Source organism: Thermithiobacillus tepidarius DSM 3134 (assembly GCF_000423825.1).
Taxonomy (GTDB): Bacteria; Pseudomonadota; Gammaproteobacteria; order Acidithiobacillales; family Thermithiobacillaceae; genus Thermithiobacillus; species Thermithiobacillus tepidarius.
In genome coordinates this window covers 1-43,060 of sequence record NZ_AUIS01000024.1, presented here as the reverse complement: position 1 = coordinate 43,060, position 43,060 = coordinate 1, and the positions used below count along the sequence as shown (strand labels likewise).

Here is a 43,060-nt window from a genome sequence, read left to right as displayed (position 1 = left end):
TGGCGGACGCTGCCATCGGGCAGCTTTACCCGGGGGACACGCACTTCCAGGAAGCACTCGTGCTGGAAGAAGTTCAGGTGCCGGTAACGCTTGGCGACGGTGTCGTGAACCGGATGCTGGCCCTCCACGCCAGCCAGCGCGAAGCGGCTGCCGGCGATGAAGTCCACCCGGATGGTGAGCGTCTTGGCCGCCAAATCGAAGTCCGCGCCCGTCACCTGCCACGGCGGAGAGACCCCCAAGGCAGCCTCAAACAGCTTGTCAGTCATACCCGATCCCGTACCTGCTCAGGTCCAGCTTACCCACTCGAAATTGAAAAGAGGCAAAATGGGGGGCATTGCGCCCCCCGCGGCTGGCTGAGCAGCCTGTGACCGCCGGCTTAGACGGGATTGCCGCTGCCGTCGTACCTGAGCAGGAAGACCCCGTCGCCCACGGCGGTGCTGCCGGCCAGGTTCTGCGGCTCGCTGCTGTAGCCGGTGATGACGGTGTTGCCGTTGCCGTCCACCGCCACGGCGTTGGTCAGATCGCTGCCGGCCGTGCCTTTCTGCTGCACCCACTGGCGAGCGCCGCTGAGATCGTACTTGACCAGGAATGCATCATAAGGATTGCTCTGCATGGCGGCGCCGGGATCAGCCAGGTTGCCGTTGGTATAGCCGGTCACGTAGACGCCGCTGGCGTCCACGGCGACGCCGGTGGCGAACTCGCTGCCCTTCGAGCCGAACTCCTGTTTCCACTGCATGAGCCCATCGCCGATGCGGAAACTGACGGCGAAGAGATCATAGGTAATGCCTACATCGCCCGCGGCGTTGGTGCCGGCCAGGTTGCAGTTGGTGTGGCCGGTCACGTAGACTTTGCCGCTGAACACCGCGATGCCGCTGAGGATGTCGTCCTCCGGCGTGCCCATCTGCTGGGTCCAGGTCTGATTGCCGCTGGCGTCGAACTTGGCCACGAAGAAGTCGGTGGCGCCCATGTAGGTGGTGGCAGCGGGTACGCCAGGCATGATGCCGCCGGTGGTGCCGCCCACATAGATGCCGGTACCGTCCGCCGTCACGCTGGTGGCCTTGTCGTTCGCGGCGGTGCCCAACTGCCGGGTCCAGATGAGCGCGCCATTGCTCGCATCAAAGCGGGCGAGCAGGGCATCGCGCTGACCAGCGCTGATGGCGCCGGCCAGCGTGCCGCTGGTATGGCCGGCTACGTAGACACCGCCGTTGCCGTCCACCGCCACGCCAGTGGCGGCGTCATCCTCGGTGGTGCCGAGCTGCTGGGCCCAGAGCCGGTTGCCGCCGGCGTCGAACTTGATTATGAAGAGATCGCTCTTGCCGACATTGGCACCGATGTTGTCGCCCAGCTTGCCCTGGGTGGCGCCGGCCACGTAGACGCCGCCGCTGGCATCCACGGTCACGCCGGCGGCCGACTCGTCGGCGCTGGTGCCGATCAGGCGCCGCCAGGCCACGTTGCCGCTGCCGTCATACTTGATCAGGAAGATGTCCCGGGCACCTTGGTTGACCAACGTGCTGACGCCCAGGTTGCCGTTGGTGTCGCCGACCACGTAGATGCTGCCGTCGGCGGCGCGGGCGACGGCATTGCCGGCGGCGGCCGGCGTGCTGAAGGTCCAGTTGTAGTTGGACGCCAGTGCGTTGCCCGCTGCGTCCTTGACGCCGGTGGTGATGGTGACCGTGTAGGTGGTGCCGGCAGCGGCCAGGGGGCTGCTGGGCGTGAAAGTGGCGGTTCGGCCCACATAGGTGACTTGGCCAGCCACCGGCGCACCGTTGGCGCTCACCAGGAAGGTGGTCCCGTCGATGCCGGTTACCGGCTCGCTGAAGGTGACGGTAATGGCGCCGTTGACGGCCACGCCGACGGCGTTGTTCGCGGGCGTGGTGGAGACGACGAAGGGTGCCGTGGTGTCCGGCGCCACGCCGGACGTCGGGCTGGCGCTGTCGCCGCTCCCGCCGCCGCCACAGCCTGCCAGACCCAAAGCCAAAACGAACGGAAGCGCCCGAAGGGCGTGCGAGCCGCGCTCCATACATCCTCCCTATCTGTGCTGTTGTAATGACCGCGACTCAAGGATAGGAAAAAGTTCCGATTTGCTGCATAGCACTTAAGCGGGAAGACTTAAGTCGCAACGGCCGGCGGGGCAGGCAGGGCGGCTACCGCCCGGGTGATGGCGCGGTTTTCGTTGACGGCGATGCGGTGCACGTCCACCGGGCCGGTGGCGAGCCGCGCCTCATTGGCGGCGTTGGCCGCCGGGTCGAGGCGCACGCCAAGGAAGTCCAGCGGCGCGCAGATGGCGGCGCGCACGGCGGGCGCGTTTTCGCCGATGCCGCCGGAGAAGACGAGCTGATCCAGGCCGCCCAGGGCGGCGGCGTAGGCGCCGATGGCCTTGCGCACCCGGTAGCAGAAGAGCTCCACGGCAAAGCGCGCCGCCGGCGTGTCGGCGGCCAGCAGGTGGGCCATGTCGCGGTCGCCGGCCAGGCCAAGCAGGCCGCTGGCCTCGTTGAGGCCGCGATCGAGTTCCGCGGGGCTGACGCCGCGCTCGCGCAGCAGGTACAGGAGCGCGCCGGGGTCGACGTCGCCGGAGCGGGTGGCCATCACCAGCCCCTCCAGGGGCGTCATGCCCATGCTGGTGTCCACGCTCGCGCCGTCGCGCACCGCCGTCACCGAGGCGCCGCTGCCCAGGTGGCAGATGACCAGCCGTGACGCCCGAGCCGCGCCCAGCTGGTGTAGCACGTCCTCGCAGGCGATGCCGTGGAAGCCGTAGCGGCGCACGCCCCAGTCGCGCCACGTTTGGGGCAGGGCGTACTCGCGCGCGACCGGCGGCAGGGTGGCGTGGAACTCGGTATCGAAGACGGCGGCCTGGGGAATGGCGGGCCAGGCCTGCCGGCTGGCGTCGATGAGCTGCAGGTTGAGGGGCTGGTGCAGGGGGCTCAAGGGCACGAGGCGGCGCAGTTCGGCGCAGACGCGGTCGTCCAGCCAGGTGGACCGCACGTAGTCGGGGCCGCCGTGCACCACCCGGTGGCCCACGCGCTGGAAGGCAGGCTGCCCGCCCAGCTCGCGCAGCAGCGCCTGAAAGGCGTCGGCATGGCTGGACAGCATTTGCACCTGCCGGCGGGCGGGCGCGCTGCCGCTTTGGCTGACGATGGCGCCGTGGGCGCTGCCGATGCGCTGGGCGTGCCAGCGCAGCAGCGCCTGCGCCGAGGACGAGTCCCAGAGCTCCGCTTTCAGGGAGGAGGAGCCGGCGTTGATCACCAGGATGTGCATCGGCGGGTCTCGCGCAAGGCCGGTCGGGGCGGTGTCATCCATTTAAGCCCGCGGGCGGCGGGGAGGCAAGCGCAGGCTTAAAACCTTGGTCTGATTTCCGCGGCCTGCCACAGTCTTTATCTTTGCTCAATTCCCGCCAGCACCGCCGGGTCCGCTTTTCAGGCTTTCCTGCTCCAGCGAGGAGAGAAACGCATGAAAGATCTCGGTTTCCCCAGTCCTTCCGCTTCCCGTTGCGCGTCATCCTCCGGCCATCGTTTCTTCCTGCGGAGGCGCCCGTGTTCTACGCGTCCCTGACCGTCATCCTGCTGGTGCTGGGGCTCGGCCTGCTCGGCTTCGCCCTGCTGGCCTGGGCCTTCAAGGCGGGGCAGTTCGACGAGATGGATGCCCAGGCCATGCTGCCCTTCGACAGTGCCGACCTGCGCTACGAGCGCCCGTGGGAGAACGCCGCGCAGCGGGCCGAGCGCGCCGCCGCCTACGGCGAGCTGATTCCGCCGAAAAAGGGCGAATGGGGAGAAGCGCGATGAGCGACAGCGCAGCGGCCCGGCTCAGCAAGGAAGACCAGCAGATCCGGGAGAACGTCGAGGAAGTGGCCCGCTACGACGCCTCCGGGCGCCGGCCGGTGCTGCTCAGCTTCTACATCGGCCTCGCCTGGCTGCTGGTGGGCACCTTCTTCGGCGACGTGGCCAGCTTCAAGTTCAACTTCCCCGACTGGTGGTCGCACTGGGACTGGCTGACCTTCGGGCGCGTGCGTCCGGCCCACCTGAACGCCATGATCTATGGCTGGGCCTCCACCAGCATGTTCGGGGTGTCCCTGTGGATGATGCCGCGCCTGCTGCGTACGCCGCTGCGCTGGGCCAATCTCGCCAGTGCCGGCATCCTGGTGTGGACCGTGGGCGTAGTCGTGGGCGTCGTGCTGATGCTGGCCGGCGTGACCGATGGTCTCGAGTGGCTGGAGATGGACCGCTACCTCGCCGATCCGTTGCTGGTGCTCGGCGCCGGACTGGTGGGCGCGAGCATCTGGCGCACGCTGATGGACCGCCAGGTGAAGCATCTCTACGTATCGGTCTGGTACGTGGCCGCCTCTTATCTGTGGTTTCCCGTCATCTTCACCGTGGGCAACCTGCCCTTCTACCGCGGCGTGGAGTCGGCGGCGGTGAACTGGTTCTATGCCCACAACGCCCTCGGGCTGTGGCTGACCACCGTCAACCTGGGGGTGATCTATTACCTGATTCCCAAGATCGTGGGGCGGCCCATCTATTCCTACTGGCTGTCGCTGGTGGGCTTCTGGGCGCTGGCTTTCTTCTATGCCCTGAACGGCATGCACCATCTGGTCGGCGGGCCCTTGCCGCAGTGGATGATCACCACTTCCATCACCGCCAGCATCATGATGTTCATCCCGGTGCTGGCGGTGGGCGTGAACCAGCACATGACGGTGGTGGGGCGCTTCGGCGCCATGCGCTACTCGCCCACGCTCACCTTCATCGTGCTGGCCGCCATGTCCTACACGGCGGTGTCGCTGCAGGGCATCATGACGGCGCTGGTGGAGGTCAACCGCGTCAGCCACTTCACCCAGTGGACCATCGCCCATTCGCACGTGGGTGTCTACATGTTCGTCACCTTCGCCCTCTTCGGCGCGCTCTACTATATCCTGCCGCGCCTCATCGGCCGCGAATGGCCCAGCGCCCAGCTCATCCGCCTGCACTTCTGGCTGGTGGCGGTGGGCATGGTGGTCTACGTGGTCGGTCTGAGCATCGGCGGGGTGATCCAGGGCCTGGACATGCTCGATCCGGCCAAGTCCTTCCAGACTTCCGTGGAGGCGACCATTCCCTGGCTGTGGGTGCGCAGCGCGTCGGCGGTGGTGCTGACGCTGGGGCACCTGGTGTTTTTGTATCACACCTATCTGATGGTGATGCGGCGCGGTCCCGAGCTGGAGGCGCCGCCCTTCTACGCCGTCAAGCCCATCCTCATCGACGAGCCGGCGCCCGCCGCGCTGCGTGAAGGCGGACGGCCGTGAGTCGGGTGCTCATGCTGCTGATCGGCGCCTTGGCCGCGGTGACCTTCGCGGCGGTGGTGCTGGTGGCCGTCCCCAAGGCGCTGCTGGCCGAGGTCAAGCCGCCGCCGCAGCTCAAGCCCTACACGGCGGAGCAGGCACGCGGGCGCGCCGTTTACATGGCCAACGGCTGCATCTACTGCCATACGCAGCAGATCCGTGACCCGGCCATCACCACCGACGCCCAGCGCGGCTGGGGGCGGCCCTCGGTGCCGGCGGATTACTACTATGACCAGCCGCATCTGCTCGGCACCATGCGCACCGGGCCGGATCTCTTCAACGTCGGCGCGCGCCTGCCCGACCCGCAGTGGCAATTGCTGCACCTGTACCAGCCGCGCGCCTTGGTGCCCTGGTCCATCATGCCGGCCTTCCCCTTCCTCTTCGAGCTGAAGGCCCAGGCGGCGCCCGGAGATACGGTGGTCAAGGTGCCGGCGCCCTACGCGCCGCCCGGCCAAGTGGTGGTCGCCAAGCCCGAGGCCCTGGCCCTGGTAGCCTACCTGCTATCGCTGAACCACACCTATCCGTCGCCGGAATCGGCCCGACCCGAGGGCACCAGCCCGCCCAAGGGCCAGGTGGCCCAGGGAGGGTCCTGAATGGATCGGCAGAGCGCCGGCGGGCATGACCCGCGCCAGCACGAGAAGAGCACGCTGCGCATCCACGGCGCCCTGTTGCGCGAGGCGGAGGAACCCAATGAAGCCGCGCACACCGGTCCCTGGTGGCTGTGGGCGGCGGTGGTGCTCACCGTCTTCGTCGGCGGCTTTTACCTGGGCAAGCACGTGGGGCCCTTCGGCACCGCCCCCTACACCGGCTATCTGCCCGTGGGCGTCGGGCCGGGCCAGACGGCGCCCGCGGCGAAGACCGTTTCGGGCGCGGCGGTCTTCACGTCCCATTGCGCCACCTGCCACCAGGCCAACGGCATGGGCGTGCCCGGCACCTTTCCGCCGCTGGCGGGTTCCGACATCGTGCAGGGCGATCCGGAGACCGTGGTGCGCATCATCCTGGACGGCCTGCAGGGGCCAGTCACGGTCAAGGGCGGCAGCTACAACGGCCACATGCCGGCCTGGAAGAACCAGTTGAGCGACGCAGAGATCGCCGCCGTCGCCACCCACATCCGCAGCATGGGCGGCAACCGGGCCGGGCCCGTCGACCCGCAGCTGGTGGCGAAGATCCGCCAGGCCGACAGCGCCCGCACCCAGCCCTGGACCATGCCGGAGCTGCAAGCCCAGCGGAGCGGCGCATGAGCCCGAGCAGATCGGCACCCAGGCATACCTTCACCGTGTCGGCCTTCTTCGAAACGGAAGCCGCCGTGACCCGGGCGGTCACGCAGTTGGTGAACCAGGGCATTCCGCGCGACCTCATCGACGTGGCCCTGGCCGCGCGCGCCCGCGAGCGCTTCTTCGACGGCCAGGGGCAACCGTACCGGGACAGCATCTTTTCCTTCGCCGGCCGCGGCGCGCTGGCCGGCCTGGTGCTCGCCGCCGCCTTCACCATCGGCCTGACCCTCATGCCCGGCTTCGAATCCCCCGGCCTGCTGGCCTACGTCCAGTTGCTCGGGCCCAACATCGGCGTCATGATGGGCGGCGCCTTGGGTGGCCTCTATGGCCTGCTCAGGCGCTCGCACCCCAAGCCGGAGCATTACCGGGCCCTGGAGCGCGACATCCCGCTGCTGCTCGTCCATCTGCGTCCGCCGCCCGAGGCGGAGCGCATAGCCGCGCAACTGCATCAGTGGGGTGGAATCGAGCCGCGGATGACGCCGGATACGATGGCGGCGGTGGGAGCTGAGTGAGCAGGGCGGCGGCCAGCAGCAGGAGCGCGGCGAAGAAGATCTCGGCGCTGAGGCGGTCATCGAAGGTCCGCCACTGCGCGGCCGCCGGCTCATGGACGGCGCGCAGCCAGCGGCGCAGGCCGTAGGCGCTCAGCAGCACGCCGAGCAGCGCCAGCAGCTTGCCGGCCAGCACCCAGCCGTAGGCACTGTGGGCGAGAGCATCCAGGCCCACCTCCTGCAGCGCCAAGCGCCCGATCCCGCTGCCGACCGCCACCAGCATGGCGGGCGCGGCGAAGCGCGAGAAGGCGCGCAGGGCCGGCGGCAGCACCCGCTCGCCGGTGCCGAAGCGCCCCAGCACCAGGACCATGAAGCCGCCCAGCCAGGCCGTGACCGCCGTCAAATGCAGCAGGTCCACGGCAAAGAGCGTCGATCCCGCGCCCCATTCCCCGGCATGGCCCATCAGGGCCAGCGCGCCCAGGGCGCCGAGCCCCAAGAGCCAGGTTCCCCACGCCTGCGCGCGCGGCCAAGCCCGGCTCAGCCGCCCGTAGCCGGTCAGCAGCAGCAAGGCGCCCACATAGGCCAGCCAGGCATGCCCGTAGGCGGTGTCGCGCAGGACGGTGGCGTAGTCGCCCGGGCCGATCCGGGTTTCCGCCAGCTCCAGCAGCCCCGAATCGTCGGGCACGAAGGCGGTGAAGGCCATGAGCGTGGTGGCGTGCAGCGCCAGCGCCGCGCCGCCGCAGGCCGCCGCCAGGCCGCCGAGCCGCAGGGCGCGCGCGTGGGCGGCGACGGCGCCGGTCAGCAGCCGCCAAGTGGCCGGCCCGGTCATGGCGGCCGTGCCGGCGTAGGCCAGCGCCCGGGCCAGCATGCCGTCCAGCAGGTGCGGGTCGGCCATGCTCAGCGCACGGTGAAGGGGATGCGCCCCTCCTGGCGGTGGCCGTCCAGGGAGACCACGCTCCAGCGCAGCACATAGCGGCCGGGCTTCAGCTCGGGCAACGGCCCGCTCACCGCCACCGGATGACGGACGGCGGGCTGGTCCGCCGCCAGCGGCCACTGCCGGCTATCCTGCCCGGCAATGAGAAGATAGCGGCTGAAGGCCCCTTCGATGGGCTGGGCAAAGTACAGGGCGAAGCGCCGGGGCGGCGCGGCCAGGGCCGCCTGCGCGGCCGGCTCGGAGCGCACCAGGTGGGTGTGGGCCAGGGCCGGCGGCGCCAGCCCCGGGTTCAGCAGCAGTCCGACACCCAGCACAGTCCAGAGACGCGATGCCATGGCGAGCCCCCTCTTGGCGGATTTGCCTTACTATAGCACCTCTCCTGCCGGGCAGGAGGGCCGCAAGGCCGAGTGCCTGAACCTGGCCCGGGCCCGGCAATCCAATGGGTATCCGCGTGCGTAAAGGAGACCCCATGGCAGCCCGCGTGCGTGCTCCCGATTTCGGCCCCGAACTGCCCTGGCCGAACTTCAGCCGGCCGCTGAGCCTGCGCGGCAAGGTGGCCTGCATGCACGTGGTTCCCGACCTGCACAGGCCGGAGGCCAAGTACGGCGACCGGCAGGCCGTCCCCGCCGAACCGGGCGTCGCCGCCTGGCAGGAACTCGTGCTGGTCGCCGACCCCAACCACGGCCGGCTGCTGCGCTTCGACCGGCACAGCGGCACCGTCAGCGAATTCACGCTGCGCTGAAGCACGATGGCCGATACAGGAGCAGGGATGGACGACAAGACGCCAGCATCCGCCCAATCGGAGCTCGCCGACGTGGTCGAGCGCAACATCAGCACGCTCCTCGCTCGCCGCCGGGCGGAGGAACGGCGCAAGGGCATGCAGGAGCGCATCGCCGACGCCATCACCCGCTTCACCGGCAGCATGCGCTTCGTCTATATTCACCTCGTCGTCTACGGCTTGTGGATTGCCATCAATCTGGGCTGGCTGCCCTTCATCCCGAAGTTCGACGCCTCCTTCGTCAAGCTGGCCATGGTCGCCTCGGTGGAGGCAATCTTCCTGTCCACCTTCGTGCTGATCAGCCAGAACCGCATGGCCGCCCTGGCCGACAAGCGCGCCGACCTCGACCTGCAGATCAGCCTGCTGGCCGAACATGAAATCACCCGGCTGATCCAGCTCGTCACCGCCATGGCCGAACGCATGGGCGTGGAGGAATCGAAAAACCCGGAGCTGGACGAGCTGGCCCAGGACGTGGCGCCGGAAGCGGTGCTGGACAAGATGGACGAGACGCGGCAGCGCTTCGAGAGTGCGGAATGGTCAAAAGGAAAGCGCCGGAGGCGGGAGGAGAGCTCGCAGGACTAACGATCATAATCCGCCTGTGCATGGCTCGCGAGTCGCCGTTGAATTTCTCTGGGTATGGGTGGTGTGAAGCGGCGCGGTAAGCTATACCGCCTTTTGGTTGTTCGTCAAGGCATAAGAACCCGGTCGCTTTGGCGGCCGGGTTCCATGAGAGGGTCGGTAAGCAACTGGGTTAAAATAGATTCATATCCTTCTTGTACACTGCCGAGTGAGGCCCTGCAGGGAGCCCGCGGTGTGGTCTGGCAACAGCAAGGGCGTTGGCTTGCTGGGCAAGAGGAATGTAATTGGGGGCAGCCTTCGTTATTGCAGCAGATACTGCAGCGGCGATGAGATCACCCAAAGGATTGCCAGTTGAGTTGTTCTGTGGCTGGTAAACCATCGTTTCGGACGAGTGCCATATCTCTTCTCCAGTCTTGGCACTCTTGAGACTGTAATTGAACTTCACCGTAACCGTGGTGGAGAGAAGAACGTATTTGGCGTCCCATCTATCGATAGTGATGTACAGGACGGAATCTGCGCCGAATAGTTCAGCCACCCGTTTCGGATCTGCTTCATGCACCAAGTCGGCGTCCGAGAGACCATCGTCTTCTAGCAGGTGTTTGGTCAAGTTGACCGGGAAAACATAGTAGCCGCGCTCAGCCACGGGGCGAGTGATAGTCGAGAGGAAGTAATCCGGAGCATTGATATCGACGCTTCGGTTTACAACGGGAACGACAAGAATGGACCTGGGATCGGCTTGGCGGAACTGGGTGTAGTCATTGGAAGGCGGGGTAGTCGCACATCCAGTGGTGAGGAGCACGAGCCCAAAGGCAATAATAAGTTTGGCGCTTGTAGTCATCGTGAAGCCACCCCGGCTTGTTTGTCCTCGGCTTTGGTAAGAGTGCTGCTTGAGGCGGTTTGTGCGTTTTTGATCATCTTGTCCATCAGTATGCTGGACTCCGGCCATGCTGCCTTTTCCTTTTCAAAATACGCTACCGCTTCAGCCTTCTTTCCGGAGGTGTAAAGCAGATAGCCGTACTCGGCGTAAATGCCTGGGGGTACATTCCCCTTCTGCTCTCCAGATTCGATCGCTTGCGCTAGCTTCTCGGCAAGATCTTCTGAACTCGCAGGATTTTTATAATATTGATAAAGCCCTTTCTCATAACCGCCCCAGGAGTACTTTTGCGGGTTGGTCGCGCACCCGGTCATGGCTAAGAGCAGGCCGATGGCTACGGGGATTTGCTTTGCTTTCATTGGTTATCGTTTACCCCTGTCATGGTGAAGGTTTTTAATTCTCCGGTCCCGAGGAAAGCTTTTTCTGATAGCAGCACTTTGTTGTGGTTTACTATTTCCACTTTGTGGATCCCCGGTTCTATGAGGAGTACTTTGGATTTGCCATCGAAATGAGCCACCCTTCCCATGGAGAGGCCGTCAATGTACAAGACAGCATCCTCGGGAGCACCTTGTACAGCAATGCTTGCCCGATTGTCGGTGGTCTTGACTTCGCTCGTAGGGTAAGCGCAACCACCGAGCAGTACGATAGTCAGGGTAAACAGGGCGAGGTTCCTCATGACTTACCCTTCTTTTCGGACACGAAAAGCTCGTTGAGCGGATAGTTTGTGAGTGTGCCTGCCACGAGTTCGCAGATGGCTCCTTCGTTCGTTTCCGATTCGCCGAACAGGCTGACGACCCGGATGCTGCCTACTTCCGTAGCAGGCAAGGTGATCTCGAACCCGGATTGCTTACTCTTTACCTTCTTGCCTTCCTGCATGATGGCCAGCGTATCGCCAACCTTCAGTCCTTGGTGTTGACCGCCGCTGATGAACACCTGATTCCCGTTAATCTGCAGAATGTCGGTCCGCCATGGCCGTTCTTCCATCTTGGTGATCAATCCGGTCAAAACGTCCGAAATGGCTGCCGCAATCGCCCGGTCGTTGAGCGTGGCGTCGTAATCTGCGCGGCTACCGAAGCCGGCCACTTCTCCCGATTCGGTGCTGGCTTCTCCGGAACCGGTGGTAGAGAAGAAGACGTGGCCGGTTTTGACATCGACCAGCCTGACTTCAACCTTTGCTTTGGCTGTCTGTCTCTTGGTGGAACTTAGGAAGCCGGCTTTGCCAGTGGTGGATCTTCCAAACTCAGTTACCGACCCCACGATCAGGGTGTCCACACCGATCAGATCCGCCTTGCTCGAGACCGCTTGTTCCCGCTTGATCTTTTCGATGTCTGGGCGCTCGAAAACCAGGAAGTTGCCTGACGCAACCAGTCGGTTAGCAAGCATATCCGATGCTTGCTTCCCCAATGGATCCAGGTCTGAGTCCCGCAGGAGGGATCTGCCGTAACGGGTCTCATTGCTGAACCTGGCTATGGCAACCTTGCGCTTGAGGGTCTTGGTAGGAGGCACGCTGAGGTTTTTCTGCGCCTCTTCTTGCGCCATGCGCGATACGGGTGCATCAACTTTGGTGGGTGAAGCAGGGACGGTGGCGCAGCCTGCGAGCAATGAAACAGCGCAAGCCATGGATAATGGGCGAATACCAGATTTCATTGGACACCTTATTGTTTTTGTATCCTGCCAAAGCAGGTCAGCATGTTTCTTGTGGTTGCTGTTGTTTATAGGCGGGAGTATGAAAGGAGTCAAGGCCGCTTGAGTTCGGCTGCATCATTCAAGTGTGGTGTTTCACGAATTTGCGTATTGCACAAGGCAGCGTAGCGGCTTTGCAGACACTGTTGCTGCGCCAGCTTCGAATGGTCAGATCGGTATTGCTACTATGTCGGGAAGATGCTCTCAAACTTTAGCAAGCGATTGAGTATGACGGCCGAATTGTACCCGCTTTTGGCCATGTTATTTCTTCGAAAGCCAGCCCTCACCATGTGCCAAAAGGGTTTGCTCCGGCGCTGCCTACCACCGCCCCGCATGCTCCCGCAGCTGTTCTGCCGTCAGCAGGAAAATCCCCGAGCCTCCCGCGCTGTGCTCCAGCCACAGGAAGGGTACGTCCGGGTAGCGCTGCTGCAGGGCGGTTTCGCTGTCGCCCACTTCCACCACCAGAACGCCGTGCTCGGTGAGGTGCTCGGCGGCGTGGCGGAGGAGGGGGATGACGCAGTCCAGGCCGGTGTCGCCGGCGGCCAGGGCCAGGGCTGGTTCGCGATGATACTCGGCGGGGAGCTCGGCCATGGCGGCGGCGTCCACGTAGGGCGGGTTGCTGACGATGAGGTCATAGCGGCGGCCCTGCAGGTTCCCGAAGAGGTCGGACTGGACCGGGTGGACGTAGTCCTGCACGCCGTGGGCCGCGATGTTGCGGCGGGTGACTTCCAGGGCGTCGGCGGAGATGTCGGCGGCGTCCACCTGGGCGCCCTGGAAGGCGTAGGCCAAGCTGATGGCGATGCAGCCGCTGCCGGTGCAGAGGTCGAGGATGCGGTGAACGTGGTTGGGATCGACCCAGGGCTGGAAGCCTTCCTCGATGAACTCCTCCAGCAGGCTGCGCGGGATGAGCACGCGCTCGTCCACGTAGAACTTGAGGCCGCAGAACCAGGCTTCGTGGGTGATGTAGGCGGCGGGCTTGCGTTCGATCTCGCGCTGGCGCAGGGCGGCGAGCACGCGGGTCTTTTCCTCCGGCAGCAGGCGGGTGTCGAGGAAGTCGCCGAGTTCCTCGGGCTGCAGGCCCAGGCTGCGGGCGAGGAGGTATTCCGCCTCGGCGCGGGCGGTCTGGCGCCCCTGGCTGTAGTCGAGGCCGGCGGCCTCGAAGCGGGTGACGGCCCAGCGCAGGTAGTCGCGGATGGTGACGAAGTGGGCCAGGGTCTCGGCGCCGTAACTGGAGGCATCGCCGGCGTGGGACTCGCGAGCAGGCGCGCGCCTGCCCTGTGGGGCTGCGGGAGAGGTCTGCTTGGTCTTGGGGGGCCTGGGGGTTTTAGTCATGGACTTCGATCCAGTGGGGGCAGTGGTCGGCGCCCATGACATCGGCGGCGATGCCGGCGGCCTTGATCCGGGGCAGGCAGCGCTGGTGCACGAAGAAGTAGTCGATGCGCCAACCCACGTTGCGGGCGCGGGCGTTGGTGCGCAGGCTCCACCAGGTGTAGGCGTCGCGGGCATCCGGGTGCAGGTGGCGGAAGACGTCCACCCAGCCGTGGGCGAGCCACTTGTCCAGGTGGGCGCGCTCCTCGGGCAGGAAGCCGGAGATCTTTTCGTTCTCCCGGGGGCGGGCGAGGTCCACCGGCTGATGGGCGGTGTTCACGTCGCCGCAGAAGATGACTTGCTTGCCGGCCTGGACGCGGGCGTCGACGTGGGCCAGGAAGGCGTCGTAGAAGTCGAGCTTGTAGGCCAGGCGCTCGGGGCTGGCCTTGCCGTTGGGGAAGTAGACGTTGTAGAGCTCGAAGTCGCCGTGCTCGGTCATGAGCACGCGGCCCTCGCGGTCGAAGCGCTCGATGCCGAGCCCGACCCGCCAGGCGGTGGGCGCCTGCTTGCAGTAGGTGGCCACGCCGCTGTAGCCCTTCTTTTCCGCCGCGGCCCAGTAGCTCCGGTAGCCGGGCGGACGGAGCAGCTGGTCTGACAGCTCGATTGGATCGGCCTTGGTCTCCTGCAGGCAGAGCACGTCCGGGGCGGTCTGCGTCAGCCAGGCGAGCAGGCCCTTCTTTTCGGCGGCGCGGATGCCGTTGATGTTCCAGCAGTAGATCAGCAAGGATTTACTCGACGACGCGCACGGAGACGAAGTCGCCCGACTCGATGATCTGGAAGAGCCGGTCGATGTTGGGGTGCTTGCCGGGATGGGCGCGGGCATCGTCCGTGTGCTCGGCGTAGAGTTCCAGGCCCTCCTTGGCGGCCTTGGGGCTGATGGCGCCGTACTTCACGCCGAGGTGGTAGTACACCGCCACCGAGCCGGACTGGCCGGGCTTGTTCTCGATTTCGCCGAGGAGTTCGGAGTGGGTGCCGCCGTAGAGCTGCAGCTTTTGGATCTTGTCCACCTTGGGCAGCTTGGCGAGGTTTTCCGCGAAGGTCATGGTCTTTCCTTGTGTATGGCTGCGCTGATCGCGAGAAGGCTCGCTCCTGTGAAAATGCAGGCGCTATTTTGCCCAACAATCAGCTCCCGGGCCAGCCTTCCAGGCGCACGGACCAGCGGCTGCCGGTCTTCGGGTCGGCGCAGAGGGGGGCGAGCTGGGCGAGCAGGGGCAGGAGCTGGTCCAGGAACTGCCAGGGCGGATTGACGACGATGAGGCCGCTGCCGTTCAGGCGCTCGGGCTTGTCCTCGGGACGGTTGAGGAGCTCCACCGCGGTGGCGGGCACGCCGCTTTCGCGCAGCTTGCGATGGAAGGCGGCGATGATGCCGCGCGCCTTGATGGGGTACCAGGCCAGATACACGCCCTGCGGCCATTTCTTCCAGGCGCCGGCCAGGGTGCGGGTGAGCCGCTCGAACTCGTCGCGGGCCTCGAAGGGCGGGTCGATGAGGATGAGGCCGCGCTTCTCCGGCGGCGGGATCTGCGCCAGCAGCCCCTGATGGCCGTCCTTCTGGAAGGCTTGGACGCCCTTGCCGGCGCCGAGATTCTGGCCGAGGCGCTGCAGCACCAGGGGTTGGGTCTCGAAGAGCACCAGGCGGTCCTGGGGGCGCAGGAGGGCTTTGGCCAACAGCGGCGAGCCGGGATAATGGCGGAGCGCGCCGGCGGGGTTGAGGCCGGCGACGGCGTCGAAGTAGGCTGCCGCGCTGGGCAGCTCGCGGCGCTTGGGCCAGACGCGGCCGATGCCGCCCTCGTGCTCGCCGCCCGGGTCGAGGGCGTAGGCCCCGGCGCCGGCGTGGGTGTCGATGTAGACGAAGCCCTTGTCCTTGCGGCCCATGGCCTGCACGGCCAGGGTCAGGGCCAGGTGCTTGAAGACGTCGGCCAGATTGCCGGCGTGATAGCTGTGGTCGTAGTTCATGCTTGCGGTTAAAATACGGGGTTCAACGGCATCTTAGCATCTTTGGGCGCGCGATTCGCGCGAGAGGGCGGGGCATGAGCACGGAATTGACGGCCGAGGAGTTGCAGATCCTGCAGGCGCAGGCCGCGGCGGGCGACGTGGAGGCCATGCGCCTGCTGGGCCTGGCCCACGCCGCCGGCGAAATGGTGCCGCGCGACTACGCGGAAGCGGCGCGCTGGCTGAAGGCGGCGGCCGAGGCGGGCGACGCCGAGGCGCAGCTGCACTACGCCATCCTGCTGCACAAGGGCTATGGCGTGCCCAAGAGCGAGAAGTGGGCGCTCAACTGGTACAAACGGGCGGCGGAGCAGGGCGTGGTGGCGGCCATGCACAACCTGGGGGCCATGTATTTCGAGGGCCAGGGCACCGCGGTGCAGCCCGACCAGGCCATCCACTGGTTCAGCCAGGCGGCCGAGCAGGGCTTCGCCGACTCCATGTACCACCTGGGCGTGGTCTTCGAGCAACTGGGCGATTACCCCAAAGCGGCCTACTGGTATGCCCGGGCAGGCGAGCACGGCCACGCCGACGGCGCCTTCGCCATGGGCGTGCTCTACGCGGATGGTCGCGGCGTGCCGCAAAGCGACGACTACGCCTTCGACTGGTTCCTGCACGCCGCCGAGCTCGGCAACAAGCGCGCCATGTTCAACGTGGCCCTGGCCCTGGGCACGGGCAAGCTCGGCCGCGAGCTCGACCTCAAGGCCAGCGGCCAATGGCTGGAGCGGGCCGCGGAGGCCGGCCACCAGGACGCCATGGAAGTGCTGGCCACCGCCCTGGAGCGCGGCCAGCTCGGCTTCTTTCCGGACCCGGCGCGGGCCGAGTATTGGCGGGAGCGGGCGGGGCGGGCTTAGGGGGAGTGGGCTGAGCTTGTGTAGCCCAACGGTTTTAGGGTTGGAGCGGGCTATGCCCGCGGGTGCTTGGGTGTCGGGGATTGCTCGACAGTAATCTATTCGCCGTTCGCTGCGCTCGCTGTCTCTGGCTGGCCCAAGGGAAAGTAGGCAAAGAGCAGGGCCCCCGCTGTCGCCGCCGGCCGTAGGAGCGAACTCGCGATCATTCGCTTATCGGCACGGCGGATCGCGAGCGAGCTCGCTCCTGCAAGCTGAGCTGCTGGACCGCCAGGGTTTTGCACGGCACCGCAGTCGTCCCGGCTACCCGCTTCCGCCGGGTGAGGGCCGACAGGGCGGGCGCCCGGGCAGTGCCCTTGGGCCGCGCTGCCGCCACCGGCGGTAGGAGTGGGCTGGCCCGCGATTGCCTACTGTCGGCACGATGGATCGCAAGCCAGCTCGCTCCTGCAGTCCAGTAACCAGCGCGGCCGAGCCCGCTCCCACTCGAATCCAACAACTCCGACAACAAGGAAAACTCCATGCAACTGATCATGTCGCCCACCTCCCCTTACGCGCGCAAGGTGCGCATCGCGCTGCGGGAAAAGGATCTGCCCTTCGAGCCCGTGGTGGATATTCCCTGGAACGACGACACCCACGTGCCGGATTTCAATCCGCTGGGCAAGATCCCGGTCCTGCGCCTGGACGACGGCAGCACGCTCTATGACTCGCGCGTGATCGTGCAATACCTGGAGCAGGTCCGGCCGGCGCCGGCCCTGATGCCGGCCGACGCGGCGGCGCGCATCGCCGTGCTGCGCTGGGAGGCGCTGGCCGATGGTCTCGTCGACGCCGCCGCGACCGTCTTCCTGGAGCGCAAACGGCCCGCGGCCATGCAGGACAACGCCTGGATCGCCCGCCAGCAGGGCAAGATCGCCCGCGCCCTGGCGGCCATGGAGCGGGACTTGGCCGGGCGGCGCTGGTGCGTGGGAGACAGCTTCAGCCTGGCCGACATCGCCGTGGGCTGCGCCCTCGGTTATCTGGACCTGCGCCTGCCGCAGCCCTGGCGCGAGGCGCACCCCGCCCTGGCGGCGCTCTGTGCGCGCCTAGGTGAGCGTTCCGCCTTTGCCGAGACCGTGCCGCCGCAATGAAGATCGCCACCTGGAACGTCAACTCCCTCAAGGTGCGCCTGCCGCAGGTGCTCGACTGGCTGGCGGCGCAGCGGCCGGACGTGCTCTGCCTGCAGGAGACCAAGCTGGCCGACGGCCAGTTTCCGGTGGCAGCCATCGAGGCCGCCGGCTACCACGTGGCCTTCAGCGGCCAGTCCACCTACAACGGCGTCGCCACCCTGGCGCGCCTGCCCCTGCACGACGTGGAGACGGAGCTGGGCAACGGCGAGGACCCGCAGCGGCGCCTGCTGGCCGCCACCGTCAACGGCGTGCGCGTGGTGAACGTCTACGTGCCCAACGGCCAGGCGGTGGGTTCGGACAAGTATGCCTACAAGCTGCAGTGGCTGGCGCGGCTGCGCGACTATCTGGGCGAGGCCCTGCGCCGCCATGAGCGCCTGGTGCTGCTGGGCGACTTCAACATCGCTCCCGACGACCGCGACGTCTACGATCCGGCCGGCCTGGCCGGGCAGGTCCTGCTGTCCGACGCCGAGCGCGCCGCCCTGCGGGAGATCCTGGATCTCGGCCTGACGGACGCCTTCCGCCTGCGCCACACGGAGGACGGATTGTATAGTTGGTGGGATTACCGGGCCTTCATGTTCCGGCGCAAGCTCGGCCTGCGCATCGACCTCATCCTGGCCAGCCCGGCCATGGCGGCGGCCTGCCTGGACTGCGCCATCGACGTCGAGCCGCGCCGCCACGAGCGGCCTTCGGATCATGCCCCGGTGTGGGCGAGCTTCGAACCGTAGCGGCGGGTCGCGCCCGACTCCAACTTTGGCATGATCTGCGGCTGCGGCCGATGCCTTATCGTAGGGCGTTTGCCGCCGACATGCGCGGGGCCGGGTTCCGGGGGCTCCGGCCGGGCACGCGGCGGCCGTGGACAGCTTTCTGGCAAGCGCGGACTACGCACATGACGGCAGGGCCTCAACCGAAGCTGCGCCTGCTCGATGCCATCGCCCTGATCGTGGGCATCGTGGTCGGCGCGGGCATCTTCAAGACCCCGTCCCTGGTCGCCGCCCACGCCGGCAGCGCCGAACTGGTGCTGCTGGCCTGGTTGCTGGGCGGCGTCGTGTCGCTGATCGGCGCCCTGTGCTATGCGGAGCTGGCGTCGGCCTACCCCCATCCCGGCGGCGACTATCATTACTTGGCCCGCGCCTTCGGCAGGAACCTGGCCTTCCTGTTCGCCTGGGCGCGCTTCACGGTCATTCCCACCGGCTCCATCGCGCTGCTGGCCTTCGTCTTCGGGGATTACGCCTCGCAGTTGTGGCGGCTCGGCGAGCATTCCGCCTCCATTTACGCCGCCCTCGTCGTCGCGCTCTTCACGGGCGTGAACGTGCTCGGCATCCGGCAGGGCAAGGGCGTGCAGAACCTGCTGACGTCCATGGAGGTCGCGGGCCTTCTGCTGGTCATCGCCGCGGGGCTGGCCTTCGCCGCCCCGCCGGCGGAGCCCCTGCCCGCCGCGCCGGCGGCCGGCGCCGCCCAGGGCGCCGCGGGGCTGGTCATGGTCTTCGTGCTCCTGACCTACGGCGGCTGGAACGAGGCGGCCTATGTGTCGGCGGAGCTGCGCGGTGGCAGGCGCGGCATCGCCTGGGCGCTGATCTGGAGCATCGGCATCGTCACGGCATTGTACCTGCTGGCCAACTGGGCTTTTCTGCACGGGCTCGGGCTGGCCGGCATGGCCGGCTCGGAAGCCGTCGCCTCCGACCTGATGCGGCGGGTGGCCGGGGAGGACGGCACGCGCCTGATCAGCGCGCTGATCGCGCTGGCCGCGCTGACCTCCATCAACGCGACCATCCTCACCGGGGCGCGCACCAATTACGCGCTCGGCCGCGACTTCCCGCGCTTCGCCGCCCTGGGGCGCTGGCACGCGCGGGCGGGCACGCCCGGCAACGCCCTCCTGGCGCAGGGCGCCGTCGCGCTGCTGCTCGTGGGCCTGGGCACGCTGACCCGCAGGGGCTTTGAAACCATGGTGGAGTACACGGCGCCCGTGTTCTGGTTTTTCTTCCTGCTGACGGGCATCGCGCTTTTCGTGCTGCGCGCCCGCGAGCCGGCGGCGCCCCGGCCCTTCCGCGTCCCCCTCTATCCGCTCACCCCGCTGATCTTTTGCGCCAGCAGCGCCTATCTGCTGTACGCCAGCCTGGCCTACACGGGCATCGGCGCGCTCTTCGGGGTGGCGGTGCTGGCGGCGGGCGTGCCGCTTTTGCTGTTGAATCGCCGTCGGTAAGGCAGCCATCGATCTCCAAAAAGGAGGGATGCCATGTTGGGAAAGACGCTCCATGCGCTGGTATCGGCTTTGATCGCGGCAACGGCCTGGGGCGGCCAGCCGGCCGCCGTGCCGGCCCAGGCCTTCGAGCCGCCGCTTTCCACCGACGTGCCGTTCGTGCCGTCGCCGGAGGACGTGGTGGACCGCATGCTGCAGTTGGCCGGGGTACGCAAGGGCGACGTGGTCTACGATCTGGGCTCGGGGGATGGGCGCATCGTGATTGCCGCGGCCAAGAAGTACGGCGCGCGCGGGGTCGGCGTGGACATCGACCCGGAACGCATCGAGGAGGCGCGGGAGAATGCCAGGAAGGCGGGCGTGGCGGACCGCGTGAAGTTCGTCCAGCAGGATCTCTTCGACGCCGATATTCATGAAGCGACGGTGGTGACGCTCTATCTCTTGCCCAACGTCAACCAGCGCCTGCGCCCCAAGCTGCTGCGCGAGCTGAAGCCGGGGACCCGCGTCGTCTCGCACAGCTTCGACATGGGCGACTGGAAGCCGGTCAGGACGGTGGAGATGGATGGCCGCACCCTCTATTACTGGATGGTGCCGCCGCGGGGGTGGGGAGCCGGGCGCTGAACGTCACTGCCCGCCAGGCAAGATGGAAGCATGAACTTGATCTGCGTTTGGGTCGCTCTTTATGCTTGCGAGGATTTCTTTCCCCTTGCCATGCCGGAGCCTCCATGTCCCGCTTTAATCCCGCGCCTGCGTATACCCACGGCAGCCAGCCGAAGCTGGGCATTCTGCTGATCAACCTGGGCACTCCGGACGCGCCCACCGCCCCGGCCCTGCGCCGCTACCTGAAGGAGTTCCTCAGCGACCCGCGCGTGGTGGAGATTCCCAAGCCCGTGTGGTGGCCGATCCTGCACGGCGTCATCCTGAACACGCGCCCGGCGCGCTCGGCCAAGCTCTACCGCAAGATCTGGATGCCGGAAGGCTCGCCGCTGCTGGTGTATTCCCGGCGCCAGGCGGACAAGTTCCGGGCGCGGCTGGCGCGGGAGGAGGCGATGGTGGAACTGGCCATGCGCTACGGCAGCCCGGACATCCCGGCGGCGCTGGCGCGCCTGCAGGCGGCCAACTGCACGCGCGTGCTGGTCTTTCCGCTCTATCCCCAGTACGCCGCCAGCACCGGCGCTTCCGCCTTCGACGCCATCAGCAAGGTGCTGACGCGCACCCGCCGCCTGCCGGAGCTGCGCATGATCATGCACTACCACGATCACCCGGCCTACATCGCCGCCCTGGCGGCGAGCGTGCGCGAGCAGTGGGCCGCCCACGGCGAGCCGGAACGGCTGCTCATGTCCTTCCATGGCCTGCCCCGGCGCTCGCTGGATCTGGGCGATCCCTACCACTGCGAGTGCCAGAAGACCGGCCGGCTGCTGGCCGAGGCGCTGGAACTGCCGCCGGCGCGCTACGCGGTGAGCTTCCAGAGCCGCTTCGGCCGCGCCGAGTGGCTGCAGCCCTATACGGTGCCCACCCTGGAGGCGTGGGCGCGGGAGGGGGTGAGGCGGGTGGACGTGGTCTGTCCCGGCTTCGCCGCCGACTGCCTGGAAACCCTGGAGGAGATCGCCATCGGCGGCCGGGAGGCCTTCCTGGCCGCCGGCGGCGAGCGTTTCCGCTATCTGCCCGCCCTCAACGACCGCGACGATTGGATCGACGCCATGCTCGCCATCGCCCGCGAGCACCTGGGCGGCTGGCTGGCGCCGCCATTGGGTGCGGCGGCGCTGCAGGCCAGCCGGGAGCGGGCCTTGGGGATGGGGGCGGAGCGCTGAGCGGCGCGCTGGCCGGCGGCGTTTTTCCGCCCGGTCCATGGCGGCTGCGTTGCGGGGGCGTTGATCGCGAGCAGGCTCGCTCCTGCAAGCCAAGATGCGGCGCCCGGGCGCAGGAGCGGGCTGGCCCGCGATCGCTGCGGCCCAGCCGATGGGTTCCGGCGACGGTCAATCGCGTCCGTGCTCCTGCCGGGGCGGATAGGCGGCGCGCGTCATGGGGAAGGTGGCCAGCTCCGGCTGCAGGGTGACGTGGTCGATGCCGTAGTCCTCGTGCAGCATCTCCCGCAGGCTGTCCAGGCAGCGCTGCCAGTCCTTCAGATCGTCCAGGAGCACGTGGGCCGACAGCGCGATGCTGCCGGAGCTCAGGGTCCAGATGTGCAGGTCGTGCACCGACTGCACATGCTCGGTCCGCGCCATGGCCCGGCCGATTTCCTCCAGATCCAGGTGCAGCGGCACGCCTTCCATGAGCACGTGCAGGGCCTCGCGCAGCAGGCGGAAGGTGGACAGCAGGATGAGCAGGGAGATGGCGATGGACAGGATCGGGTCGATGGGCGTCCAGCCGGTGAAGTGGATCACCGCGCCGGCGGTGAGCGCAGCCACCGAACCCAGCAGGTCGCCCATGACGTGCAGCAGGGCGGCGCGGGTATTGATGTTCTCCTCGCCGCGCGACAGCAGGTAGGCCACGCCCAGGTTGACCAGCAGACCGAGGGCGGCGACGCCCATGACCATGCCGCCCTGCACCGGCACCGGCGCCTGCAGGCGCTTTACCGCCTCCACCACGATGCCGAGCACCACGGCCAGCATGAAGAGGGCGTTCAGCAAGGCGATCAGCACCTCGGCGCGCGCCAGGCCGAAGGTGTGGCGCGCGGAGGGCGGGCGCTTGGCGATCCAGGCGGCCAGCGCCGCCAGGCCCAGGGCGCTGGCGTCGGTGACCATGTGGCCGGCATCGCCGAGCAGGGCCAGGGAGCCGGACCACCAGCCGGCCAGGGCTTCCACCCCGGCGAAGCCGAAGGTCAGCAGCAGGCCCCAGAGCAGGGCGCGGCCGGCGCTGGCGCCGTGGGCATGGGCGTGGTCGTGGGCATGGGCGTGGCTCATGGCGTCCTCGATGGCATGGGCTTGGCCCCATTGTCCCACATCGGCAGGTCTTGTGTAGCGCCCCTTGGCCGATCCGGGCGCGGGATCGCGGCCGCTCAGGCGGCGGTCTTGCGAAAGCGTCCGGCCGCGAACCAGAGCAGAGCCGTGCCGAGCAGCAGGAGCGCCAGGAACTGCGGCCACAGGGCGGTGAGGCCGGTGCCCTTGAGGAAGATGCCGCGCACGATCTCCAGATAGTGGCGCACGGGGTTCAGGATGGTGAGCCACTGGAAGGGCTCGGGCATGCTGCTGATGGGGAACATGAAGCCGGACAGCAGGATGGTGGGCATGAAGACCAGGAAGCTCACCATGAAGGCCTCCTGCTGGGTCCGGGAGACGGTGGAAATGAGCAGGCCGAGGCCCAGGCCGGAGAGCAAGAAGAGCACGCTGGCGAGCAGCAGGAGCGGAAAGCTGCCGACGAAGGGGACCCGGAACCAGAGCAGGGCGATGCCGGTGACCACCGCCAGGTCGACCAGACCGATGAGGGCGAAGGGAATGGTCTTGCCGGCGATGAGTTCGCCGGGCGTGAGCGGGCTGACCATGAGCTGCTCCAGGGTGCCGATCTCCCGTTCCCGGACCACGGCCAGCGAGGTCAGCAGCAGGCAGACCAGCAGAATGATGGCGCCCATCACCGCCGGCACGTTGTAGTCGCGGCTGGCCAGATCGGGGTTGAACCAGGCGCGTTCGCGCAGGTCGAGGCTGACCGGCGCCGCCGTGCCCAGGCGCGCGCCGTAGTTTTGCACGATGCGTTCGGCGTAGCCCTGGGCCACGGTGGCGGTGTTGGAGTTGGTGCCGTCGAGGATGAGCTGCACCCGGGCGCCGCTGCCGTCGCGCAGGGCCGCGGCAAAGCCGGCCGGGATCTCCAGGCCGACGACGGCATCGCCGTGGTCGAGGGCGCGCACCAGGTCGGCCGGGCGTTGCGAGTAGCCCACCACGCGGAAGTAGCCCGAGGCGGTGAAGGCGTCGACGAGGCGGCGCGCGGCCTGGGTCTGGTCGTGGTCCACCACGAAGGTGGCGGTGTGGCGGATGTCGGTGGAGACCGCGTAGCCGAAGACGACGAGCTGGATCACCGGCGCCAGGAAGATCACCCGGCGCAGGCGCGGGTCGCGGAAGATCTGCAGGAACTCCTTGCGCAGCATTTCCCGGATCCGTTCCAGGCTGGCGGCGAGCCTCATTGCAGCTCCTTCTTGAAGACGTGGATGGCTAGCACCAGGCCGAGCACGGCGAAGGCGATCATCAGCAGGCCCTGCACGCGCAGTACCTCGATGCCCACGCCCTTGAGGAAGATGCCGCGGGTGACCACCAGGAAGTAGCGCGCCGGAATCAGGTAGGTGACCGCCTGCAGCACCCGGGGCATGACCTCGATGGCGTACATGAAGCCCGAGAGCAGGAAGGCCGGCAGGAAGGTGGTGATCATGGCCATCTGGGTGGCCAGCAGCTGCGACTTGGCCACCGCCGAGATGAAGATGCCCAGCCCCAGGGCGCCGATCAGAAAGGCGGCGGACAGGATCAGCAGCAGGAAGGGATCGCCGCGGAAGGGCACGCCGAAGAGCAGGACGCCCAGAAGGGCGCTCAGCACCACGTCGATCAAGCCGATGGCGAGGTAGGGCAGCAGCTTGCCGACGACCACCTCGGCCCGCGTCACCGGCGTGGCGGCCAGCTGTTCCATGGTGCCGCGCTCCCACTCGCGGGCGATGGTCAGCGAGGTGAGCATGGCGGCGATGATCATCATGATCACGGCGATCAGCCCCGGCACGATCATGTTGCGGCTGAGCAGCTCCTCGTTGTACCAGACGCGGCTTTCCGCCCGCAGCGGCGGGCGCAGCGGCACGCCCTGCAGCTGCGCGCGCAGGGCATAGGACTGGGCGATGGCGCGGGTGTAGGCCAGCACGATGGTGGCGGTGTTGGCGTCGGAGCCGTCCACGATGGCCTGCAGCGGCGCGCTGCGGCCGGCGTCCAGGTCGGCGGCGAAGCCGGGCGGGATGACCAGGGCCACCTGCACCGTGCCCTTTTCCAGGAGCGGGGCGATCTCGGCCGGGCGCTGCAGGTGGCGGCTCAGGGTGAAGTAGCCGGAGGCGCGGAAGGTGTCGAGCAGTTCGCGGCTGCGGGCGGACTGGTCCTGGTCGAGGACGGCGGTGCGGATGTCGCGCACGTCCCAGCTGATGGCGTAGCCGAAGATGACGAGCAGCAGCACGGGCAGCAGGAAGGCCAGGATCAGGCTGCGCGTGTCGCGGCGCAACTGGATCACCTCCTTGCGGGCGACGGCGAGCAGGCGGGTGCGGTCCATGGCGCTGCCCTCAGCCGGCCGGCGCGCCGCCGGCGGCGCGCACCCGGGCGACGAAGACGTCCTCCAGGGAGGGCGGGATCTCGGCCAGGCCGTGGCAGGCGATGCCCCGCTCCTGCAGGCGCGCGGGAATGGCCTGCCGGGCCGCGGCCAAGTCCGCCACCGTCACGTGCACGGCGCGCCCGTACATGGCCGCCTCCAGGATGCCCGGCAGGTCCTGCAGCGCCTCCACCGCCTTGGGGCTGGCGTCCGTCTGCACTTCCAGGATCGGCTCGGGCATGGCGGCCCGCAGGCCGGCGGGACTGTCCAGGGCGATGAGCCGGCCGCGGTTCATCAGGGCGAGCCGGTCGCAGTACTCCGCCTCTTCCATGTAGTGGGTGCTGACGAAGACGGTGGTGCCCTGGTCGGTCAGGGCGTGGATGAGATCCCAGAAGCGGCGCCGCGACAGCGGATCGACGCCGGAGGTGGGCTCGTCCAGGAAGAGGATGGGCGGCTCGTGCAGCACCGCGCAGCCGAGCGCCAGGCGCTGTTTCCAGCCGAGCGGCAGGTCGCGGGTCAGGCGCCGGCGCTGCTCGGCGAGGCCGGCCATCTCCAGGGCCCAGTCGCGCCGTGCCGCCCGCCGCGCGCGCGGCACGTTGTAGAGGCCGGCGAAGAAATTGATGTTCTCCTCCACGGTGAGATCGGCGTAGAGGGAGAAGAGCTGCGACATGTAGCCGATGTGGCGCTTGATGGCCTCGCTCTGGGTGCGGACGTCGAAGCCGGCTATCCGGCCGCCTCCGGCGCTGGGCAGCAGCAGGCCCGCCAGGATCTTGATGGTGGTGGTCTTGCCGGCGCCGTTGGGGCCGAGAAAGCCGAAGATCTCGCCGGTGCGCACCTGGAAGGAGACGTGGTCCACGGCGACGAAGTCGCCGAAGGTGCGGGTGAGATCTTCGGCCACCACCGCCGCTTCGGCTGGCGGCGTGCTCATGTCGCCTCCGTCATGTGCTCGATGAAGACGTCTTCCATGCTGGGCGCGATGGGTCGCAGCGCCGCCGGCGCCAGTCCCGCATCCCGCAGCGCCGTCTCCAGCGGCGGGGCGTCCGCCGCCGCGTCGGCCACGTTCAGGTGCAGCGCATCGCCGAAGATGGCCGCCCGCCGCACCCGCGGATGGCGGGCGAGCAGGTCGCGCGCGCGGCGCACGTCGGCCACCTGCGCCAGCAGGATCTCGCCCGGCAGGCCGCGCTGCAGGGCCGCCGGCGTGTCCAGGGCCAGCAGGCGGCCCTGATGCAGCAGGGCCACGCGGTCAAAGCGCTCCGCCTCGTCCATGTAGGCGGTGCTGACCACGGCGGTCATGCCCTGGGCGACCATGTCGTGGACGATGAGCCACAGGTCCCGGCGCGAGATGGGATCGACGCCAAAGGTGGGTTCGTCCAGCAGCAGCACCTGGGGCTGGTGCACCAGGGCGCAGGACAGCCCCAGCTTCTGCTTCATGCCGCCGGAGAGCTTGCCGGCCAGGCGGTCCTTGAAGGGAGCGAGATTGGAGAAGTGGAAGAGGCGCTCGAAGCGGGCCGGGCGCTCGCGCTTGGGGACCCGGTAGAGGTCGGCGTAGAAGCTGAGGTTTTCCATCACCGTGAGGTCGGCGTAGAGGCCGAAGCGCTGGGACATGTAGGCGATTTCGTGCTTCACGCCCTCCGGGTCGCGCGCCACGCCGATGCCGCGGATGAAGGCGTCGCCGGCGCTGGGCCGCAGCACCCCGGCGAGCATGCGCAGGGTGGTGGTCTTGCCGGCGCCGTCCGGGCCCACCAGGCCGAAGAGCTCGCCGGGCGCCACCGTGAAGCTCAGCCCGTCCACGGCGGTGAAGTCGCCGAAGCGGCGCGTCAGCGCCTCGGCGCGCACGGCATCAGGGCTGGAGGCGGACATCGGCGGGCAGGCCCGGCTTGAGCTCGAAGCGGGGATCGTCGGTGATGCGCACCTTGACCGCATAGACCAGCTTCACCCGCTCCTCGGTGGTCTGCACGTTCTTGGGAGTGAATTCGGCCTCCGAGGCGATGAAGGCCACCTGGCCGCCATAGCGCCTGCCGGGATAGGTGTCGGTGCTGATCGCGGCCGGCTGGCCCAGGCGCACGGCGGCCAGCCGGTTTTCCGGGATGTAGATGCGCACCCAGCGGTCCTGCGGGGCCATGACCGTCAGCACCGGCGCGCCAGCCGGCACCGTCTCGCCCGGCTCGCGGTGGCGCACGGTGACGATGCCGTCAGCCGGCGCGCGCAGGACCATGTTGTCGAGCACCGTTTCGCTGGCCCGCAGTGCCGCCTGCGCCTGGGCCAGTTGCGCCCGCTGCGCGGCGATGCGCTCGCGGCGCTGGCCGCTTTCCAGCAGCCGAAGCTGCTCCCGCGCTTGGGCGTGCTGGCTTTGGGCGAGCTGCAGGGCAAGCTGCGTCTTGTCGTAAGCCTCGCGGCTGATGGCGCCGCCGGCCAGCAGGCGCTGGCTGCGCGCCAGGTCGCGCTGGGCGTCGCGCAGCCGGTCGGCGGCCGCCGCCAGCGCCGCCCGTCCCTGGGCGATCTCCTCCGGGCGGAAGCCGCGCTCCAGTTCCCGCAGGATCTCCCGCGCCGCGGCCACCTGCGCCGCGGCCTGATCGCGCCGGGCGCCGGCCTCGGCGGCGTCGAGGGCGGCCAGCACTTGGCCCGCCCGCACCCGCTCTCCCTCGCGCACGTTCAGGTCGATGATGCGGCCGGGCGCCTGGAAGCCCAGTTGGGACTCGGTGGCCTCCACGGTGCCCGAGGCGGTGATGACGTCCGCTTCCTGGCGTTGGCCGAAGCGCCCGCTCCACAGCAGGAGCGCGATGCCCGCGAGCACGGCCAGGGCGACGATGACGAGCACGCGTTTTTTCATGGTATGGCTTCCCCCGGGTCGGCGACGCGCGCCACCACCAGCGCCTCCACCTGCGCCGGCGTCAGTTGCCCGCTGGCGCGCAGCAGGTTCAGGCGCGCCACGATCAGGTCGAATTCGGCCTGCAGCCGGTCGGCCTCGGCCGTGAGCAGCGCGCTCTCGGCGGAGAGCAGGTCGGTGATGAGCCCGACGCCCTCGTCGTACTTGAGCCGCTCGATCTTCAGGGTCTCGGCGGCCTCACCCACGCTGGCGCCGGCCACCTGCAGGCGGGAGGCGGCCTCGCCGACGGCGTTCCAGGCATCCTGCAGCTCCTTGTCCACGTCCAGCCGGGCCTGGCGCAGCCCTTCGAGGGCCTGCTGGCGCGCCAGCTCCGCCTGTGCGACCCGGTAGCGGCGCACGCCGCCGTCGAAGACCGGCACGGAGAGCTGCGCGCCGATGTTCCAGTCGTCGAAGAAGGTGAGATCAGCGCCGCTGCGCTCCCGGTAGGCACCGAGCAGGGACAGGCTGGGCAGGCGCTCGCCGCGGGCGAGGCGCTCGCGGGCGCGGGCCACCGCCATTTCCTCCTCGGCGATCTGCAGCTCCGCGCGGCGGGCGCTGGCCTCCGCCCGCAGCTCGGCCAGGCGCCGGTCGGGGACGGGGGCGGCGCCGTAGGCGACGAGGCGCACCGCGTCCGGCAGCGTGGCGCTGCCCATGAGGCTGTAGAGCAGGGTCACCGCCTCCTGACGGCGGTTCTCGATCTGCAGGCGGTCGTGCTCGGCCTTGCGCACCTGCACGCGCACCCGCAGCAGATCCAGGCGCGGGGCCTTGCCTTCCTGGACCAGCAGCTGCACGCGCCGCGCCTGCGCCTGCAGGGAGTCGATGCGGGCGGCGTAGGCCCGGTCCAGGGCCGAGAGCTGCAAGATCTTCAGATAGACCGAGCTGACATTGTAGGTCAGCGCCTGGGTGCCGAGCCGCTCCCGCTCCACGGCGATGCTGCGGCCAAGGTCGGCAATGACGATGCCCTGCTGCAGCCGCCCGCCGGTATAAAGGGGCAGCCGCAGGGTCACGCCCAGGTCGTAGATGCTGCGGTCCAGGGGCGGGAACGCGAAATTGGGCGGCTGCGGCACCTGCCGGATCGGCACCACGAAGGTGGGATAGCCGTAGTAGGTGGCCGAGGCGCTGAAATCCACCGCCGGCAGCCGGGCGCCCCGCGCCACCCGCTGTTCCAGCTCCGCCTTGCGCACGTCCAGGCGCTGGGACGCCTGCCGGGGGTTCTGCGCCAGGGCCTGGCGGATGGCCTCGGGCAGATCCAGCGCCGGCTGGTCCGCGGCATGGCCCGCCGGGGCCCAGTGCAGGCCGAGCGCCAGGATGCCAGCTAGGAAACGCCGCAGGGTCATCTCTATCCCCCTTGTCTGCCGCCGTTCACAAGCTGAGCTGCAAGCCCAGCCCCAGGAACGCCATGTCATCGGCGAAGAACTGTCCATAGGGCGCGAAGCCGTTGTAGTACTCCAGGAGCAGGCTCAGGCGGCGGTCCAGCCGCCCCGGGTCCCGGCTCAGGGAGGCGAACTCGACGCCGCCCTTCCAGGACCAGGCCGGCGTCCAGTTGTTTTCCTGCCAGGACTTGAGATCGAGCCCCGCCACCCAGCGGCCGACGCCGAGCTCGCCCACGTGCAGCAGCGGCTTGGCGCGGCGATACTCCAGGCCGGCGTGCCACAGCCCCGGCCGCAGGTCGCCGGGGTCGCGGCGCAGCATGTATTCGCCGCCGCCATAGGCGCGCCAGTCGCCGAGGTCGTAGGACAATAGCAGCTCCGCGGATTCGAAGCTGAGATTGATGCGGTCGGTGCGGGTGCGCAGCAGGAATTCGTCGCCCAGGTGCGAGCTCTGGTGGTAGATGCGGGCGCGGGCGGAGAAGTCGCCGCGCCGGTAGGTGAGCGGCAGGCCGATCACGTAATCGGCGTTGATGAGATCGCTGGACGGCGCGCCCAGGTCGAACTGGGCGAAGACGGCGCCGGCCAGGTTGAGCTGCACGCCGTCGCCCGGCGTGCTGCCCGGCCAGCGGATGATGCCGAGGTTCTCGCCGAAGGCGACCGAGGCCACGGCGGCGTCGACCACGTCGCTGGTGCTGTGGCCGATGCTGCCGGAGAAGCGCGGCTGCTTCGGATCGGCCAGGAGCGGGGCGAAGAGGTCGCCGCGCGGCAGGGCGACGGCGTCGGCCAGGGCGGTGCCGCCGCCCGCCAGAAGCGTCAGCGCCGTGCCGGCCGCCGCGAGCCGCGCGCGTGGTGTGCTGGAGACCGCTGCTGTCATGGCTGCCCTCCCTGGCCGGTGGGTGCGTCGCGTCCCCTCATCACCCAAATATAGAACAGGGGCAGGTAGAAGAGGCTCAGCACGGTGCCTACCAGTAATCCGCCGATGGCCGCGTCCGCAAGGGGCGAAAGTCGCTCCAGGCCCACGGCGCGCTCCATGGCGATGGGGATCATGCCGGCGATGGTGGCGAGCGCGGTCATGAGGATGGGGCGGTAGCGCAGGGCCACCGAGCCCAGGGCCGCCTCGGTGACGCCGGCGCCGGCGCGGCGCCGCTCCTGGATGAAATCCACCATCAGGATGGAGTTCTTGATGATGATGGAGAAGAGCAGCACGATGCCCAGGATGGCGGGCAGCGCCAGCGCCTTGTCGAAGGCGAGCAGGCCCCAGAGGGCGCCGATGACCGACAGGGGCAGGATCAGGATGGACAGCAGCGCGAGCCCCACGCTGCCGTAGGCCGGCGCCAGCACGCCGAAGAGCAGCAGCACGCCGAGGCCCAGGCCCATGAGCATGCGCCGGCCCGAGTCCTGGGCGTTGGCGTTGTCGCCCTGCTCGCTCATGCTCACCCCGGCCGGCAGCACCCGCTGCACCGCCGCCTGCGACCGCTCGCTCAGCAGGCTGATGGGGGCGGTGTTGCGGTAGGCGAGCAGGTCCAGGCTGTAGCGCAGGCCGTAGGTGGTCAGCAGCGAGGCGTTGGGCTGGTAGTGGATGCGGCTGATCTCGCCCAGGCTGACGCTGCCGCCGTCCGGCGTCTGGATGGGCAGCAGGCCGAGGGTGGCCGGATTGGCGCGGTAGGGTTCGCTGAAGTAGCTGCGCACAGGGATGGCGCTCACCGTCGGCAGCTTGCTCAGGGAAGCGAGCGGCAGGCCCTTGAGGGGCAGTTGCGCCGCCACCGCGTCGGGGGTGAGGCCAAGGGTGCGCAGCTTGTGCTCGTCCAGTACCAGGCTGGCCTCGCTGCCGTCCCGGTCCCAGGTGGCCGACACCGAGGTTAGGCCCGGCACTTCGCCCAGGGCCGCCGCGGCGGCGGTCGCCGCGCCGGGCAGCAGGCGCCAGTCCTCCGCGCTCAGGCGGATGTTCACCGGCGCCTTGATGGTGCTGAGCGCCGTGGCGCCGTAGTCGAAGGCGTCGACGGCGCTCACGCCGGGCAGGGCGGCAAGCTGGCGGCGCAGGTCCGCCTCGATGTCCCAGCTGCTCTGCTCGCGCTCCAGGCGATTGATGTAGTTGATGGTGAAGGTCGCCTCGGCGGGCAGTTGGCCGGAGCCCAGGGAGATGACGCCGGGCTCGGAGCCGAAGACCGCGCTGATGCGCGTCACCCGCGGGTCCGCCGCCAGGCGCCGCTCGAAGTCGCGCAGGCGCTCCTCCGCCACCGCCACCGGCTCGTTGGCGCTGAATCTGACGTGCACCTTGACGATGCCGGTGTCCATGGGCGGCATGGCATCCCGGCCGATCAGGGGCGCGATGGTGCGCAGGCTGACCAGCAGGAGAATCACCGCCGGCAGCACGAAGAGCAGCCGGCGCAGGACGCCCCCCGCCAGGGCGGTGCGCAGCATGCCGGTGTAGAGGCCCGCCCCCGGCGCCAGCAGGCGCTGATACAGCCGCTCCAGCCAGCGCTCGAAGGCGTTCTTGGGCGGCAGGCCCTTGCGGTACCAGAAGAGCGAGATCTGCGGGATGAAGGTCACCGCCAGGAAGTAGGAGATGAAGACGGCGATGATGACCGGCAGCACCAGATGGCTGAACATTTCCTCGGGGAAGTCGCCGATGAACATGAGCGGCGCGATCACCGCCGCGGTGGCGATGGTGCCGAGGAAGATGGGGAAGAGCACCTCCTCGGTGCCGCGGCGGATGGCGTCGCGCACGTCCCGCGCGCCTTCCTCCAGGTGCCGCTCGATGTTCTCCAGCACCACCACCGCGTCGTCCACCAGCATGCCGAGCGCCAGGATGATGCCGGTCATCACCAGGATGTTGAGCTCCTTGCCCATCAGCCAGAGCACGGCCAAGGTCAGCAGGAAGACCAGCGGGATGCTGAGCAGGGCGGTGAGCACGGCGCGCCAGTTGGCCAGGAAGAGCAGGATCACCAGGGCCACGAAGATGATGGCGTCGCGCAGGGCGTCGACCATGTTGCGGTTGGAGTCCTCGATCAGCTCGTCCTGGGTGTCGCTGACGGCGAAATCCAGCTGCGGATAGCGGGCCTCGAGCAGCGGCAGCTGCGCCTGGGCATCGCGGATGGCGGCCTGCACCGCGCCGCCGGGGGCGCGCAGGATGGACACGGCGATGGCCGGCTTGCCGTTGCCGTGATAGGCGGAGAAGCGCTCGGCGGGCGCCAGGCGCAGTTCGGCCACGTCGCCGAGGGTGATGCCGTCGGCGACGGGCAGCCGGCGCAGCGCCTCCACCCCGGCGCGCTCGCCGTAGATGGTCAGCGTGGTGCTGCTGCCCTGACCCTGCACGGTGCCGAGCGGCCAGTCGCGGTCCATCTTGCTGATCAGCTCCTGCAACTGGGCCTGGGTGATGCGGTAGCGGGCCAGCTTCAGCGGGTCGAAGTCCACGCGCACGGCGGGCTCGTGGCCGCCGAAGACTTCCACGTTGGCGATGTTGGGCTGGGTGATCAGGGCCGTGCGGATGTCGTTTTCCGCCAGGAGCCTGGTCTGCATCAGGTCCAGACCGCTGCCGGGCTTGGGCGAGACGGCCAGCACCATCACCGGCGCGGTGAAGCCGCCCACGGCGTAGACGCTGGAGGGCGGGGCATCGGCGGGCAGCCGGCCGCGCACCCGCGAGAGGGCGTTGTTCACGTCCAGCAGCGCGGCATCCAGGCCCTTCTCGTAGTCGAACTCGACGCGCACGATGGAGACTTCGTTCTTGTTGGTGCTCTGCACGTCGCGCACGTGGCTCAGGCTGTAGAGCTCCTGCTCGATGGGGCGCGACACCTTCTGGGCCACGCTCTGGGCGGCGGCGCCCGGCAGCAGCGTGATCACCGTCACTTGCGGGCGCTCCACGTCCGGGAACATGTTGCGCGGCATCTGCTGGTAGCCGATGACGCCGAGCACGGTGGCGATGGTGAGGATGATGCCGAGCAGCAGCGGACGCTCGTGGAAGAGGCGAAAGAGCATGCTTACTCCTGGCGCGGCGTCGGCTGGGTCTGGAACGGCGCCCCGGCGGCCAGGCGCGTCAGGAGGTCCGGGCTGCCGCAGGCGATGCGCTGCCCGGGCAGGCGCTCGTCCAGGGTGGCGGCGCCCTCGTCGCCGGCGGCGGCCAGGGCCACCCGCCAGGGTTCCACCCGGTTCTGGGCGGTGAGGCGCAGCACCGTCGCGCTGCGGCCGTCCTCGTTCAGCAGGCAGTGGCGGGGCAGGGAAATGGCCTGGGCGCTCTGGAACACGATCACCTGCACGTCCTGGCGGGTGCCGGGCAGCGGCGCGGCCTCCAGCAGCCGGGTCTCGTAGCGGCGCAGGCCCTGGACCGTGGCCTCGGGCCAGGGGCGCAGGGGCAGGGTGCGGCCGTCGAGGCGCAGCGCCACCGGCTGCAGGCCGGCCGGCACGCTGATCAGCAGGCGCACGCCGGTGGCGGGATTGGTGATCTTGAGCAGCGGCTTGCCCGGCGTGACCATGTCGCCGGGCTGGGCCAGGCGCTGGCTGACGACGCCGTCGAAGGGCGCCAGGATGACGCCGTAGCGGAGATTCTCCCGCGCCGCCGCCACGGCGGCCTGGTTGGCGCGCAGCAGCGACCGGTGGCCGTCCTGCGCGGCGCGGGCGGCGGCGAAGCGCGCCCGCGCGCCGGCCAGCTGCGCCTCGGCCGCCTGCACTTGCTCCAGGGACACGCCCTGGATGCGGTACAGCGCCTGCAGGCGCCCGTAGCGCTCCTGCTCGGCCCTGAGGGTGCTGGCGGCGGAGGCCAGTTCGGCGGCCAGGGTGCCCGCCTGCAGGCGGCTCTGCGCCAGGCTGGCCTCGGCCTGCTGCAGCTCCGCCTGCGCCTGGCTGGTGTCCAGACGCGCCAGCACGGCGCCGCGCCGGAAGCGGTCGCCCTCGAAGAAGGGCAGTGCCGTGAGGTAAGCGCTCAGGCGGCTGGCGACCACGCTGTCCTGCACGGCCTGGACCTCGGCGGTGGCATGCAGGCTGAGGCTGACCGGCGCCACCTGGAGCTGCCGGACTTCCACCAGCACCGGCGCGGGCCGGGGCGGGGTTTCGCGGCTCAGCTGGCGCTGCTTGTGCTTGACCAGGCCGACGCCGCCCAGCAGAAGCAGCGCCAGGAGCAGGAGGATGAGTGGCTTTTTCATCTTTTTCATGGGGCGTCCAGTTGGGCGATGTAGGCGGCGGCCGGCAGGCCGGCGATGACCTGGGCGGCTGACCAGGCATCGGCGGCACGCGCCTGGGCGTTGGCCAGCCGGTATTCGGCATCCAGGAGATCGCGCTCCTGGCGCAGCAGGTTTTCCAGCGTCAGGGCGCCGAGGCGCCAGCGCTCGCGCTGCACGGCGAGCACCTCGCGCCGGTAGCGGACTTCCTGCTCCAGCGCGCGGGCATCCGCCAGCGCGCCGTCGTAGTTGGCCCGCAGGGCCTGGAGCTGGCGCCGGGCGTCGCGCTCGGCGGCGCGCGCTTCGTCGCGGGCGGCCTGGGCGCGAGCGTCCTGGGCGCTGACCCGATGCCAGGCGCTGGCGTCCAGGGGCAGCGCCACCTTGCCGCCCAGCGACCAGACATCGCTGGTGGCGCCGCCGCCCTGGTAGGTGTAGTAGCTGGCATCCAGGCTCAGGGCCGGCCACAGGGCGCGGCGCCGCTCCCGGGCCTGGGCCGCGCTCGATGCCTCGCGGGCTTCGGCCAGGCGCACCGGCAAGCTCTGCTGAAGCGGGCCGTCATGCCAGGCCGGCACGCGGATGGCCGTTGTCATGGGCCAGCCAGCCTCGCGGCCGCTGGCCTCCAGCAATTCCGCCTGCGCATTGGCGACGGCGGCCGCCAGGCCGGCCTCGTCCGCCTGCACCCGCGCCAGCTCGCTCTCGGCCAGGCGGAGGTCGACGCCGGCCGCCCGGCCCAGAACGAATTCCTCCTGCACACGCCGGTGGCTGGCGGTCACGCTGTCCCGCAGCCGCGCCAGCGCTTCCTGCTGCCGCTGCAGGGCCTGCAGCGTGGCGTAGGCGCTGGCGGCCTGGTGCAGCTTGAGCAGCATTTCCTGCCGCGCCAGCAGCCGGGCGGCGCCGAGATCCCCGGCGGCCCGCGCCCGCGCCGCCGCGATCACGCCGAAAACGTCCACCGGCAGGCTGTAGCTGACGCCGTACTGGCCGATCTCGCGCGCCAGAGGCACGGTCGAGTTGGGCGTGGGGACGAAAACGCCCACCACCCGCTCCCCCTCGTAGCGCTGCCAGCCGGCCGACAGGCTGCCCTGGCCGAGATAGCGGCTGCCGGCCGCGCGCTGTTCCGCCCGGGCGGCGTCCACCTCGCCGGCGCGCGCCCGCAGCTGCGGATGCGTCAGGGTGGCCTCCAGGATGTCCCGGAGCTCGCCCGCGCCCGCCGGCGGCATGGTGGCCAGGGCCAAACCCAAACCCAGGAACAGCAGGCGCGTGCTCAGGCGCCGGCGCATGGCTCCCCATCCTCGGCCGGCCGCGTGCGGATGCCGTTCAGATACAGGGTGAAGATGCTTCTGGCCTCGGCGCCGAGCGAGTTGCGGTAGCCCAGCACCGTGGACTGCACCACCAGTCCCTGGATCATGCCCACGAAGAGCACCGCCGCCGCCTCTGGGTCCAGATTGCGGGGGGACAGGCCCTGGCGCTGCGACTCGGCGATGAGGCCGGCGATGGAGCCCTCGTAGGCGCGCAGGATCTCCTGGACCAAGCCCTTGAGGCGCGGATTCTTGCGCAGCAATTGGTCGGAGAAGATCAGCTTCGGCAGGCCGGGATGCTTGGCGATGAAGTCGAGGTGGGCGAAGAAGGTGCGCTCCAGCGCGTCGAGCGGGTCGCGCCCGCCCTGGGCGGCCTCGCTCAGCACCTTGGTCAGCCGCCGCTGCAGCCAGCGCACCAGCGCCTCCCAGATGGCCTCCTTGCTGGCGAAGTGGCGGAAGATCGCGCCTTGAGTCAGGCCGATGCGCGTGGCCATGTCCTGGGTGGTCACCGCGTCCACGTCGCTCTCGGCCACGAGGTCCAGCGCCGCCTCCATGATCTCCTGCTGGCGCTCCTCGGCGCTGAGCCGGCGGCGGCCGCCCGGCTTTTGGGGTGCATTCTGGTCGCTCATGGCGCGGCGCTCCGGCTACTTGGCCTTGCCGCCGAAATGGGCGACGAAGTCCTGGCGGAAGGCTTGGTGGCACTCCAGGCAGCCCGTTTGCAGCTCCTTGAAGGCCTCGATGGCGCGCCGGCCGTCCTTGCGCCGTGCCGCCGCGGCCAGGGTCTCGGCGGCGTGGTGCGTCTTGTCGTCATAGCCCTTGAACTCCCCCATTCGCGTGCCGACAAAGCCCATGATGCGCATGCGCTCCTGCAGGGGCGGCTTCGGATGGGTGGCGATGGCGGCGGCGGTCTTTTCCACCTGGGCGTAGTCCTCGCGCGCCAGGCCGTCCACGATGACCTGCATTTTCTGGTTCAGGCCGCGCATGGCGTCCTTGAGGAAGCTGGTCTCCGCGGCCTGGGCGCTGCCCACTGCGCTGCAGAGCGACAAGCCCAAGATGGCGGCGATGGTGGTGCTGCGGGTGTGCTGCTTGCGTGTCGGCATGAGGCCTCCGTTTGGTGATAATAGATAGTTATTGATAACTAACTTATAGGTGGGTTTGCATCCTGTCAATGATCTTCGGGTAAAAAACTATCAGGATGGCTGGAGGAGCGTATGCGACCGGCGCTCATGCCTCAGGATGAGCGCCGCGGGTGGCTGATCGCCTGTCGGCACTTCAGCGGCGGTCACCGATATTGGCGGCGATGATGCGATGCACCAGCGTATCGGCATTGGCCAGCTCTCGCTTATATACGGCGGTGCGCCAAGCGCCGCCGGGGGTGGTGGTCAGCGGCTGGAGCACCGGGCCGCCGCCGCGGGTATCGATGCTGACTTCCATGGACAGGCCGGGGCGCAACGGATGGGCCCGCAATTCGGCCGCATCCAGGGAGATGCGCACGGGCAGGCGCTCGACGATGTGGATGTAGTTGCCGCTGGCGTTTTCCGGCGGCAGCAGGCCGAAGATGCTGCCGGTGCCGGCGCCCAGGCCGAGCACGCGACCATGGTAGACCACCTGCTTGCCGTACAGGGCGGCCGTCATGGTGACCGCCTGCCCTGGCCGGACCCGGCCGAGGCGATCCTCCTTGACGTTCGCGTCCACCCAGAGTTCTTGCAGGGGGACAATGGCCAGCAGGGGAGTGCCCGGCGTGACGCGTTGGCCCGGCTGGGCGCTGCGCTTGGCGATGAAGCCCGCCACCGGCGCCTTGACCTCGCAGCGCTGCAATTCCAGGTAAGCCGCGCGCACGGTGCTGGCGGCACGCAGCACGCTGGGGTTGTGACCAATGTCCGCGCCGCGCACTTGGGCTTTCACGGCCTGGAGCGCCGCCGCATCGGCGCGTAGCTGGGCCGTCAGTTCCCGATGCTGGTCCTCGGCATTCTGGATTTGCTGCTCGGGCACTGCGCCGCTATCGGACACTTCCCGGTAGCGGGCCAGGTCGTGCTCGATGCGGATCAGCGCCGCCCGGCGCGCATCCATGCGGGCGCGCAATTCCTCCACCGTGGCGAAGCGGTTGGCCACCGTGCGCACCGTCTCGCCGAGCTGGGCTTCGGCGGCTTCCAGCGCAAGCCGTGCATGGGCGCCGTTGAGTCGGACCAGGGTGCGCCCAGGCGGCGTGAATTCCGTATCGTCGGCGGCGACTTCGATCACGGTGCCGGTGCTTTGGGCGACGAGCGGCACCAGATTGCCGGTGACATAGGCGTCGTTGGTCTCGACCCGATAACGCGCGAACTGGGACCAGTAGCCTCCCGCGGGGAGGATGGTGGCCAGGGTGGCTACGGCAAGCATGCCAAAGCGCTTCCGTCGGATGTGAGCTTGGTTATTGGCTGCGGTCACGGTGAGACTCCAGCTGCGGATCGGTAAAGCCGCCGCCGAGCGCCGTCAGCAGGTCGGCGGCGGCGTCCAGCTGCGCGGTGGTCATGGTGATTTGTCGGAGCTGTGCCTGACGGGCGGCATCGTCCGCCGCCAGTACGGCGTCCCGCGGCACCAAGCCTGCGGCGGCGCGCCCGGATTCGAGCGAAAGCGTTCTCTTCGCGGCGGCGAGAGCCCGTTGCTGCACGGCCAGGCTTTCCCCGGCGGACTGCCAGCGTGTCAGCGCATCGGCCACGTCCTGGGCAGCGCCGAGTACCGCGTCGTCATAGGCCGCCACGGCCATCGCGTATTCCGCTTCCCGGGCGCGCAGGTCGGCGCGTAGCCGCCCGCCCTCGAAGAGAGGCAGGTGTACGGCCGGTCCCAGCGCGTAAACGGCATTGGCGGGATTGACGAGGTCGGCCAGGCTGATGCTCTCCCAGCCGGTGAAGGCGCGCAGATTGATGTCGGGATAAAACGCGGCCCGCGCGGCGCGAATGCCTTGGGACCGGGCTTCGACCCGCCAGCGTGCAACCGTGACATCCGGCCGGTGGGCTACCCAGTCCAGAGGCAGGTCCGCAGGCAGGCCCAATGCTGGCGACGGTAGGCGGGCAGGGACGGTGATGCTGGCGCCCCATGCCGGTCCTTCACCGGCGAGCGCCGCCAAGGCGTGCCGCAGCACGGTGGCCAGGTCCTGCAGGGCAATGACGGTGGTTTCGTGCGCTGCGACCTGTTCCGACTGCTGCTGCACGGCCTGGTCGGTGCCAAGGCCGGCGCCGAAGCGTGTCTTTGCCAGGGCGAGCCTCGCTTCGGCATTGCGCTGCAGTGCCTTTGCCTCCGCCAATTGCATTTCCGTTGCCGCCAGGGCGAAGTAGGTCCGTGCCAGGGCTGCACTCACCAAGAGGCGGGCTTCGGCGCTGGCGGCCGCCTGCGCCTGCTGCTCTGCGCCGGCGGCCGCCAGCGCTGCGGCATCCCGCTGCCACAAGTCCAGGTGCCAGCGCAGGGCGAGCGGATGCAGAATGCCGATCGTCAGGCTGCGCCCATTCAGCGGACCATGGGTGCCGTGCTCGGAGAAGCGCACCGTGTCTGTCGCCGCCTCGGCGCCCAGCCGCGGGCGGGACGCGGCCGCCCGCGCGTCGACGAGGGCTTCGGCCGCGCGGACCCGCGATGCGGCGATCGCCAGGCTGGGGTTGCGGCGCAACGCATGGGCCTCGATTCTGTCGAGTTCCGGCAAGGCGAACTGGCGCCACCACTCGCTGGAAGGCCAGGAGCCCGGTTTTGGCAACGGAGTCGGATCTGCCACGATGCCCAGATCGGGTGCGGCCCGCGGCTGGGGCATGTGGGTTGCCGGCGGCAACGCGCATCCGGCAACGAGCGCGATACCGAGAATGAGAAATCGGTACGATTTGATCATGGTTGTTCCGCCAACTCTTCCAGGGCTTCCTCGCGGACCGGGTCGCCGCCCGGCGGGGGCGCCGCGCCCGCCAGCCAGACGAAGAGTCCGAGGGCGCCGAAGATCCAGGCGGCCAGCCAGAACATTTCATTGAAGCTCACCATGGCGGCGTGGCGCTCGACATGCTTTGCGAGCACGGCCCAGGCGCCGTCAACCACGCCGCGCGAGTGCAAAGCGGACAGGGCCGCGTCGGTGACCGGGTTGTATGCCGTCAACTGTTGCACCAATTCATGCTGATGTGCGACGCTGCGGCGCAACCAGAAGGTAGCAATCAACGTAATGCCGAGGCTGCCGCCGAAGACTCGCAGGATGTTGCCGAGCTCCACGGCCCGGGTCTGCTGTTCGGGAGGAAGCCCGCTGAACAGCAGTACCGTGAGGGGAGCGAAAAAGGCCCCCAGGAAAAGTCCCGCCAGCAGTTGCGGCCAGAAGAGGGTGTCGTAGGAGGCCAGCCGGTCATAGGAGGCGACCCACGCGCAGGAGGCGGCGAAGCCCAGGAAGTTGATGGCGGCCAGCTCCCGCGCCTGGAAACGCCTGAGCAGCTTGTGCACGACCAAGCTCAGGGGCTTGGCCAGCAGCATGGGCAGGAAGAGCGTGCCCGCCAGAAATGCGCTGTAGCCGAAAGCCGTCTGCATGCGGACCAGAAAAAGTGAAAAGAGGCCTTGGAAGACGAGAAAGCCCAGGAAGAGGCCCAGCGCGCCGACAGCGAAGGTGCGTCGGGCGAAGAGACGTAATTCCAACAAGGGATCCTGTTCTCCGAGCTCCCAGATCACGAAAGCGACAAAGCTCAGCAGGCTCGTGATTCCGAGCACCCAAAGCAGGTGCGAAGCCATCCAGTCGTCATCATGACCGCGGTTGAGGAGGGTTTGCAGACAGCCCATGAACACGGCAAGCAGCACGAACCCGACCAGGTCCAGCGAGGTCCGCTCGGCCCGGCTGCTGCGGCCGTGCAGGGTAATGCCCAAGGTCAGGGCGATCAGGAAGGCGATTGCAGTCCCTAGAATGAACCACCAGTGCCAGCCCAGCGTCTCGGCAATCCATCCGCCGGTGACCGGAGCCAAGGTGAAAGGCGTAAAGCTGGCAATGCCCCAGAGGGCCACCGCCACGGAACGGCGATCCTCGGCATAATGCTTGATGAGCAGGTTCTGTGAAACGGGAATGGTCAAGCCGCCTGCGAATCCCTGCAGCACGCGGGCCACAAGGAATATCGATTGGTCGCGGCTGACCACGCAGACCAGTGACGTGACGGCAACGGCGAGAAAGGCCCCGGTCAGCAGATGCGCATCGCCGACGCGCCGCGCCAGACGTCCGGCAAACGGCAGGGCGAGAGCCATGCCCACGAAATAATCCGTCTGCGTCCAGGTGACGTGGCTGAGGGGTATGCCCAGGTCGCCGCCGACGTAGGGGAACATGGCCAGATAGGCCCCGGCATTGAAGAGCACGAGGAAATGGCCAATGCCGATGGCCACGTTGAAGAGCGCGAATCCCGCCACGCCCCAACCGGGAGCGGCCAGCCGCGGGCGCGTGGATAGTGAGGGTGGGTAGGGGATGGAAGGAATGCCCCGGAAGTTTTTTCTTGGCGCCTGCATAAGTAGTATGGAAAGTACTTATTTGGGCAGGGGCTGTCAACTAAGTGGCGGACTGTCTGGCTGGGCGCTCCAAGAACTTGTATTTTCTGGGGGATGGCCGCCTTTGCCGGGATTTTTTGCATGGTGGAAACGTCGATCGCCTTCGCGCGACGCCTGCGGAGCGATGTTTCCGTTGCGTCGATGCAGAACGGATGGCGATGATTCAAGGATAAATGCAGCTGATTATGCTTGTTTTGCACGTCTTGCCGTGATTTTCGGCGTACTCCGCTTGTTGCCAAACTTGTCGAGATCCACACGTATCCTGTCATATGGCCCGATCGGGGTGCCGGCACCGCCAGTTCCGCGATGATCTGCCCGGGCAGGGCATCGTGCGCCGCAATGGACGGGATCTTCAGGCGCGCGAGCATGCCTGCGATGACTGCTGAACCCTGCGCCGAATGCGGGAAGTGTTCCGCACCACATCCGGCGCGCTCAGCGTGACGGCCGACATGCACTGTTGGCCATCGTGGCGCCTGAACGCTTCCCGAGTCGAGCATGTCCTTCCAGCATCGGCAATGTTTTCGCTTGTGCTCGCCGGCTGCTCACGCGAGGCCATGAAATTTCGCTCGTGCGAGCAGTCGCCTCAGGAGCCGTTCTTGGATAAGCAAAGCGCCTGGCCGCGTGTGGGATTGAAGATGTTCGCAGATGCGAAGACCAGGGCGATCTCCCAAGCGTGTGTCCAGCATGGCCCGGAAGCGGGTACGCCGGGTTCTATCCATCAGGCTTGATTCCCTGGAGTGCCGCGTCGGCCTCGCTTCTCATGACCAGATTCATTGAATCACAATATTATTGATGTATTATGGATGCATCTTTCAATCGGTACAGGAGATGAAACATGAGCCTCAATCCCGCCCTGATCAGGGAAAGTTTTGCCGTGGTGGCGCCGCATGGCGTTGCCGTCACCGATTACTTCTACAACTACATGTTCAGCCACTACCCCGAGGTGCGCGCCATGTTCCCGGCGCAGATGGACGCGCAGAAGGAGCGCCTGCTCAACTCCATCGTGCAGATCGTGACCCACATCGACCAGCTCGACGCCCTGGTGCCGTATCTGCAGGAGCTGGGGGCGGGCCACAACAAGTACCACACCCAGCCCGAACACTATCCCATCGTCGGCGCCAGCCTGCTGGCGACCCTGGCGCATTTCGCCGGCCCCGCCTGGACCCCGGCAGTGGCCGAAGCCTGGAGCGCAGCCTACAACGTGGCAGCCCAGGTCATGATCGAGGCGGCAGAGCAGGCGGCCGCCTGAGGAGCCGGTTCATGTCCTATCGCATCACCGTCGAGCCGAGCGGGGTGTCCTTCACGGCCGAGGCCGGACAGACGGTGCTGGAGGCGGCGCTGGCCCACGGCGTCGCCCTGCAGCACGGCTGCGGCAACGGTTCCTGCGGCGACTGCAAGGGCACCGTGCTGGAAGGCCAGGGCGAGCAGGGCATCTACATGCCCCTGCTGCTCACTCCGGAGGAAAAGGCGGCCGGCGCGGCCATCCTCTGCAAGTTCAAGCCGACCAGCGACCTGTGCATTGCAGCGTCGGTGCACACTGAATCCTTCCAACACGCCGAGATCCGGCGCCTGCTCCGCCTGGGGCCGGACGTGATGGGGCTGTGGCTGCGGCCGGAAACCCCCTTCGCCTACAAGGCCGGGCAGTATGTGCAGGTGGAGGTGCCCGGCCATCCCGGCGTCATGCGCTCCTATTCCATCGCCAACCGGCCGGCGGACGACGGTACCCTGGAGTTCCACATCCGCCGGGCGCCGAACGGGCTTTTCAGCACGCAGCTTTTCGAGGCGCTGCAGCCCGGAGACCGCCTGCGCATCAGGGGTCCCATCGGCGAGTTCTTCTTGCGCGAGGATAGCCCACGCGACGTACTGTGTGTCGCCGCCAGCACTGGTTTCGCGCCCATCAAGGGCATCCTGGAAGAGGCTTTTTTCCGGGGTTTCGATCGGCGCATCCACTTCTTTTTCGGTGCGCGCCAGGAGCAGGATCTCTATCATCTCGACCTGCTGGCCGATTGGGCCAGGCGCTACCCTAACTTCCGGTTTACCACTGCCGTCGATACCGGCGGCACGCAGATGCTGCTGCCCACCGTGGACGAATGCGGGCCCTGGGGGCAGCACGAGGTCTATTTGTGCGG

The 43,060-nt window shown here is 68.4% G+C and carries 42 protein-coding genes and 1 pseudogene; 14 read left to right on the top strand and 29 right to left on the bottom strand.

The genetic code is table 11. The features are described 5' to 3' along the window. The 3 genes and pseudogenes from G579_RS0111125 to G579_RS17140 all read right to left on the bottom strand — a co-directional run. A pseudogene (locus G579_RS0111125) lies at window positions 1-266 on the bottom strand (ISL3 family transposase); the annotation flags it as partial. 110 nt (window positions 267-376) lie between these two features. After that, window positions 377-1,912, bottom strand: coding sequence for an SBBP repeat-containing protein (locus G579_RS17145; RefSeq protein WP_162142998.1), 1,536 nt, complete (start codon window positions 1,910-1,912; stop codon window positions 377-379). Between the two features lie 197 nt (window positions 1,913-2,109). Next, a complete protein-coding gene (locus G579_RS17140; RefSeq protein WP_038019545.1) occupies window positions 2,110-3,255 on the bottom strand; it encodes an acetate/propionate family kinase in 1,146 nt (381 codons plus the stop codon). Window positions 3,256-3,530: 275 nt separating this feature from the next. Between G579_RS17140 and ccoS the strand changes: the two genes are divergently transcribed. Genes ccoS through G579_RS17135 form a run of 4 tightly spaced genes read left to right on the top strand, consistent with a single transcriptional unit; the run spans window position 3,531 to window position 6,546 of the window. Beyond that, entirely contained in the window at window positions 3,531-3,779 is a 249-nt protein-coding gene (gene ccoS / locus G579_RS0111110) for a cbb3-type cytochrome oxidase assembly protein CcoS (RefSeq protein WP_028990252.1), read from the top strand. Beyond that, entirely contained in the window at window positions 3,776-5,269 is a 1,494-nt protein-coding gene (locus tag G579_RS0111105) for a cbb3-type cytochrome c oxidase subunit I (protein WP_028990251.1), read from the top strand. Before ccoS ends, G579_RS0111105 begins: the two co-directional genes overlap by 4 nt. Continuing rightward, window positions 5,266-5,898, top strand: coding sequence for a cbb3-type cytochrome c oxidase subunit II (locus G579_RS0111100; RefSeq protein ID WP_028990250.1), 633 nt, complete (start codon window positions 5,266-5,268; stop codon window positions 5,896-5,898). Before G579_RS0111105 ends, G579_RS0111100 begins: the two co-directional genes overlap by 4 nt. Further along, complete coding sequence (locus tag G579_RS17135; protein ID WP_038019544.1) at window positions 5,899-6,546, top strand: c-type cytochrome; 648 nt, start codon at window positions 5,899-5,901, stop codon at window positions 6,544-6,546. Between the two features lie 366 nt (window positions 6,547-6,912). On the opposite strand, the gene G579_RS0111090 is transcribed toward G579_RS17135, so the two are convergent. After that, on the bottom strand, window positions 6,913-7,962 hold the full coding sequence (locus G579_RS0111090) for a CopD family protein (RefSeq protein ID WP_028990249.1): 1,050 nt from the start codon (window positions 7,960-7,962) through the stop codon (window positions 6,913-6,915). A gap of 2 nt (window positions 7,963-7,964) precedes the next feature. Further along, entirely contained in the window at window positions 7,965-8,336 is a 372-nt protein-coding gene (locus G579_RS0111085; RefSeq protein ID WP_028990248.1) for a copper resistance CopC family protein, read from the bottom strand. A gap of 134 nt (window positions 8,337-8,470) precedes the next feature. On the opposite strand from G579_RS0111085, the gene G579_RS0111080 reads away from it, so the two are divergent. Both G579_RS0111080 and G579_RS17130 read left to right on the top strand, forming a co-directional pair. Beyond that, complete coding sequence (locus tag G579_RS0111080) at window positions 8,471-8,743, top strand: thioredoxin domain-containing protein (RefSeq protein WP_028990247.1); 273 nt, start codon at window positions 8,471-8,473, stop codon at window positions 8,741-8,743. 27 nt (window positions 8,744-8,770) lie between these two features. Beyond that, window positions 8,771-9,361 carry a DUF1003 domain-containing protein gene (locus tag G579_RS17130; protein WP_051181444.1) on the top strand — a complete coding sequence of 197 codons (591 nt, stop codon included), beginning with the start codon at window positions 8,771-8,773 and terminating at the stop codon, window positions 9,359-9,361. A gap of 169 nt (window positions 9,362-9,530) precedes the next feature. Here the strand turns inward: G579_RS17130 and G579_RS18700 are convergent, their stop codons facing one another. From G579_RS18700 to G579_RS0111050, 8 genes are all read right to left on the bottom strand, one after another. After that, the gene (locus G579_RS18700; RefSeq protein ID WP_081662743.1) at window positions 9,531-10,196 is read right to left on the bottom strand and encodes a DUF799 domain-containing protein; all 666 of its coding nucleotides are present in this window, start codon (window positions 10,194-10,196) and stop codon (window positions 9,531-9,533) included. Further along, window positions 10,193-10,591, bottom strand: coding sequence for a DUF4810 domain-containing protein (locus tag G579_RS18695; protein ID WP_081662742.1), 399 nt, complete (start codon window positions 10,589-10,591; stop codon window positions 10,193-10,195). The genes G579_RS18700 and G579_RS18695 overlap by 4 nt, the downstream gene beginning before the upstream one ends. Further along, the gene (locus G579_RS19070) at window positions 10,588-10,908 is read right to left on the bottom strand and encodes a hypothetical protein (RefSeq protein WP_051181442.1); all 321 of its coding nucleotides are present in this window, start codon (window positions 10,906-10,908) and stop codon (window positions 10,588-10,590) included. The genes G579_RS18695 and G579_RS19070 overlap by 4 nt, the downstream gene beginning before the upstream one ends. Further along, window positions 10,905-11,879, bottom strand: a complete 975-nt coding sequence (locus tag G579_RS0111070; protein WP_028990246.1) for a CsgG/HfaB family protein — start codon at window positions 11,877-11,879, stop codon at window positions 10,905-10,907. Before G579_RS0111070 ends, G579_RS19070 begins: the two co-directional genes overlap by 4 nt. 354 nt (window positions 11,880-12,233) lie before the next feature. After that, complete coding sequence (gene prmB / locus G579_RS0111065; RefSeq protein ID WP_081662741.1) at window positions 12,234-13,247, bottom strand: 50S ribosomal protein L3 N(5)-glutamine methyltransferase; 1,014 nt, start codon at window positions 13,245-13,247, stop codon at window positions 12,234-12,236. After that, window positions 13,240-14,007 carry an exodeoxyribonuclease III gene (locus G579_RS0111060; RefSeq protein WP_028990244.1) on the bottom strand — a complete coding sequence of 256 codons (768 nt, stop codon included), beginning with the start codon at window positions 14,005-14,007 and terminating at the stop codon, window positions 13,240-13,242. Before G579_RS0111060 ends, prmB begins: the two co-directional genes overlap by 8 nt. Window positions 14,008-14,011: 4 nt before the next feature. Then, a complete protein-coding gene (locus G579_RS0111055) occupies window positions 14,012-14,326 on the bottom strand; it encodes a DUF2322 family protein (protein WP_028990243.1) in 315 nt (104 codons plus the stop codon). Between the two features lie 79 nt (window positions 14,327-14,405). Next, window positions 14,406-15,236, bottom strand: coding sequence for a 23S rRNA (adenine(2030)-N(6))-methyltransferase RlmJ (locus tag G579_RS0111050; protein ID WP_028990242.1), 831 nt, complete (start codon window positions 15,234-15,236; stop codon window positions 14,406-14,408). Between the two features lie 74 nt (window positions 15,237-15,310). Here G579_RS0111050 and G579_RS0111045 point away from each other — a divergent pair, with 74 nt between their 5' ends. The 6 genes from G579_RS0111045 to hemH all read left to right on the top strand — a co-directional run bounded on the left by G579_RS0111045 (window position 15,311) and on the right by hemH (window position 21,282). Beyond that, a complete protein-coding gene (locus G579_RS0111045; RefSeq protein ID WP_081662740.1) occupies window positions 15,311-16,120 on the top strand; it encodes a tetratricopeptide repeat protein in 810 nt (269 codons plus the stop codon). A 512-nt stretch (window positions 16,121-16,632) separates the two neighbouring features. Then, complete coding sequence (locus G579_RS0111040; RefSeq protein ID WP_028990240.1) at window positions 16,633-17,238, top strand: glutathione S-transferase; 606 nt, start codon at window positions 16,633-16,635, stop codon at window positions 17,236-17,238. After that, window positions 17,235-18,002: an exodeoxyribonuclease III gene (locus G579_RS0111035; RefSeq protein ID WP_028990239.1), complete on the top strand. Its 768-nt coding sequence runs from the start codon at window positions 17,235-17,237 to the stop codon at window positions 18,000-18,002. Before G579_RS0111040 ends, G579_RS0111035 begins: the two co-directional genes overlap by 4 nt. Window positions 18,003-18,163: 161 nt before the next feature. Next, window positions 18,164-19,477: an APC family permease gene (locus G579_RS0111030; protein ID WP_028990238.1), complete on the top strand. Its 1,314-nt coding sequence runs from the start codon at window positions 18,164-18,166 to the stop codon at window positions 19,475-19,477. 33 nt (window positions 19,478-19,510) lie between these two features. Further along, window positions 19,511-20,092 (top strand): SAM-dependent methyltransferase, encoded by a 582-nt coding sequence (locus G579_RS17120; protein WP_081662739.1) that lies wholly within the window; start codon window positions 19,511-19,513, stop codon window positions 20,090-20,092. Between the two features lie 104 nt (window positions 20,093-20,196). Then, window positions 20,197-21,282, top strand: a complete 1,086-nt coding sequence (gene hemH / locus G579_RS0111020; protein WP_028990237.1) for a ferrochelatase — start codon at window positions 20,197-20,199, stop codon at window positions 21,280-21,282. 165 nt (window positions 21,283-21,447) lie between these two features. On the opposite strand, the gene G579_RS17115 is transcribed toward hemH, so the two are convergent. The 16 genes from G579_RS17115 to G579_RS0110940 form a co-directional block, all read right to left on the bottom strand. Then, window positions 21,448-22,374, bottom strand: coding sequence for a cation diffusion facilitator family transporter (locus G579_RS17115; RefSeq protein ID WP_038019554.1), 927 nt, complete (start codon window positions 22,372-22,374; stop codon window positions 21,448-21,450). 95 nt (window positions 22,375-22,469) lie between these two features. Next, window positions 22,470-23,585, bottom strand: a complete 1,116-nt coding sequence (locus G579_RS0111010) for an ABC transporter permease (RefSeq protein WP_028990236.1) — start codon at window positions 23,583-23,585, stop codon at window positions 22,470-22,472. Then, window positions 23,582-24,697: an ABC transporter permease gene (locus G579_RS0111005; protein ID WP_028990235.1), complete on the bottom strand. Its 1,116-nt coding sequence runs from the start codon at window positions 24,695-24,697 to the stop codon at window positions 23,582-23,584. The genes G579_RS0111010 and G579_RS0111005 overlap by 4 nt, the downstream gene beginning before the upstream one ends. Window positions 24,698-24,707: 10 nt before the next feature. Further along, the gene (locus G579_RS0111000) at window positions 24,708-25,661 is read right to left on the bottom strand and encodes an ABC transporter ATP-binding protein (protein WP_028990234.1); all 954 of its coding nucleotides are present in this window, start codon (window positions 25,659-25,661) and stop codon (window positions 24,708-24,710) included. Further along, the gene (locus G579_RS0110995; protein ID WP_028990233.1) at window positions 25,658-26,593 is read right to left on the bottom strand and encodes an ABC transporter ATP-binding protein; all 936 of its coding nucleotides are present in this window, start codon (window positions 26,591-26,593) and stop codon (window positions 25,658-25,660) included. The genes G579_RS0111000 and G579_RS0110995 overlap by 4 nt, the downstream gene beginning before the upstream one ends. Then, the gene (locus G579_RS0110990; protein WP_028990232.1) at window positions 26,574-27,563 is read right to left on the bottom strand and encodes an HlyD family secretion protein; all 990 of its coding nucleotides are present in this window, start codon (window positions 27,561-27,563) and stop codon (window positions 26,574-26,576) included. The genes G579_RS0110995 and G579_RS0110990 overlap by 20 nt, the downstream gene beginning before the upstream one ends. Further along, window positions 27,560-28,936, bottom strand: coding sequence for a TolC family protein (locus G579_RS0110985; protein ID WP_028990231.1), 1,377 nt, complete (start codon window positions 28,934-28,936; stop codon window positions 27,560-27,562). Before G579_RS0110985 ends, G579_RS0110990 begins: the two co-directional genes overlap by 4 nt. Before the next feature lie 25 nt (window positions 28,937-28,961). After that, the gene (locus G579_RS17110; RefSeq protein WP_051181439.1) at window positions 28,962-29,843 is read right to left on the bottom strand and encodes a DUF1207 domain-containing protein; all 882 of its coding nucleotides are present in this window, start codon (window positions 29,841-29,843) and stop codon (window positions 28,962-28,964) included. Continuing rightward, window positions 29,840-32,944 (bottom strand): efflux RND transporter permease subunit, encoded by a 3,105-nt coding sequence (locus G579_RS0110975; protein WP_028990230.1) that lies wholly within the window; start codon window positions 32,942-32,944, stop codon window positions 29,840-29,842. Before G579_RS0110975 ends, G579_RS17110 begins: the two co-directional genes overlap by 4 nt. 2 nt (window positions 32,945-32,946) lie before the next feature. Then, window positions 32,947-34,113, bottom strand: coding sequence for an efflux RND transporter periplasmic adaptor subunit (locus G579_RS0110970; RefSeq protein WP_028990229.1), 1,167 nt, complete (start codon window positions 34,111-34,113; stop codon window positions 32,947-32,949). Next, window positions 34,110-35,396 carry a TolC family protein gene (locus G579_RS0110965; RefSeq protein WP_028990228.1) on the bottom strand — a complete coding sequence of 429 codons (1,287 nt, stop codon included), beginning with the start codon at window positions 35,394-35,396 and terminating at the stop codon, window positions 34,110-34,112. The genes G579_RS0110970 and G579_RS0110965 overlap by 4 nt, the downstream gene beginning before the upstream one ends. Further along, the gene (locus G579_RS0110960) at window positions 35,381-36,043 is read right to left on the bottom strand and encodes a TetR/AcrR family transcriptional regulator (RefSeq protein WP_028990227.1); all 663 of its coding nucleotides are present in this window, start codon (window positions 36,041-36,043) and stop codon (window positions 35,381-35,383) included. Before G579_RS0110960 ends, G579_RS0110965 begins: the two co-directional genes overlap by 16 nt. A gap of 15 nt (window positions 36,044-36,058) precedes the next feature. After that, window positions 36,059-36,514, bottom strand: a complete 456-nt coding sequence (locus tag G579_RS0110955) for a cytochrome c (protein WP_155989814.1) — start codon at window positions 36,512-36,514, stop codon at window positions 36,059-36,061. Between the two features lie 172 nt (window positions 36,515-36,686). Beyond that, a complete protein-coding gene (locus G579_RS17105; protein ID WP_081662737.1) occupies window positions 36,687-37,793 on the bottom strand; it encodes an efflux RND transporter periplasmic adaptor subunit in 1,107 nt (368 codons plus the stop codon). Between the two features lie 31 nt (window positions 37,794-37,824). Continuing rightward, a complete protein-coding gene (locus tag G579_RS17100; protein WP_081662736.1) occupies window positions 37,825-39,267 on the bottom strand; it encodes an efflux transporter outer membrane subunit in 1,443 nt (480 codons plus the stop codon). Next, window positions 39,264-40,796, bottom strand: a complete 1,533-nt coding sequence (locus tag G579_RS0110940) for a DHA2 family efflux MFS transporter permease subunit (protein WP_051181434.1) — start codon at window positions 40,794-40,796, stop codon at window positions 39,264-39,266. Before G579_RS0110940 ends, G579_RS17100 begins: the two co-directional genes overlap by 4 nt. A gap of 970 nt (window positions 40,797-41,766) precedes the next feature. Between G579_RS0110940 and G579_RS17095 the strand changes: the two genes are divergently transcribed. Further along, window positions 41,767-42,180 carry a globin domain-containing protein gene (locus G579_RS17095; RefSeq protein WP_038017879.1) on the top strand — a complete coding sequence of 138 codons (414 nt, stop codon included), beginning with the start codon at window positions 41,767-41,769 and terminating at the stop codon, window positions 42,178-42,180. 11 nt (window positions 42,181-42,191) lie between these two features. After that, window positions 42,192-43,060 (top strand): FAD-binding oxidoreductase (locus tag G579_RS0110925; RefSeq protein WP_028989090.1); only part of this gene is annotated, 869 nt, incomplete at its 3' end.

Bases quoted from the DNA above. Each gene is read 5' to 3' on its own strand.
- G579_RS0110955 (WP_155989814.1), bottom strand. From the start codon at position 36,514: ATGCCGACACGCAAGCAGCACACCCGCAGCACCACCATCGCCGCCATC.
- G579_RS0111080 (WP_028990247.1), top strand. From the start codon at position 8,471: ATGGCAGCCCGCGTGCGTGCTCCCGATTTCGGCCCCGAACTGCCCTGG.
- G579_RS17140 (WP_038019545.1), bottom strand. From the start codon at position 3,255: ATGCACATCCTGGTGATCAACGCCGGCTCCTCCTCCCTGAAAGCGGAG.
- G579_RS17135 (WP_038019544.1), top strand. From the start codon at position 5,899: ATGGATCGGCAGAGCGCCGGCGGGCATGACCCGCGCCAGCACGAGAAG.
- G579_RS17120 (WP_081662739.1), top strand. From the start codon at position 19,511: ATGTTGGGAAAGACGCTCCATGCGCTGGTATCGGCTTTGATCGCGGCA.
- G579_RS0111030 (WP_028990238.1), top strand. From the start codon at position 18,164: ATGACGGCAGGGCCTCAACCGAAGCTGCGCCTGCTCGATGCCATCGCC.
- G579_RS0111045 (WP_081662740.1), top strand. From the start codon at position 15,311: ATGAGCACGGAATTGACGGCCGAGGAGTTGCAGATCCTGCAGGCGCAG.
- G579_RS0110970 (WP_028990229.1), bottom strand. From the start codon at position 34,113: ATGAAAAAGATGAAAAAGCCACTCATCCTCCTGCTCCTGGCGCTGCTT.
- G579_RS18700 (WP_081662743.1), bottom strand. From the start codon at position 10,196: ATGACTACAAGCGCCAAACTTATTATTGCCTTTGGGCTCGTGCTCCTC.
- G579_RS17100 (WP_081662736.1), bottom strand. From the start codon at position 39,267: ATGATCAAATCGTACCGATTTCTCATTCTCGGTATCGCGCTCGTTGCC.
- G579_RS0111090 (WP_028990249.1), bottom strand. From the start codon at position 7,962: ATGGCCGACCCGCACCTGCTGGACGGCATGCTGGCCCGGGCGCTGGCC.
- G579_RS0110965 (WP_028990228.1), bottom strand. From the start codon at position 35,396: ATGCGCCGGCGCCTGAGCACGCGCCTGCTGTTCCTGGGTTTGGGTTTG.
- G579_RS0110985 (WP_028990231.1), bottom strand. From the start codon at position 28,936: ATGACCCTGCGGCGTTTCCTAGCTGGCATCCTGGCGCTCGGCCTGCAC.
- G579_RS17095 (WP_038017879.1), top strand. From the start codon at position 41,767: ATGAGCCTCAATCCCGCCCTGATCAGGGAAAGTTTTGCCGTGGTGGCG.
- G579_RS0111055 (WP_028990243.1), bottom strand. From the start codon at position 14,326: ATGACCTTCGCGGAAAACCTCGCCAAGCTGCCCAAGGTGGACAAGATC.
- G579_RS17110 (WP_051181439.1), bottom strand. From the start codon at position 29,843: ATGACAGCAGCGGTCTCCAGCACACCACGCGCGCGGCTCGCGGCGGCC.
- G579_RS0110990 (WP_028990232.1), bottom strand. From the start codon at position 27,563: ATGAAAAAACGCGTGCTCGTCATCGTCGCCCTGGCCGTGCTCGCGGGC.
- G579_RS0110975 (WP_028990230.1), bottom strand. From the start codon at position 32,944: ATGCTCTTTCGCCTCTTCCACGAGCGTCCGCTGCTGCTCGGCATCATC.
- prmB (WP_081662741.1), bottom strand. From the start codon at position 13,247: ATGACTAAAACCCCCAGGCCCCCCAAGACCAAGCAGACCTCTCCCGCA.
- G579_RS0110960 (WP_028990227.1), bottom strand. From the start codon at position 36,043: ATGAGCGACCAGAATGCACCCCAAAAGCCGGGCGGCCGCCGCCGGCTC.
- G579_RS0111035 (WP_028990239.1), top strand. From the start codon at position 17,235: ATGAAGATCGCCACCTGGAACGTCAACTCCCTCAAGGTGCGCCTGCCG.
- G579_RS17115 (WP_038019554.1), bottom strand. From the start codon at position 22,374: ATGAGCCACGCCCATGCCCACGACCACGCCCATGCCCACGGCGCCAGC.
- G579_RS0111010 (WP_028990236.1), bottom strand. From the start codon at position 23,585: ATGAGGCTCGCCGCCAGCCTGGAACGGATCCGGGAAATGCTGCGCAAG.
- G579_RS17130 (WP_051181444.1), top strand. From the start codon at position 8,771: ATGGACGACAAGACGCCAGCATCCGCCCAATCGGAGCTCGCCGACGTG.
- G579_RS0111105 (WP_028990251.1), top strand. From the start codon at position 3,776: ATGAGCGACAGCGCAGCGGCCCGGCTCAGCAAGGAAGACCAGCAGATC.
- G579_RS18695 (WP_081662742.1), bottom strand. From the start codon at position 10,591: ATGAAAGCAAAGCAAATCCCCGTAGCCATCGGCCTGCTCTTAGCCATG.
- G579_RS0111085 (WP_028990248.1), bottom strand. From the start codon at position 8,336: ATGGCATCGCGTCTCTGGACTGTGCTGGGTGTCGGACTGCTGCTGAAC.
- hemH (WP_028990237.1), top strand. From the start codon at position 20,197: ATGTCCCGCTTTAATCCCGCGCCTGCGTATACCCACGGCAGCCAGCCG.
- G579_RS17105 (WP_081662737.1), bottom strand. From the start codon at position 37,793: ATGCTTGCCGTAGCCACCCTGGCCACCATCCTCCCCGCGGGAGGCTAC.
- G579_RS19070 (WP_051181442.1), bottom strand. From the start codon at position 10,908: ATGAGGAACCTCGCCCTGTTTACCCTGACTATCGTACTGCTCGGTGGT.
- G579_RS0111050 (WP_028990242.1), bottom strand. From the start codon at position 15,236: ATGAACTACGACCACAGCTATCACGCCGGCAATCTGGCCGACGTCTTC.
- G579_RS0111070 (WP_028990246.1), bottom strand. From the start codon at position 11,879: ATGAAATCTGGTATTCGCCCATTATCCATGGCTTGCGCTGTTTCATTG.
- G579_RS0111000 (WP_028990234.1), bottom strand. From the start codon at position 25,661: ATGAGCACGCCGCCAGCCGAAGCGGCGGTGGTGGCCGAAGATCTCACC.
- G579_RS0111040 (WP_028990240.1), top strand. From the start codon at position 16,633: ATGCAACTGATCATGTCGCCCACCTCCCCTTACGCGCGCAAGGTGCGC.
- G579_RS0111005 (WP_028990235.1), bottom strand. From the start codon at position 24,697: ATGGACCGCACCCGCCTGCTCGCCGTCGCCCGCAAGGAGGTGATCCAG.
- G579_RS0110995 (WP_028990233.1), bottom strand. From the start codon at position 26,593: ATGTCCGCCTCCAGCCCTGATGCCGTGCGCGCCGAGGCGCTGACGCGC.